General features: G+C 64.1%; 51 protein-coding genes, 1 tRNA gene and 1 pseudogene (2 of these 53 only partly in view). 16 read left to right on the top strand and 37 right to left on the bottom strand.

The window, feature by feature from the left end; genetic code table 11:
- The 9 genes from folD to ndk all read right to left on the bottom strand — a co-directional run.
- Positions 1-671, bottom strand: the 5' portion of a protein-coding gene (gene folD / locus ACW7G1_RS08850; RefSeq protein ID WP_456979374.1) for a bifunctional methylenetetrahydrofolate dehydrogenase/methenyltetrahydrofolate cyclohydrolase FolD. It extends 244 nt beyond the left edge of the window; 671 of the gene's 915 nt are visible here — the first part of the coding sequence; its start codon is at positions 669-671; its stop codon lies beyond the left edge, outside the window.
- A gap of 51 nt (positions 672-722) precedes the next feature.
- Positions 723-1,850: a molybdopterin-synthase adenylyltransferase MoeB gene (gene moeB / locus ACW7G1_RS08845; RefSeq protein ID WP_456979373.1), complete on the bottom strand. Its 1,128-nt coding sequence runs from the start codon at positions 1,848-1,850 to the stop codon at positions 723-725.
- Between the two features lie 30 nt (positions 1,851-1,880).
- A complete protein-coding gene (gene der / locus ACW7G1_RS08840; protein WP_456979372.1) occupies positions 1,881-3,278 on the bottom strand; it encodes a ribosome biogenesis GTPase Der in 1,398 nt (465 codons plus the stop codon).
- Between the two features lie 38 nt (positions 3,279-3,316).
- Complete coding sequence (bamB, locus tag ACW7G1_RS08835) at positions 3,317-4,480, bottom strand: outer membrane protein assembly factor BamB (RefSeq protein WP_456979883.1); 1,164 nt, start codon at positions 4,478-4,480, stop codon at positions 3,317-3,319.
- A gap of 62 nt (positions 4,481-4,542) precedes the next feature.
- Positions 4,543-5,217: a YfgM family protein gene (locus ACW7G1_RS08830; RefSeq protein WP_456979371.1), complete on the bottom strand. Its 675-nt coding sequence runs from the start codon at positions 5,215-5,217 to the stop codon at positions 4,543-4,545.
- 103 nt (positions 5,218-5,320) lie between these two features.
- Positions 5,321-6,136 (bottom strand): helix-turn-helix domain-containing protein, encoded by an 816-nt coding sequence (locus tag ACW7G1_RS08825; RefSeq protein ID WP_456979370.1) that lies wholly within the window; start codon positions 6,134-6,136, stop codon positions 5,321-5,323.
- Positions 6,136-6,924, bottom strand: a complete 789-nt coding sequence (gene pilW / locus ACW7G1_RS08820) for a type IV pilus biogenesis/stability protein PilW (RefSeq protein ID WP_456979369.1) — start codon at positions 6,922-6,924, stop codon at positions 6,136-6,138. Before pilW ends, ACW7G1_RS08825 begins: the two co-directional genes overlap by 1 nt.
- A gap of 49 nt (positions 6,925-6,973) precedes the next feature.
- A complete protein-coding gene (gene rlmN, locus ACW7G1_RS08815; protein ID WP_456979368.1) occupies positions 6,974-8,218 on the bottom strand; it encodes a 23S rRNA (adenine(2503)-C(2))-methyltransferase RlmN in 1,245 nt (414 codons plus the stop codon).
- A 66-nt stretch (positions 8,219-8,284) separates the two neighbouring features.
- Complete coding sequence (gene ndk, locus ACW7G1_RS08810) at positions 8,285-8,710, bottom strand: nucleoside-diphosphate kinase (RefSeq protein ID WP_456979367.1); 426 nt, start codon at positions 8,708-8,710, stop codon at positions 8,285-8,287.
- A gap of 258 nt (positions 8,711-8,968) precedes the next feature.
- On the opposite strand from ndk, the gene ACW7G1_RS08805 reads away from it, so the two are divergent.
- The 3 genes from ACW7G1_RS08805 (at position 8,969) to ACW7G1_RS08795 (ending at position 13,271) form a co-directional block, all read left to right on the top strand.
- Complete coding sequence (locus ACW7G1_RS08805; RefSeq protein WP_456961438.1) at positions 8,969-9,589, top strand: TetR family transcriptional regulator; 621 nt, start codon at positions 8,969-8,971, stop codon at positions 9,587-9,589.
- 37 nt (positions 9,590-9,626) lie between these two features.
- The gene (locus tag ACW7G1_RS08800; protein ID WP_456979366.1) at positions 9,627-12,002 is read left to right on the top strand and encodes a 3-hydroxyacyl-CoA dehydrogenase/enoyl-CoA hydratase family protein; all 2,376 of its coding nucleotides are present in this window, start codon (positions 9,627-9,629) and stop codon (positions 12,000-12,002) included.
- 66 nt (positions 12,003-12,068) lie between these two features.
- Positions 12,069-13,271 (top strand): acetyl-CoA C-acyltransferase, encoded by a 1,203-nt coding sequence (locus tag ACW7G1_RS08795; RefSeq protein ID WP_456979365.1) that lies wholly within the window; start codon positions 12,069-12,071, stop codon positions 13,269-13,271.
- A 92-nt stretch (positions 13,272-13,363) separates the two neighbouring features.
- On the opposite strand, the gene ACW7G1_RS08790 is transcribed toward ACW7G1_RS08795, so the two are convergent.
- The 10 genes from ACW7G1_RS08790 to cmk all read right to left on the bottom strand — a co-directional run bounded on the left by ACW7G1_RS08790 (position 13,364) and on the right by cmk (position 23,476).
- The gene (locus ACW7G1_RS08790) at positions 13,364-13,705 is read right to left on the bottom strand and encodes a tRNA-binding protein (RefSeq protein ID WP_456979364.1); all 342 of its coding nucleotides are present in this window, start codon (positions 13,703-13,705) and stop codon (positions 13,364-13,366) included.
- A complete protein-coding gene (locus ACW7G1_RS08785) occupies positions 13,702-14,988 on the bottom strand; it encodes an NAD(P)/FAD-dependent oxidoreductase (protein WP_456979363.1) in 1,287 nt (428 codons plus the stop codon). Before ACW7G1_RS08785 ends, ACW7G1_RS08790 begins: the two co-directional genes overlap by 4 nt.
- A gap of 42 nt (positions 14,989-15,030) precedes the next feature.
- Positions 15,031-15,930, bottom strand: a complete 900-nt coding sequence (galU, locus tag ACW7G1_RS08780) for a UTP--glucose-1-phosphate uridylyltransferase GalU (protein WP_456979362.1) — start codon at positions 15,928-15,930, stop codon at positions 15,031-15,033.
- Entirely contained in the window at positions 15,930-17,843 is a 1,914-nt protein-coding gene (locus ACW7G1_RS08775) for a polysaccharide biosynthesis protein (RefSeq protein ID WP_456979361.1), read from the bottom strand. Before ACW7G1_RS08775 ends, galU begins: the two co-directional genes overlap by 1 nt.
- Positions 17,840-18,826 carry a lipopolysaccharide biosynthesis protein gene (locus tag ACW7G1_RS08770; protein ID WP_456979882.1) on the bottom strand — a complete coding sequence of 329 codons (987 nt, stop codon included), beginning with the start codon at positions 18,824-18,826 and terminating at the stop codon, positions 17,840-17,842. Before ACW7G1_RS08770 ends, ACW7G1_RS08775 begins: the two co-directional genes overlap by 4 nt.
- Before the next feature lie 7 nt (positions 18,827-18,833).
- Positions 18,834-20,012 carry a lipopolysaccharide assembly protein LapB gene (lapB, locus tag ACW7G1_RS08765; protein WP_456979360.1) on the bottom strand — a complete coding sequence of 393 codons (1,179 nt, stop codon included), beginning with the start codon at positions 20,010-20,012 and terminating at the stop codon, positions 18,834-18,836.
- Between the two features lie 3 nt (positions 20,013-20,015).
- Positions 20,016-20,282 (bottom strand): lipopolysaccharide assembly protein LapA domain-containing protein, encoded by a 267-nt coding sequence (locus ACW7G1_RS08760; protein ID WP_456979359.1) that lies wholly within the window; start codon positions 20,280-20,282, stop codon positions 20,016-20,018.
- 90 nt (positions 20,283-20,372) lie between these two features.
- Entirely contained in the window at positions 20,373-20,675 is a 303-nt protein-coding gene (locus tag ACW7G1_RS08755; RefSeq protein WP_456979358.1) for an integration host factor subunit beta, read from the bottom strand.
- A gap of 190 nt (positions 20,676-20,865) precedes the next feature.
- Positions 20,866-22,557, bottom strand: coding sequence for a 30S ribosomal protein S1 (gene rpsA, locus ACW7G1_RS08750; protein ID WP_456979357.1), 1,692 nt, complete (start codon positions 22,555-22,557; stop codon positions 20,866-20,868).
- A gap of 223 nt (positions 22,558-22,780) precedes the next feature.
- A complete protein-coding gene (gene cmk, locus ACW7G1_RS08745; protein ID WP_456979356.1) occupies positions 22,781-23,476 on the bottom strand; it encodes a (d)CMP kinase in 696 nt (231 codons plus the stop codon).
- A 134-nt stretch (positions 23,477-23,610) separates the two neighbouring features.
- Between cmk and ykgO the strand changes: the two genes are divergently transcribed.
- From ykgO to ACW7G1_RS08720, 5 genes are all read left to right on the top strand, one after another.
- Positions 23,611-23,736: a type B 50S ribosomal protein L36 gene (gene ykgO / locus ACW7G1_RS08740; RefSeq protein ID WP_456961425.1), complete on the top strand. Its 126-nt coding sequence runs from the start codon at positions 23,611-23,613 to the stop codon at positions 23,734-23,736.
- A 191-nt stretch (positions 23,737-23,927) separates the two neighbouring features.
- Complete coding sequence (locus ACW7G1_RS08735; RefSeq protein ID WP_456979355.1) at positions 23,928-24,278, top strand: hypothetical protein; 351 nt, start codon at positions 23,928-23,930, stop codon at positions 24,276-24,278.
- Positions 24,279-24,304: 26 nt separating this feature from the next.
- Positions 24,305-25,375: an agmatine deiminase family protein gene (locus tag ACW7G1_RS08730; RefSeq protein WP_456979354.1), complete on the top strand. Its 1,071-nt coding sequence runs from the start codon at positions 24,305-24,307 to the stop codon at positions 25,373-25,375.
- The gene (locus ACW7G1_RS08725) at positions 25,372-26,271 is read left to right on the top strand and encodes a carbon-nitrogen hydrolase (protein ID WP_456979353.1); all 900 of its coding nucleotides are present in this window, start codon (positions 25,372-25,374) and stop codon (positions 26,269-26,271) included. Before ACW7G1_RS08730 ends, ACW7G1_RS08725 begins: the two co-directional genes overlap by 4 nt.
- Positions 26,272-26,364: 93 nt before the next feature.
- A complete protein-coding gene (locus ACW7G1_RS08720) occupies positions 26,365-27,582 on the top strand; it encodes a TraB/GumN family protein (RefSeq protein WP_456979881.1) in 1,218 nt (405 codons plus the stop codon).
- Between the two features lie 21 nt (positions 27,583-27,603).
- Here ACW7G1_RS08720 and ACW7G1_RS08715 read toward each other — a convergent pair whose 3' ends face one another.
- Genes ACW7G1_RS08715 through ACW7G1_RS08705 form a run of 3 tightly spaced genes read right to left on the bottom strand, consistent with a single transcriptional unit; the run spans position 27,604 to position 35,321 of the window.
- Positions 27,604-30,684, bottom strand: a complete 3,081-nt coding sequence (locus ACW7G1_RS08715; protein WP_456979352.1) for an efflux RND transporter permease subunit — start codon at positions 30,682-30,684, stop codon at positions 27,604-27,606.
- Positions 30,681-34,115 carry an efflux RND transporter permease subunit gene (locus ACW7G1_RS08710; RefSeq protein WP_456979880.1) on the bottom strand — a complete coding sequence of 1,145 codons (3,435 nt, stop codon included), beginning with the start codon at positions 34,113-34,115 and terminating at the stop codon, positions 30,681-30,683. Before ACW7G1_RS08710 ends, ACW7G1_RS08715 begins: the two co-directional genes overlap by 4 nt.
- Before the next feature lie 42 nt (positions 34,116-34,157).
- Positions 34,158-35,321 (bottom strand): efflux RND transporter periplasmic adaptor subunit, encoded by a 1,164-nt coding sequence (locus tag ACW7G1_RS08705; RefSeq protein WP_456979351.1) that lies wholly within the window; start codon positions 35,319-35,321, stop codon positions 34,158-34,160.
- A gap of 286 nt (positions 35,322-35,607) precedes the next feature.
- On the opposite strand from ACW7G1_RS08705, the gene ACW7G1_RS08700 reads away from it, so the two are divergent.
- Both ACW7G1_RS08700 and ACW7G1_RS08695 read left to right on the top strand, forming a co-directional pair.
- Entirely contained in the window at positions 35,608-35,955 is a 348-nt protein-coding gene (locus ACW7G1_RS08700; RefSeq protein WP_456979879.1) for a c-type cytochrome, read from the top strand.
- 14 nt (positions 35,956-35,969) lie between these two features.
- The gene (locus ACW7G1_RS08695) at positions 35,970-36,407 is read left to right on the top strand and encodes a c-type cytochrome (RefSeq protein WP_456979878.1); all 438 of its coding nucleotides are present in this window, start codon (positions 35,970-35,972) and stop codon (positions 36,405-36,407) included.
- 80 nt (positions 36,408-36,487) lie between these two features.
- Here the strand turns inward: ACW7G1_RS08695 and ACW7G1_RS08690 are convergent.
- A pseudogene (locus ACW7G1_RS08690) lies at positions 36,488-36,676 on the bottom strand (transmembrane repetitive protein); the annotation flags it as partial.
- 1,549 nt (positions 36,677-38,225) lie between these two features.
- Positions 38,226-38,822, bottom strand: a complete 597-nt coding sequence (locus tag ACW7G1_RS08685) for an NfuA family Fe-S biogenesis protein (RefSeq protein WP_456979350.1) — start codon at positions 38,820-38,822, stop codon at positions 38,226-38,228.
- 56 nt (positions 38,823-38,878) lie between these two features.
- Here ACW7G1_RS08685 and ACW7G1_RS08680 point away from each other — a divergent pair, with 56 nt between their 5' ends.
- Positions 38,879-39,220, top strand: coding sequence for a 4a-hydroxytetrahydrobiopterin dehydratase (locus tag ACW7G1_RS08680; protein WP_456979349.1), 342 nt, complete (start codon positions 38,879-38,881; stop codon positions 39,218-39,220).
- Positions 39,221-39,249: 29 nt separating this feature from the next.
- On the top strand, positions 39,250-39,708 hold the full coding sequence (locus tag ACW7G1_RS08675) for an energy transducer TonB (protein WP_456979348.1): 459 nt from the start codon (positions 39,250-39,252) through the stop codon (positions 39,706-39,708).
- Positions 39,709-39,735: 27 nt separating this feature from the next.
- Here the strand turns inward: ACW7G1_RS08675 and ACW7G1_RS08670 are convergent, their stop codons facing one another.
- Positions 39,736-40,707, bottom strand: a complete 972-nt coding sequence (locus tag ACW7G1_RS08670; protein ID WP_456979347.1) for an RluA family pseudouridine synthase — start codon at positions 40,705-40,707, stop codon at positions 39,736-39,738.
- Positions 40,708-41,191: 484 nt separating this feature from the next.
- Between ACW7G1_RS08670 and ACW7G1_RS08665 the strand changes: the two genes are divergently transcribed.
- Positions 41,192-44,569, top strand: coding sequence for an Rne/Rng family ribonuclease (locus ACW7G1_RS08665; RefSeq protein WP_456979877.1), 3,378 nt, complete (start codon positions 41,192-41,194; stop codon positions 44,567-44,569).
- 61 nt (positions 44,570-44,630) lie between these two features.
- Here the strand turns inward: ACW7G1_RS08665 and ACW7G1_RS08660 are convergent, their stop codons facing one another.
- The 4 genes from ACW7G1_RS08660 to serS all read right to left on the bottom strand — a co-directional run bounded on the left by ACW7G1_RS08660 (position 44,631) and on the right by serS (position 47,995).
- Positions 44,631-45,278, bottom strand: a complete 648-nt coding sequence (locus ACW7G1_RS08660) for a response regulator (RefSeq protein WP_456979346.1) — start codon at positions 45,276-45,278, stop codon at positions 44,631-44,633.
- Positions 45,279-45,354: 76 nt separating this feature from the next.
- Positions 45,355-45,444 (bottom strand) — tRNA-Ser (locus ACW7G1_RS08655).
- A 90-nt stretch (positions 45,445-45,534) separates the two neighbouring features.
- Entirely contained in the window at positions 45,535-46,524 is a 990-nt protein-coding gene (locus tag ACW7G1_RS08650; protein ID WP_456979345.1) for a LysR family transcriptional regulator, read from the bottom strand.
- 175 nt (positions 46,525-46,699) lie between these two features.
- Positions 46,700-47,995 carry a serine--tRNA ligase gene (serS, locus tag ACW7G1_RS08645; RefSeq protein WP_456979344.1) on the bottom strand — a complete coding sequence of 432 codons (1,296 nt, stop codon included), beginning with the start codon at positions 47,993-47,995 and terminating at the stop codon, positions 46,700-46,702.
- Positions 47,996-48,116: 121 nt separating this feature from the next.
- On the opposite strand from serS, the gene ACW7G1_RS08640 reads away from it, so the two are divergent.
- On the top strand, positions 48,117-48,785 hold the full coding sequence (locus tag ACW7G1_RS08640) for an energy transducer TonB (RefSeq protein ID WP_456979343.1): 669 nt from the start codon (positions 48,117-48,119) through the stop codon (positions 48,783-48,785).
- A gap of 71 nt (positions 48,786-48,856) precedes the next feature.
- Here the strand turns inward: ACW7G1_RS08640 and aroA are convergent, their stop codons facing one another.
- The 4 genes from aroA to ACW7G1_RS08620 form a co-directional block, all read right to left on the bottom strand.
- Complete coding sequence (gene aroA, locus ACW7G1_RS08635) at positions 48,857-50,197, bottom strand: 3-phosphoshikimate 1-carboxyvinyltransferase (protein ID WP_456979342.1); 1,341 nt, start codon at positions 50,195-50,197, stop codon at positions 48,857-48,859.
- A complete protein-coding gene (pheA, locus tag ACW7G1_RS08630; protein WP_456979341.1) occupies positions 50,194-51,297 on the bottom strand; it encodes a prephenate dehydratase in 1,104 nt (367 codons plus the stop codon). Before pheA ends, aroA begins: the two co-directional genes overlap by 4 nt.
- A complete protein-coding gene (serC, locus tag ACW7G1_RS08625) occupies positions 51,290-52,375 on the bottom strand; it encodes a 3-phosphoserine/phosphohydroxythreonine transaminase (RefSeq protein ID WP_456979340.1) in 1,086 nt (361 codons plus the stop codon). Before serC ends, pheA begins: the two co-directional genes overlap by 8 nt.
- A gap of 84 nt (positions 52,376-52,459) precedes the next feature.
- Entirely contained in the window at positions 52,460-53,263 is an 804-nt protein-coding gene (locus tag ACW7G1_RS08620; RefSeq protein ID WP_456979339.1) for an FHA domain-containing protein, read from the bottom strand.
- 88 nt (positions 53,264-53,351) lie between these two features.
- Here ACW7G1_RS08620 and ACW7G1_RS08615 point away from each other — a divergent pair, with 88 nt between their 5' ends.
- Together ACW7G1_RS08615 and ACW7G1_RS08610 are read left to right on the top strand one after the other, a co-directional pair.
- A complete protein-coding gene (locus tag ACW7G1_RS08615) occupies positions 53,352-53,627 on the top strand; it encodes a polyhydroxyalkanoic acid system family protein (protein ID WP_456979338.1) in 276 nt (91 codons plus the stop codon).
- Between the two features lie 116 nt (positions 53,628-53,743).
- A complete protein-coding gene (locus ACW7G1_RS08610) occupies positions 53,744-54,715 on the top strand; it encodes a restriction endonuclease (RefSeq protein ID WP_456979337.1) in 972 nt (323 codons plus the stop codon).
- A 26-nt stretch (positions 54,716-54,741) separates the two neighbouring features.
- On the opposite strand, the gene ACW7G1_RS08605 is transcribed toward ACW7G1_RS08610, so the two are convergent.
- The 4 genes in view from ACW7G1_RS08605 to speD are tightly spaced (at most 45 nt apart) and all read right to left on the bottom strand, a layout consistent with a single transcriptional unit that may run on beyond the window.
- Positions 54,742-54,879 (bottom strand): DUF2474 family protein, encoded by a 138-nt coding sequence (locus ACW7G1_RS08605; protein WP_456979336.1) that lies wholly within the window; start codon positions 54,877-54,879, stop codon positions 54,742-54,744.
- Entirely contained in the window at positions 54,879-55,886 is a 1,008-nt protein-coding gene (gene cydB / locus ACW7G1_RS08600; protein WP_456979335.1) for a cytochrome d ubiquinol oxidase subunit II, read from the bottom strand. The genes ACW7G1_RS08605 and cydB overlap by 1 nt, the downstream gene beginning before the upstream one ends.
- Positions 55,886-57,355: a cytochrome ubiquinol oxidase subunit I gene (locus ACW7G1_RS08595; protein ID WP_456979334.1), complete on the bottom strand. Its 1,470-nt coding sequence runs from the start codon at positions 57,353-57,355 to the stop codon at positions 55,886-55,888. Before ACW7G1_RS08595 ends, cydB begins: the two co-directional genes overlap by 1 nt.
- A gap of 45 nt (positions 57,356-57,400) precedes the next feature.
- Positions 57,401-57,671: the end of an adenosylmethionine decarboxylase gene (gene speD / locus ACW7G1_RS08590; RefSeq protein WP_456979333.1), read on the bottom strand. The gene runs 530 nt beyond the window's last position; 271 of the gene's 801 nt are visible here — the last part of the coding sequence; the start codon falls outside the window, past its right edge; its stop codon occupies positions 57,401-57,403.

Here is a 57,671-nt window from a genome sequence, read left to right as displayed (position 1 = left end):
AACTGCGGGCGTCCGACCGCCACCACCAGGATGTCCGCGCCGCGCACGGCGGTTTCCAGCACCTCTGGCGGGGTGAACTTGTGGCAGCTGGTGGTGGTGCAACCAGCGATCAGCAACTCCAGCAACATCGGCCGGCCGACATGATTGGACACGCCGACAATGGTCGCGCTTGCGCCACGTACCGGACGATCGGTATAGGCCAGCAAAGTGGTGATGCCGCGGGGCGTACAGGGACGCAACCCGAACTCGCGCAGCGCCAGGTGGCCGACGTTCTCCGGGTGGAAGCCATCGACGTCCTTGGCCGGCGAGATGCGATGGATCAGCGCCGACGGGTCGCGACGATCCGGTAGCGGCAGCTGGACCAGGATGCCGTGCACCTCGGGATCGACATTGAGCCTGTCGATCAGCGCCAGCAGCTCCTCATCGCTGGTGTCTGGCGGCAAGTCGAAATCGATCGCGCGAATGCCCACCTTGCTGGCCGCGCGGCGCTTGTTGCGCACGTACACCGCCGAGGCCGGATCGCCGCCCACCAATACCACGGCAAGGCCCGGAGGGGTCTTGCCGGCGGCAATGCGGGCATCGACCCGCACCTTGAGGCTGTCGAGCAGATCCTCGGCAATGCGTTTGCCATCAAGGATCCGGGCGGTCTGGGGCGTTGCGACAGTCTTCAAATATCTCGGCCTGAGTGCAGCTGGGGTCGGTATTATCGCCGATCTTGCGCTCTATCCGGCGGAGCAGAATGCTTCGTAATCGATGTACCCGGGAAACGCCTGCCCTGGTGCACAGACGACGCAGTCCGGGTCTGGCGACAGCCGGGTCTGGCGGAACTGCATGCCCAACGCATCAAATTGCAATAACCGCCCGGACAGTGATTGGCCAATCCCCAGCAGCAGCTTGATCACCTCGGTGGCCTGCAACATGCCAATCACGCCCGGCAGCACCCCCAGCACTCCGGCTTCGCTGCAATTGGGGGCCGATTCGGGTGATGGCGGCTGCGGGAACAGGCAGCGATAGCATGGCGCCTCGCCACGCCGGCGGCCGGCGTCAAACACGCTGATCTGCCCGTGGAAACGATGTACGGCGCCATATACCAACGGCTTGCCGAGCTTTACGCAGGCATCGTTGAGCAGATAGCGGACGGCGAAATTATCGCCACCATCGAGCACTACGTCAGCGTCGGCGATCAGCCGCTCCAAGTTTGTGCTGGTGATGCGCTCGGCAAACGTGTCAATGGTGATATTGGGGTTCAATGCCGACAGCGCGACCTGCGCCGAATCAACCTTGGCCATGCCGATCCGCGCATCGGTGTGCAGGATCTGCCGCTGCAGGTTGCTGCGGTCGACGACGTCGTCATCAGCCAACACCAACGACCCGACCCCGGCCGCTGCCAGGTAATACGCGGACGGCGAACCCAGCCCACCCGCACCGACAATCGCCACCCGCGCGGCCTGCAGCTTTCGCTGGCCGACCTCGCCGACTTCGGGCAACAGCAGGTGGCGGGAATACCGCTCGTAAAAGTCGTGATCGCCAGCTGGCTGAACCAACGGCAGGCCATCCGCGCGCCAGCGTCGGGTACCGCCTTCCACCGAGGCGACCTGGGCATAGCCGGCGTCCAGCAGCGTTGCCGCCACCTGCAGTGAGCGCCCACCGACTTCGCAGATCAGCATCACCGGGGTATCCCGGTCAGGGATGCTGCCAGTGGGTAGCGACTCCAACTCGCTGCGCGCGATGCCCAGTGCACCTTCGGCCATGCCCAACGCCCGTTCGTGCGTCTCGCGCACATCGATCAACACGGCACCGGACTGCTGCCGACGCCGGGCTTCGGTGGGAGTGATGGTTTCGATATCCATGGCGCGATTATCCGCCTTTACTGCAGCGTCCTATCCGCGCTTGACGTGCCGGATCAACCGACGCCGCTTGGCAATCTGCTTCTCGTTAAGCACGTTCTTCTTGCCTTCGAAAGGATTCGCACCTTCCTTGAAGATGAACCGCACCGGGGTACCCACCAGTTTGAAGCGCTTGCGGAAGAAATTTTCCAGGTAGCGCTTGTAGCTGTCACTCAGGGTGCGTAACCGGTTGCCGTGGACGACAAAGGTCGGCGGATTATTGGCGGCCGGGTGTGCATAACGCAGCTTGGCGACATGCCCACGAACCACCGGCGGCGGATTGGCCACATAAGCCGCCTCGATGGCCTGGGTGACTTCGCTGGTGCTGAACTCGTGAATCGCCGACGCGTGTGCCCGGTGGACAGCCTTGAACAGCTCGCCCAGACCAGAACCGTGCTGGGCGCTGATTCGCACCGCTTCCGCCCATTCGACAAACGACAGCTTGCGCGACAGCAGCGACTCGGCCTGCTGGCGTCGGTAATCGCTCAGCCCGTCCCACTTGTTGACTGCGATCACCAACGCGCGGCCGGCGTCCAGCGCATATCCGAGCACGCTGGCGTCCTGGTCGGTGACCCCTTCGTTGGCGTCCAGCATGATCACGGCGACCTGGCACTGCTCAATGGCGTGCAAGGTCTTGATGATCGAGAATTTTTCCACCGCCGCATCGACGCGTGACTTGCGGCGCAGGCCGGCGGTGTCGATCAACCGGTACAGGCGACCATCACGCTCCATGTCGATCGCAACCGAATCACGTGTGGTGCCGGGTATATCGGAGGCGATCATCCGCTCCTCTCCCAGCAGGCGGTTGACCAGGGTCGACTTGCCCACGTTGGGCCGGCCGATGAAGGCGACCCGGATGCGGGCGGGATCGTGGTCGAGCTCGGCGGACTCGCCCTCGTCAGGCACCCGTTCCAGTACCTGTTCGATCAGCTCGTCGATGCCCTGGCGATGCGCGGAGGACACGGCAATCACATCGCTGAAACCGTAGCGGGCGAACTCGTTCAACGCCGCCTGCGTATCCAGCCCGTCCGTCTTGTTGACCACCAGGAAAGTTGGCCGTGCGGTCTTGCGCAGCCAGGCGAGGATATCGTCGTCCAGCGTCGATGCGCCTTCGCGGCCGTCGACGATGAATAAAACCAGATCGGCCTCGACGGCCGCTGCGCGGGCCTGGCGCGTGGTCGCGCCGACCAGACCCTCGGCTTCGCCGGCGATACCACCGGTATCAACCACCGCGAAGTGCCGTTGACCTTCCGGCCGGCACACGCCGTAGTGGCGGTCACGGGTGACTCCGGGTTGATCGTGGACAAGCGCGTCGCGGGTGCGCGTGAGCGCATTGAACAGGGTGGACTTCCCGACGTTGGGACGACCCACGAGGGCGACTAGCGGGAGCATTTGGGGTTGTCCGATCAAAAAAAAAAGAAAGAAAAGTGCTACTGCCCCAACTGGAACGCACTCAGTTTACCATCGGTGTCCTGCACGATCAGGATCCCCTCGGCTACCTGTGGCGTGGCCAGCAAGGGATCGCGACTGGCCCGGGTGCGGGCAACAAACGCGCCGTCATCAAGCGCCAACCAGTGGAGATAGCCTTCGTAATCGCCAACCACGGCGTATTCGCCCTGGATCGCCGGAGAGGTCAACTTGCGCCGGGCCAGGGCCGCCTGAGTCCACATGGCCGCGCCATTTTGCTTGAACAGGCCAATCACCGCATCACCGTTGTCGGATATGACCAGCACTTGTGGGGCGACCGCAATCTTGCCCGCGCCCCCGTGGTCGCTGAGCCACATCGGCTGTCCGTTGGGCGCGTTGATCGCCATCGTCTTGTTCTTGAAACTGCTCGCGTACAGGGTGGCGTTATCCAGCACCGGAGCACCATCAATGTCCGCCATCCGATCCAGTTCGGTACGACCGTCTTGAGGAGCGACCACTTCGCGCCACAACTCGACGCCATCGTCCGCGGCCAACGCCGAGACGCTGCCGTCATCGTTGCCGATAAACACATAACCCGGACCAATCACCGGTGCATCGTTACCCCGCACCGACAGCATCGGGACGTCATGATTCCAGAACCAGCGACGTTCGCCGTTGCTGATGTCGAAAGCACTGATCCGGCCATCATTGGAGCGCACGAACACCATGCCCAGTCCAACCGCAGGAGCGGCGATGATCTCGTTGCCGACCTTCGCCCGCCACTTCTCCGCGCCGGTCGCCGCATCCAGCGCGATCACGTCACCCTCCAGACTGCCGACGGCAACCACGCCGTCACCCACGCCGGGGCCGCCACTGAGTTCCAGCTCACTGGGGTAATTCCATATGCTCTGGCCGGTCTTCAGGTCAAACGCATGCACACCGCCCTCGACCGCCGCCGCATAGACCTTGCCATCGGCGATGGCAGGGCCCTGACGCGCGCCCAATACTCCCTCGCCTTTACCGGCATTGGCGGACCACAGCTTGGTCACCGTGGCCGACGGACTGAACTCCACCAATGCTGCTGGCTTGAGCGCGTCTTCCTTGTCGCTGCTGAACCAGCCCTTGATCGTGCTGCAGCCCGAGAGCGCGAACGCGCATAGCAATACCGCGCTGCCACGTACCAGCATGGCCCGGGCCATGCGATTGCGTGGGCGCTGGTTCGGCACGGGCGTTGTTGAGAGCTGCTTCATCAAGACTGCGCCTCGGGATTGGCGGGCGTGGGGTTGGCGGCAGCGGGACCGGTTGCATCACGCGTCGCTGGCACACCCCCGACCTGGGTGAGTTTGAGCTCGAGTATTTGCCGTTGTGGTGATGCGACATCCAGCGCGACCAGTGCTTGGCTGTATGCCTCACTGGCCTTGTCGGTCTGGCCCAGCGCGTACTGGGCATCGCCCCGTGTTTCCAATGCCGAGGGGCTGGACGCGTCAGCAAGCAAGGCCAGCGCCTCGTCAGTCCGCCCCGCATCCACGAGCAATCGCGCAAGCCGCTGGTCGACGATGCTCGCCACCGCCGGGTCACTCGGCTGGATCCCGCTCAAGGTCTCGATCGCGATATCGCCCTGACCTGCTTCGACCTGCGATGCCGCCAGCTGCAGCGTGGCCAGGTTTGCGTAAACGGTGTCGCCCAGCGCCGCCACCTTGGCAGCGGACGTGTCGTCGCCGCCCATGATCGCGGTAACCGCGGCCTGATACTGGTCCGCCTTGCCCAACGCTTGATTATGCTGGTCCTGCTGCCACCACTTCCACCCGCTGATGGCGGCGAGCCCCAAAACCAGGCCGCCGACCAGTCCCAGGGCGTTGGTGCGCAGCCATTCCAGCACGCGTTCGCTTTGCTCGTGTTCGTCTAGTGGATCGTCTAATGCCATCGAAGGACTGCCATGCTATCCAGCCCCGGCGAACAACGCCGGGACCGTCGGTTTGCGGACGAGCCCGGGTGACGGGCCGTGAGATATCGAACGCGTGACCCGGTCAGTCGATGACCGGCGCGAGCGAACCCTCAGAGGATAGCGTAAAGCGTGCCACGTTCGCGCGGCTGAACGGCTCCAGATCGACGAATTCGCCGTGGTTACGCACCTCGACCGCGGACACGTTGCCCAGCACGATGCGGCTCACCTGGCCAGGCGCATAGCTGCGACGCTCGTTGCCGCCGATCAATCCTTGCTCAAGCACCTGCCCATCCGGGCCGAACACCTGAACCCAGCTGTCCCCACTGAAACGCAGCGACAACCCCGCCTCGTCGACGGTGGCGGGTGCATGCAGCGACCCCATGGAGGCGATTAGGGGAGTGCGTCGGGCCGATGGAGTGATTGGCTCCATATCCATCGGGTCCACAGAAAGTTTTGTCACCGCCGGAATCTCCAGCGACTCGACTTGTGGCGTGCCGGAAAAATGCGGACGCGTGGTCAACCAGACGGGCAATGCAATCACGGCGGTCAGTGCGATATACACCGCCCGTCGGCTTGCCTGATCCAGCACACGCCGATAACGCGGCGTGTGGGTGTGGCTGATCAATTCGGGCGGAGCACTATTGTCGATCTCGGCCCGATGCAGGTCCAGGTCCAGATTGATGCCCAGTAATCTTGCGTAGCTCCGCAGTTGGCCGCGCACGAAGACCGGCGCCCCCGCCTGGCTCCAGTCGTCGGCTTCAAGGGCGCGTATTACCCTGAGTGGCATTTTCAGTCGCGACGACACTTCTTCAATCGTCAACCCTGCACCCTCGCGCGCCTGCCTGAGGCGTGCGCCACATCCTTCGACATCGCTTGAAGCGACCTGTTTGGACTGCATCATTGCTTTCCGTCAACCCCCGTTCCGGATCCCGACGTGCCCGGGAACTCCCCCCGTAGCCGCTGAACGTACGCTGCAGCGGCTTCTGTGTCGCCAAGTTTGTGCTCAATTTGTGACGCTAGCAACAATGATGCCGCATCCGCCGGTGCGGCCGCCAGCCGGCGCTGCGAAAATGCACGGGCATGAAACGCATCACCGGTGCGAAATTTATGCTGCGCCATCCCCGCCAGAGCAACCGGGTTCTCAGGCTCCAGTTCCAGCGACCGCTCCAGGTAGCGTTCGGCCTGCGCGGCTTGACCAGCCTTCTGGGCGCAGGTGCCCGCGTTCGCCATCGCCACCGCAGGAGTCGGGTAAGTGGGATCGGACAGTGCCTGGTCGAACCATTGCAGCGACTCTTCGGCACGGCCATTGCTACACAGCCATGTCCCGTAATTGTTATGCATGCCGCCTTGGAGCGGCGCCAGTTCCAGGGCCTTTTGATAGTGCACCCCGGCCTTGCGGTCATCGCCGTTGTGCTCCGCAATCAGCGCAGCGAGCGTGTGGGCGGGCGCGGAATCCGGAGCGAGGCGCAGGGCTTCCTTTGTGGCCCCGGCTGCACCGGCATAGTCGCCAGCACGCAAGGCCTGCTGAGCCTTGTTCACCTCGATACGTGCCGCAGCGCTAGCCTTGTCATAGCTGTCAGGGGTCATCGAGACTTCGGGCTTGACGTACTTGGGGCCGCCTCGACTGACGTCAGGCTTGACGAAAGTCAGCCGACTGCACCCGGACAACGCGATCATCGCCAGCATTACGGCTGCGACGACCACCACGCCACGCGTCCGATACCTGGTCCGGCACTCACGTACTGACATCGATAATCCCCTGTGCCGCCAGCGTCTTGCGGAACGTTGCCTGGCGGCGGGTCCGATCCATCACCTGGCCCTTCAACTGGCCACACGCCGCATCGATGTCCTCGCCACGGGTCCGACGCACCGTGGTCAGCACCCTGGCTTGTTGCAGGAGCTTCTGGAACGCGCGGATATCGGTCTCGGTCGAGCGCTCGTAGCGCGTGCCCGGGAACGGGTTGAACGGAATCAGGTTGACCTTCGCCGCGTCCTTCATCTGGGTGGCGTTGTCGAACTGGCGCATCAGCCGGGCCAACTGACGGGCGTGCTCGGGCTGGTCGTTGACGCCTTTCATCAAGGTGTATTCGAAGGTGATCGACGACTTCGGCTTGCGCATGACGTAGCGCTGGCACGCCGCCATCAGTTGGTCGATCGGGTACTTCTTGTTGAGCGGCACCAACTGGGTGCGTAACTCATCGTTGGCCGCGTGCAGCGAGACCGCCAGCGACACGTCGCTTACCTCGCCCAGCTTGTCGATCATCGGCACCATGCCGGCGGTGGACAGGGTGACGCGCTTGTTGGCCAACCCATAGCCAAGGTCGTCGCGCATGATGCTCATGGCGCGCACGACGTTGTCGAAATTCATCAGTGGCTCGCCCATCCCCATCATCACCACGTTGGTCAGGCGACGACGCTGGTGCGGCAGGTTGCCCAGGTGGCGGGCAACCACCCATACCTGCCCGATGATCTCGGCGGTAGTCAGATTGCGATTGAAGCCCTGGGTACCGGTGGAGCAGAACGAGCAGTTGAGCGCGCAGCCGACCTGGCTGGATACGCACAGGGTGCCGCGACCCTTGTCGGGTATGAATACCGCCTCGATGGCGTTCTTCGGGTCCATGCCGATCAACCACTTGTGGGTACCGTCAACCGACGGCTGCTCCAGGATGACCTCGGGCGCCCGGACCTCGGCGTGCTCCTGCAACTTGGCACGCAGCACCTTGCCCAGGTCGGTCATATGGTCGAAATCGGTGACGTAGCGGTGATGGATCCACTTCATCACCTGGTGCGCGCGATAGCGCTTCTCACCCAGGACTCCCTCGAAGAAGTCTTCCAGCTCGACGCGATCGAGGTCGAAGATGTTCTTCCTCGGTGCCGCGCCGGCCGACAACGGCGCAGGAACCGGCGACGTCGCATCTGCCGGGTTACCGGCGTCGGCGAGGATGATGTCGATGGTGTTATTTGCGCGGGTCGGGGTCATGGCCTTGTGGTTCTGTTGGGCAGAGCAGGCATCGGGTCCGTAAGGGTAGACCCGATGCCAATGGAATCAACGGCTGTGGATGTCAGTGGCCGGGAAGAAGTAGGCGATCTCGGTCGCCGCATTTTCCAGGCTGTCTGAACCATGCACCGCGTTGGCGTCGATGCTGTCGGCGAAGTCGGCGCGGATGGTGCCGGCCGCCGCGTCCTTCGGGTTGGTCGCGCCCATCAGGTCACGATGCTTGAGTACCGCACCTTCCCCTTCCAGCGCCTGGATCATCACCGGGCCGGAGATCATGAACTCCACCAACGCGGCAAAGAACGGGCGCTCACGGTGGACCGCGTAAAAGCCCTCGGCCTCGGCCTTGGACAGGTGCTTCATCTTGGCGGCAACGATTTTCAGGCCGGCTTTCTCGAACCGGGCGTAGATCTCGCCGATCACGTTCTTGGCAACGGCGTCGGGCTTGATGATGGAAAGAGTGCGCTCCAGCGCCATGGGATATCTCCGATTGGGCGGGCGGCGACCTTATGCAAGGTTGGAAAGATCCACGCCCGAGGGTAACAGAAAAACCCGCGCCTGGACGCGGGTTTGGCTTGTGTGACTGCGGTAATTCTAACGGAAATCCGAACGGGAAACGCGCTTTGGGGCCGTCATCCTGGCGCTATCGGCGTTGACGATTCATATCGCAAGGCCTAGCATCAAACAAGCGTTTGATTAGACGGCATTTCCGGTTACATCCGACAGGGCTTTCGCATGATTCCGACCACCCAATTCTCAACCAAGGACCGAATCCTCGGAGCCGCCGAGGAGCTGTTCGCACAACACGGCTTCTCGGGGACGTCACTCCGCCAGGTCACCAGCCGTGCCGACGTCAACGTGGCCGCGGTCAACTACCACTTCGGCAGCAAGGAAAACCTCGTCAATGAGGTGTTCCGCCGACGCATGGATGACATGAGCGCGCAGCGGCTGGCGGCCTTGAAAGCCGCTGTCGAGCTGCAACCGCGGGAGCTGGAGCCAATCCTGGCGGCCTTCGTGGAGCCCGCGTTGGCCATTGCCCAGGATCGCCATGGCGGCGCGGCGTTCGTGCGCGTGGTCGCACGCGCCTATGCGGAGAAGAACGACAGCCTGCGCAAGTTCCTGTCCGAGCGCTACGGCCATGTCCTGCGTGACTTTGCCAAGGCGATTGCCGTGTGCCTGCCGGAACTGAGCAAGGCCGAGCTGTACTGGCGCCTGGATTTCCTGGCCGGCGCATTGACCTATGCCATGGCCGATTTCGGCTTGATCAAACGGCCCTCGGGCGTACTGGAAAAGGCCCACCGCGAGCGGGCTGCCCGCGAACTGATCCGGTTCGCCGCCGCCGGCTTCAAAAACTAACCTAATAAACATACGATTTTCCAAGGAGTTACAGACCATGTCTAACAAACTACTTGTCCGTCGTGCAGCGGTTCTCGGCGCCGGCGTCATGGGTGCACAGATCGCCGCGCACCTGACCAATGCCGGGGTCGATACGGTGTTGTTCGACCTGCCGGCCAAGGAAGGCGACCCCAACGGGATCGTCACCAAGGCCATCGCCAACCTGGCCAAGCTCAGCCCCGCTCCACTGGCCGACAAGGCGCTCGCCGGCCGGATCGTGGCGGCCAACTACGAGACCGGTCTGAAGCAGCTGGAGGATTGCGACCTGATCATCGAGGCGATTGCCGAACGAATGGACTGGAAGCAGGATCTGTACAAGAAGATCGCCCCGCACGTACCGGCCCACACCGTCCTGGCCAGCAACACCTCCGGGCTGGGTATCAACAAGCTGGCCGAAGTACTGCCCGAGGAGCTTCGCCACCGCTTCTGCGGCGTGCACTTCTTCAATCCGCCGCGCTACATGCACCTGGCCGAGCTGATCCCGGCCCGCAGCACCGATGCCGCCGTGCTGGAAGGCCTTGAGACATTCCTGACCACCACCCTGGGCAAGGGCGTGGTGATCGCCAAGGACACCCCCAACTTCATCGGCAACCGCATTGGCGTGTTCTCGATGCTGGCCGCGATGCATCACACCGGGCAGTTCAAGCTCGGCTTCGATACCGTCGACGCGCTGACCGGCCCCGCGATCGGCCGGCCGAAGTCGGCGACCTACCGGACTGCGGACGTGGTCGGGCTGGACACCATGGCCCACGTCATCAAGACCATGGCCGACACCCTGCCTGATGATCCGTGGCACCAATACTTCAAGGCGCCCAAGTGGCTGGCCGGACTGGTCGAGAAAGGCGCGCTGGGTGCGAAGACCGGCGCCGGCTTTTATACCAAGCGCGGCAAGGACATCCTGGTGCTGGAGCTGAAGAGCCAGGACTACCGTCCATCGGCGGCTGAACTTGATCCGGAAGTCGCGGCGCTGCTGAAGGAGCGCGACCCGGCGAAGAAATTCGCCGCCCTGCGCGCCAGCGAGCATCCACAGGCGCAATTCCTGTGGGCCTGCTTCCGCGACACCTTCCATTACAGCGCCTTCCACCTGAAGGACATCGCCCAGACCGCGCGAGACGTCGACTTCGCCATGCGTTGGGGGTATGGCTGGTCGGTGGGTCCGTTCGAGAGTTGGCAGGCCGCGGGCTGGAAGCGGGTCGCCGAATGGATTGCCGAGGACATCGTCGCGGGTCATGCGATGAGCAACGCCACCCTGCCCGACTGGGCGTTCGACGGCCGCGACGGCGTGCACTCCACCGACGGCAGCTACAGTCCGGGACGCGACACCATGGTGGCGCGCTCGTCCAACCCGGTGTACGCGCGGCAGCGTTTCCCGGATGCGCTGCTGGGCGAAAAGTTTTCGCAGGGCCGCACGGTGTTCGAAAACGACGGTCTGCGGATGTGGGCCGACGAAGGCGACGACATCGCCGTGGTCAGCTTCAAGACCAAGATGAACACCGTATCCGACCAGGTGCTGGATGGCCTGCAGGAAGCGGTTTCGCGGGCGGAAAAGGAGTTCGCCGGGCTGGTGATCTGGCAGGCGAAGGAGCCCTTCTCCGCCGGCGCCGACCTGTCCGGCGCACTGGGCCTGTTGCAGGCCAACGACATCAAGGGCTTCGATGCGATGGTGGCGAACTTCCAGCGCACCAGCCAACGCATCAAGTATTCACTGGTGCCGGTGGTGGCCGCGGTTCGCGGCCTCGCCCTGGGTGGCGGCTGCGAGTTCCAGATGCACGCAGCCCGCACGGTGCTCGGGCTGGAAAGCTATGTCGGACTGGTTGAGGCCGGCGTCGGCTTGCTGCCTGCTGGAGGTGGCCTGAAGGAGCTGGCCGTCCGCGCGTCCGACGCCGCCGGCCCGAACGGCGATGTCTTCGCCGAGCTGAAGACCGTGTTCGAGACCATCGCGATGGCGAAGGTCGCGACTTCGGCAATGGAGGCCAAATCGCTGCAACTGGCCCGCAAGAGCGACGTGGTCGTATTCAACGCCTTCGAGCTGCTGGATGTCGCCAAGTCCCAGGCGCGTGCCCTGGCCGAGTCCGGCTACCGTCCGCCATTGCCGGCGCGCAGGATCCAGGTCGCCGGCGACGTCGGCATCGCCACCTTCAAGATGCTGCTGGTGAACATGCTGGAGGGCCGCTTCATCTCCGAGCACGACTACGAGATCGCCACCCGCATCGCCACGGTGCTGTGCGGCGGCGAGGTCGACCGCGGCTCGCTCGTCGATGAGGACTGGTTGCTGAAGCTGGAGCGCGAGCACTTCGTCGCCCTGGCACAGATGCCCAAGACCCAGGCGCGCGTGGCGCACATGCTCAAGACCGGCAAGCCGCTGCGTAATTGACCCTCACTCGGCTGAAAAACAACCTTCGCCAAACCGTTTCGCCCCATAACAGAGGCTGAAAACCAAATGACCAGACAAGTTCAAGACGCCTACATCGTCGCCGCCACCCGCACCCCGGTGGCCAAGGCGCGCGGCGCGTTTCGCAACACCCGTCCCGACGACATGCTCGCCCACGTACTCAAGGCGGTGATTGCCCAGGCGCCGGGGATCGACGTGAACCGCATCGACGACGCCATCATTGGCTGCGCGATGCCCGAAGGCGAGCAAGGCATGAACGTGGCCCGCATCGGCGTACTGCTGGCCGGGTTGCCTGACACCATCGCAGCGCAGACCATCAACCGCTTTTGCTCATCGGGCCTGCAGGCAGTCGCGCTGGCAGCCGACCAGATCCGCCTGGGCAACTCCGACCTGATGCTTGCCGGCGGTACCGAGTCGATGACAATGGTGCCGATGATGGGCAACAAGGTGGCGCTCTCACCGAACGTGTTCAAGGACGACCACGTCAACATCGCCTACGGCATGGGCATCACCGCGGAGAAGGTTGCCGAGGAATGGAAGGTCAGTCGTGAGGACCAGGACGCGTTTGCCCTCCAGTCACACCTCAAGGCGCTGGCGGCGATCGAGGCCGGCGAGTTCACCGACGAGGTCAGCCCACTGGAGGTGATTTCCCACCTGCCCGACCTGGAGCGCAACACCATCCGCGAGAAGAAGGTCCTGGTCGATACCGATGAAGGTCCGCGCATGGGATCCACCATCGAAGGACTGGCCAGACTGCGTCCGGTGTTCCGCAACGGCCAGTTCGGCGGCAGCGTGACCGCCGGCAACAGCTCGCAGATGTCCGATGGTGCCGGCGCGGTATTGCTTGCCTCGGCGCAGGCAATCAAGGACTACGGATTGACGCCGCTGGCGCGCTTTGTCAGTTTCTCCGTCGCTGGCGTGCGTCCCGAAGTGATGGGCATCGGTCCGATCGCAGCCATTCCCAAGGCGCTCAGGCAAGCCGGCCTGACCCAGGACCAACTGGACTGGATCGAGCTCAACGAAGCGTTCGCCGCGCAGTCGCTGGCCGTGATTCGTGATTGCGGCCTGGACCCGGCCAAGGTCAATCCACTGGGCGGCGCCATCGCGCTGGGCCATCCACTGGGCGCGACCGGCGCGGTACGCACCGCGACGATCCTGCATGGCATGCGTCGCCGCCAGCAGAAGTACGGCATGGTGACCATGTGCATCGGTACCGGCATGGGTGCTGCGGGTATTTTCGAGTCGCTCTGAGCTTGCCGCGGACCGGCAACACCGCTACCCGCCCGTGATACCTCAACACAAACCAGGGTCGCCACTGCGGTCCTGGTTTTTTGTTGCGCTGCTCAGGCCATTCGGGTGCCGTCCGGAACCGGGCGGTCGACCGTGGTGATTACCACGCCGGTCTCCGTGGGGAATCCCGTCAGCAGGAACTCCGACATGAAAGGCCCGATCTGCCTGGGCGGAAAGTTGAGCACTCCGACGATCTGCTTTCCCAGCAACGCTTCGGGTTCATAGAGCTCGCGTACCTGCGCGCTGGTCTTGCGGATGCCGTGGACGCCGAAATCGACCCAGAGCTTCCAGGCAGGCCTCCGCGCCTCCGGGAATGGCTCGACACGCCTCACCGTGCCAACACACAGCATGACCTTCTCGAAGTCGTCCCAGCTTATGGATTCAACGCCACTCATCGATTGCCCTCTTTTGTCGCTTTCCATCCATCCTTCAGGCCGGCCCACCAGTAACTCAATTGCGCCGCTACCTGACCGGCCGGCTTCCATGCCGGAGCCAGACCGAACTCGTTGAATTCACGCCAGCGCACATCTCCCTGCGCAATCGCCGACGCCACCAGTTCGCCCGCAAACGTGGTCGGGGCCACACCATGGCCTCCGAACGCCTGGGCGAGCCAGAGACCCTCGTCGGCCAGTCCGATCTGCGGCATCTGATGGCGCGCGTAACTCATCAGGCCGGACCAGGCGTGATCGACCGCCACGCCTCCCAACTGCGGAAAGACTTTCAACATGTCGCGATACAGCAACCGCTTCACCGCCTCCGGCGAACGGTCCCGCACCGATATCCGCCCGCCCCATAGTAGCCGCGTGTCAGGCAACGGCCGGTAGTAATCAAACGCGAAACGGCTGTCGTAGACCGCCGCGCGGGTCTGCATGATCTCGTCCATGCGCGATCCCAGCGGCTCGGTGGTCATCACGTAAGTGGCGATCGGCATGACAGAGGCATCGACCCTGCGATCCAGACCGGCCAGGTAGCCACCGCAGGCAAGCACGACCTGCTCGGCGTCGACCTTCCCTTCCGGCGTGGTTACCCGCCACCCCGCCCCCTTGCGCTGCAGCGACACCGCCGGACTGCGCTCATGCACGGCCAGCCCTGCTTCGACAGCGGTCCGGGCCAGAGCCAGCGCGTATTTGAGCGGGTGGAAGTGGAAGGCATTGGCTTCGAACAGGCCATCGCCATAGCGCCGGCTATGAACCAGATTGCGCAGTTCGGATTTCGGCAACCACTGCCAGTCAACGCCATAGTGCTCGGCCAGCAGTTGCTGTCGTGCCCGGAGCACCGAGGGATCGCGGAACCAGTTGGCCCAGATCACCCCGGCCTCGACCACATCGCAATCAATCCGGTGGCGATGAATGCGCTGGCGAATCAACTCCACCGCCTGCATCGTGCCGCCGTACATCGCCTGCGCCCGCCGTGCCCCCACCCGCGCCAACAAGGATGCCTCACCCAGCGAGAACCCCCCGAAGACAAAGCCGCCGTTGCGGCCCGAAGCCCCGAAGCCGATCTGGTCGGCTTCGAGCAGCACGACATCGCCAACGCCACGCTCGACCAGGCCGAGCGCGGTATTGAGTCCGGCGAATCCACCGCCGATCACGCATGCGCGCGCATCGCGTGTGCCCTGCAACGCCGGATAACGGGGGGCCAGCGCCGGAAGCGTGGCTTGGTAGTAGGAAAGGGCCATCGCGCCAGTCAGCCGACCGGCGCGTGAAAAGTCAAACGATGACTACTCCAGCTCGGTGACACCCATTTCCTTCAGCGCATCGCTCATCAGTGCCTGGGCGGCGAGGCTCAGCTTCTCGTGATCAAGCGCGTAACGGATCGTCGCCCCGATCAGGCCGATATGGGTGCCGCAATCAAAGCGTGTGCCCTGGAAGCGGTAGGCGTTGACGGCCTCCTCGACCAGCAACCGCGCGATCGCGTCGGTCAGTTGGATTTCACCGCCCGACCCCGGCGAGGTGGTTTCCAGGAACTCGAAGATGCGCGGGCTCAGGACGTAGCGACCGACCACCGCCAGCGTACTGGGCGCATCAGCCGGCTTGGGCTTTTCGATGATCGCGCGGATGCGTCCCTGACGGTCGGAAAAATCCTCCGTCGCCACGATGCCATAGCTGGCGGTCTTTTCGCGCTCCACGTCCTGCACCGCGATCATGTTGGCGCCGGTGGCCTCGGCGGCATCAGCCATCTGCTTGAGTGCGCCCGGACCGCGGTTCCAGATCAGGTCATCGGGCAGCAGCACCGCAAAGGGCTCGTCACCAATCACGGGCTTGGCGCAAAGCACCGCATGGCCCAGCCCGCGCGCCTCGGTCTGGGTGACGAACACCGCCCGCACTCCCTTGGGCAACGGGTTGCGGACCAGCTCCAACTGCTCCAGCTTGCCGGCACGCTCAAGCTTTTCCTCAAGCTCGTAAGCCTTGTCGAAGTAATCGGCGACCGCGTGCTTGTAGCGATTGGTGACGAATACCAGCGTATCGCATCCCGCCTCGATCGCCTCGTCTACCGCGTACTGGATCAGTGGCCGGTCGATGATCGGCAACATCTCTTTTGGGACGGTCTTGGTGGCGGGCAGGAACCGGGTTCCGAGCCCCGCAACCGGGAATACTGCCTTGCGGATACGTTGCGACATCAGACTTTCCTTGCCGTGCGCGAGGGGAACGCCACTACGGTGGAGGGCTCGACCGTGGCTTGTGGATGCATGCCGATGGATTGGAATTCCGGGACGGTCGAGTGCACCAGTGTATCCAGACGTTCCAGATCGTAGCTTCCGCACGCGTCGCGCAACTGCCTCAGCGCGGCATGGATGTCGGTGGCAACAACCGCACGTGGCTCCGCCTGCAGGATCTTCGGATGCGCGGTGGCGCGGTAGCATTCATCTGCGTGGAACAGCACTTCGTGCAGCTTCTCGCCCGGGCGCAAGCCGGTATAGACGATGGACACGTCCCGCCCGGGCTGCTTGCCGGCAAGCCGGATCATCTGCTCGGCCAATAAGCGGATCGGTATAGGCTCACCCATGTCGAGCGTATAGATTGCCTCATGGGTGCCGATTGCCGAGGCTTGCAGGATCAGCTGGCAGGCCTCGGGGATGGTCATGAAGTAGCGGGTTACCTCGGGATCGGTAACGGTCACCGGCCCACCACGGCGGATCTGCTCGCGGAACAACGGCACCACGCTGCCAGCGGAGTCGAGCACGTTGCCGAAGCGCACCGTCACGAAGCGGGTGCTGCGATGGTCGACCAACGACTGGCAGACCATCTCCCCAAGCCGTTTGGTTGCACCAAGGATGTTGCCGGGATCGACCGCCTTGTCGGTGGAGATCAACACGAAAGTCCCGACCTCCTCCCGACGGCAGGCTCTGGCCACCGTCTCGGTAGCGAGCACGTTGTTACGGACGGCTTCGCGCAACTGCGTTTCCAGCAGCGGCACGTGCTTGTAGGCGGCCGCATGGAACACGGCTTCCGGTTCTGCAGCCTGCAGTGCGTAATCAATGACGGCCGGATCACCACAATCACCGAGTACCGGGATGTACTCCAGGTCGGGAAAATCCCGGCGCAGGTTGGCCAACACGGTGATCAGCGCCAGCTCGTCCTGTTCCACCAGAGCTATGCGGCGCGCACCGTGGCGGGCGCACTGTTTGCACAGCTCCGAACCAACCGAGCCGCCGGCGCCGGTGACCAGCACCGAGCGAGCGCCCAACCAACTGCGGATGGCCTTCCAGTCGGGGAGCACCGGTTGGCGACCCAGCAGATCCTCGATGGCCACTTCCTTCAGTTCACCCGGCAGCGAACGACCCTCAAGGGTGTCGAGCAAGCGCGGCACCATCCGGAACGGCAACCCCGAGCGCTCACAAGACGCCACCACGGCCTGCATGGCTTTCGCATCGGCCGACGGCATCGCGATCACCAGCAAGCGTGCAGCGGTCTCGCGTGCGATCTCGGCTACATCCGCGACCCGGCCCAACACCGGCACGCCTTGCACCTTGGAGCCACGCAGGCGAGAGGCATCGTCCAGGAAACCTACGGGCTGATACGTGCCGACGCGCCGCAGGTCGCGGACCAATGCCTCACCGGAACCACCAGCGCCAAGAATGAGGATCCGTATCGAAGCACCATGGCCCCGGTCCATCCGGCTGTCTTTCCATGCGCGATACAACAGTCGCGGCGCACCGAGCATGCCCATCAGGACCAATGGATACAGCACCAGGACGGTGCGCGAAACCAGGTTCAGCCGATTGTAAAGAAACAGCCCCAGTACGATTGCGAACAGCCCAAGTGCACACGCCTTGAAGATATTCCACAGGTCGGGAACGCTCGCGAATCTCCACAGACCGCGATAAAGACCTATCTGCCAGAACACCAGGCCCTGGGCAGCCAGTACCAATGCGATTTCAGTCGACCACCACGTCATTTCGGGTGGGTTCAACATCACCCCATAACGCATCCGGTGCAAGCCCTGCCATACCACCCAGACCATCGCGAGATCGTGCAATACCACCGCTATCCGCGGTGCCGACGACGACCAACGATCCTTCCATGCGCTCATTCGCGATCCTTCTGGGTCGACATGGGAGCTGCCGATTCAATACGTTGCAATACCCACCATGCAAAAGCGGCAGACGTATACCACGCTGCGCAGCTGCAAAGCAGGACCATTGTGCTGGTTCCAAACATGACGACCACCGCGATGCCGGCAATTATTGTCCAGCCTGCATAGGCCAATGTGACCATCACATGACCATCCCGGCGCGCCCATACCTGGTACGCGTGCTGGGTATGGGGGACCCACCAGCGTTCGCCGCGAAGCACGCGACGCAGCAGGGTAAGGCCAGCGTCGACCAGGAATGCCGACAACGGCAGCAGCAGCCAACCGGCATGCGTACCGATCCGTGCGACGCCGACCGCGACCAGTGCGGCAATCGAGAAACCGATGGCGCCGCTGCCCACGTCGCCCAGGAATATCCGGGCGCGGGGAAAATTATACGGCACGAACCCGAGGCACGCGGCGGCGAGCGCCGCGGCCAACAAGCCCCACACGCCACCGAGCAGCAACGCCACCACGACGGCGAGCAACACCGCCTGGCTGGCCGCCAAACCGTTGATCCCATCCATGAAGTTCCAGACATTGGTCAGGACCATCACCAACACCAACGCCGCCACACCAGCCCAGGGGTTGCCGGATGTCAGCTGGACAGCAATAGCGAACAACACCGCGGCCAACCCATGTACGGCAAGTCGCAACCAGGGCGAGAGCGGCCGGTGATCATCCACCAGGCCCACACCGGCCACCAGTACCAGGCCGCTGGCGAAAGCCGCCAGCAGGGTCCGGTAGGCCGGGTCACGAAATGCCAGTGCTGCCGACGCCACCAGCAACGCAGCCACGATCGCGATACCGCCGCCTCGTGGGGTGGCAACATGATGGCTGCGCCGCTCGCCAGGATGATCGACAAGATCACGCTGGAGCGCATAACGGCGCGCCAACCAGGTGCCAACGGCGGCGACCGAGGCGTGGAGGAACAACCAGGCCAGCACGGTGTCAGACCACAGCGTAGTTCAACAATGGCTTGACCGTGCCCCATTCCTTGCAGCTCGGGCACTGCCAATGGTGGCTGCGCGCGCCAAAGCCACAACGATTGCATCGGTAGCTGGGGTTGCGTACGAGCAGCTGGTCGGTGATGTGTTTGAGGTCGTGCAAGGTTGCCAATGGATCCGCACCTTCGGCAATGCTCAGCTCCATCAACGCCGCTTCGCCGCGGACCGAAGGGCGATCTTTCAGCTCTTCGGCCAGGTAGGCGCGCGCGGCCGCCACCCCATCCTGACTCTCGACCATCCGCGTCAGCGCCAGTACCGGTGCGATGCCGCGATAGTGCTCGCACATCTCGGCCATGAACGCACGGGCACCCGGGCCATCGTCCACTCTTTCGTAACACGACAGCAACGCCGGCATGACCTCTGGCAGGTAGTCCGGGTCGGTTCGCGCGACTCGCTCGAACGCGCGGATGGCACCGGCATCGTTGCCGGCGTCAACCTCCAGCCGACCCTCGAGCATGCCCGCACGTACCGAGTTCGCATCGGCTTGGTAGGCACGGGCAACGGCGGCGCGAGCGGCCTGGACGTCGCCGGCGGCACGATGTCGGTCGGCCAGCTCGCATTCGAACTGGGTAATCAACTTGCCCATTGATTCGCCAGTGGCTGACTCGTAACGCTGTGCGTTTTCGATCGCCTTGTCCCAATCGCGCTCGGATTGATAGATGTTGATGAGGTGACGCAGCGCCAGCGGCGCCCGCATGTCGAGGTCCACCAGGTCACTGAAAACGGTCTCGGCCCGGTCCAGCAGGCCCGAACGCATATAGTCCTCGCCCAACGCGAGCAGGGCCTGGACCTTTTGCTGGTCACTCAGGCCCGGACGCTGCACCAGTGCCTGGTGCAGGCGAATCGCACGGTCAACCTCGCCGCGACGACGGAACAGGTGGCCCAGGGCGACCTGGGTCTCAAAAGTTTCCTTGTCCAGCTCCGCGATATGCAGGAACAGCTCGATCGCCTTGTCGGGCTGCTCATTCAACAAATAGTTGAGTCCGCGAAAATACGTTGTCGAAAGCCGACTGACCTGGGTGCTGCTATGGCGCTCGCCGCCGCGGCGACCGACCACCCAACCGCTTACCGCCGCAATCGGCAGCAACAGGAAAAACCAGAACCACTCGTTGATGAACTCCACCGGTCAGGTCCCGCCATCCAGTGACTTCGTCACGTCGCGGCCGCGCTCAGCGAGTGCGAGGCGACGGCGCAACGGCAATATCACGCTGGCGCTCAGGGCAAGCCCACCGATCACCACCCCGAGCAACAGCGCCACGATCAGCGCGATGCCAAGGTTGGCAGGTATGTGGCTGAAACCCACGTCGATGCTTACCGGCTGCAAATTGAGCGCTCCCACGATGGCGCCCAGTACCAGGCACGCAATTGCAATGAGCAATCGGATCAAACGCATGACAGCCTCCGGTCGGTTCCTGCTAGGCGTACAGCTTAGCTGAACAGCCCCCACGTGTACGCAAGCGCGTGTACAAAAGTACCGCCCGCCCTAGTCGGCCTCTTCCAGCGGCGTGGCATCGCAAACGCGTTCGCGCAGGTCCTTGCCGGGCTTGAAGTGCGGCACATGCTTGCCCGACAGCGCGACCGATTCACCGGTCTTGGGGTTCCGGCCCATGCGTGGCGCGCGGTAGTGCAAAGAGAAACTTCCGAAACCACGTACCTCAATGCGCTCACCATCGGCCAGCGAGCCCCCCATCATTTCCAGCAGTGCCTTCACCGCCAAATCCACGTCTTCACCCTTCAGGTGGCGTTGGCGCTGGGCCAGGATCTCGATTAGCTCTGACTTGGTCATGGGCAATGCGGGTGCTCTTGAAGGAACGTTACCAGACGCGCGGAAATCAGCTCGAAGGCGGTGACGCCATCATCGACGGCACCCCAAACGAAGGACGGCCCGGCCAAGGCCGGGCCGTCCTTGTGGCCCACACCAGCGATAGCACTGGCGAGGACCCATGCGCTGCCTGAATCAGGCAGCGCAACCGAAATCACTCGGATTTATTGCTGTTGAGCTGCTCGCGCAGCAGCGCACCCAACTTGGTGGTACCACTCGCCGCATCGGCACTGGCACGGTTGTAGTCGGACACGGCTTCCTGCATCTCCGCCTCGTCCTTCGCCTTGATCGACAGCTGCATGGTCCGGCCCTTGCGGTCCATACCAATGAAGCGTGCCTCCACCTCGTCGCCAACCTTGAGCACCTTGCTGGCATCCTCGACGCGATCCTTGGAGATGTCGCGCGCCGCCACGTAGCCTTCGATGCCGTCGGCCAGTTCGATCGTCGCACCCTTGGCGTCGACTTCCTTGACCGTGCCGGTAACGATGGAACCGCGGGTGTTCGACGCCATGTACTGGCCGAACGGATCCTGCTCCATCTGCTTGACGCCGAGGCTGATGCGCTCGCGCTCCGGGTCGACTGCAAGTACGACGGCTTCCAGGGTGTCGCCCTTCTTGAACTCGCGGGCGAGATCCTCGCCGGTGGAGCTCCAGCTGATGTCGGACAGGTGCACCAGCCCATCGATACCGCCGTCCAGGCCGATGAAGATGCCGAAGTCGGTGATCGACTTGATCTGGCCTTCGACCTTGTCGCCCTTCTTGTGCAGGACCGCGAAGGTCTCCCACGGGTTGGACGAGACCTGCTTCATGCCCAGCGAGATGCGGCGACGCTCCTCGTCCACGTCCAGCACCATGACCTGCACGTCGTCACCGACCTGCACGATCTTGGACGGGTTGACGTTCTTGTTGGTCCAGTCCATCTCGGACACGTGGACCAGGCCTTCCACACCCGGCTCGATCTCGACGAACGCGCCGTAATCGGTGACGTTGGAGACCTTGCCGAACACGCGGGTGTCGGCCGGGTAGCGGCGCGCGATGTTGTCCCACGGATCCTCGCCCAGCTGCTTGAGGCCGAGGCTGACGCGGTTGCGCTCCTTGTCGTACTTGAGCACGCGCACGTCCAGCTCGGCGCCCACTTCCACCACTTCGGACGGATGGCGCACGCGCTTCCAGGCCATGTCGGTGATGTGCAGCAGGCCGTCGATGCCGCCCAGGTCCACAAACGCGCCGTAGTCGGTGAGGTTCTTGACCACACCCTTCAGGATCGCGCCCTCGACCAGCTTCTCCATCAACTGCTCGCGCTCTTCCGAGTGCTCGCTCTCGACCACCGCACGGCGGGAGACGACGATGTTGTTGCGCTTGCGGTCCAGCTTGATCAGCTTGAACTCGAGTTCCTTGCCTTCCAGGTAGGTCGAGTCGCGCACCGGGCGCACGTCGACCAGCGAACCCGGCAGGAAGCCGCGGACATCCTTGATGTCGACGGTGAAACCACCCTTGACCTTGCCGCTGATGCGGCCGGTGATGGTCTCGTTCTTCTCGAGCGCTTCCTCAAGCTCGTCCCACACCATCGCGCGCTTGGCTTTCTCGCGCGACAGCACGGTCTCGCCAAAGCCATTCTCGATGGCATCCAGGGCGACTTTCACCTGGTCGCCCACGGCGACGTCGATCTCGCCGTCGTCGTTACGGAACTGTTCGATCGGCACGATGCCTTCGGACTTCAGGCCGGCATTGATGACTACCACGTCGGTACGAACTTCGACGACGGTGCCCACCACGATGGAGCCAGGCTTCAGCTTCGCGAGGAATTGCTCGCTTTGTTCGAACAGTTCTGCAAATGATTCGGTCATTGGAAAATATCCGATTGAACACACGGGCCGCACCGGCTGGCATCGTTTCCCGCAGAGGCAAACGCAAGCAGCACGTGGTCGACCCACCCGTTGATGTGGTGCGATGCAGCTGCACCATGTGTCGGTTGGTTGATCCGCCGCGGGATTGCGACGGGTAGAGTTGGAACGAGTAAATCTGGAACAGATAAATCTGGAACAGGTAAATTTGAAGCGATGATCCCTGCTACGCGGTCATCAGGCTCAGGACATGCTCGACGACCTCATCGATGCCGATTCCGGTGGTGTCGACGGTCACGGCGTCATCGGCCGGTCGCAGCGGCGCCACCGCACGACTCGCGTCACGGGCGTCACGGGCCAAAATCTCCCGTAGCAGACCGCTTAAGGTAACGGAAACCCCCTTGTCATTCAACTGCTTATAGCGCCGGCCCGCCCTCTCCTCGGCACTGGCAGTAAGGAACACCTTGTGGGCGGCGTCGGGGAAGATGACGGTGCCCATGTCGCGGCCGTCTGCGACCAGTCCCGGGGGCTGCCGGAACGCGCGCTGGCGATCCTTCAACGACGCACGCACCTCGGGAATGGCGGCAATCGCGGACGCGGCGGCCCCCGCGGTTTCGGTGCGCAGCTCGTGGGTGGCGTCGGTACCGTTCACCCATACCTGCAACTCCTCACCGACCTCGCGAAAGCCGATTTCGGTGTCAAAGGTGCAGCGCACCAGCGCGGAAGGATCCGCCAGGTCGATGTCGCCCCAGCCGGCGGCAACGCCGATGGCGCGATACAGCGCGCCGGAGTCGAGGTAGTGCCAGCCCAGCCGGCGCGCGACCAGGCGACTGATGGTGCCCTTGCCCGATCCGGAGGGGCCGTCGATGGTCAGCACCGGCGATGCGGCGGGGTCATTTGCGATGAAGGGTGTTTTGGTCATGCCCTATTATGCGTGGATGCAAGCGTTGTCCGGCACCTGCTGGATAAAAGCGCCCTACCCCCTTGATCTGCCACGCAAAGACCCGCTAGAATTGCCGGCTTACTCGTTTATCCATCCGTTGCCTGAGGTTTGTCATGAAGATCGTGAACTCCCTGAAGTCGGCGAAGACCCGTCACCGCGACTGCAAAGTCGTTCGCCGTCGTGGCAAGGTCTTCGTGATCTGCAAGTCGAATCCGCGTTTCAAGGCGCGTCAGCGCTGATTCTGCGGGCGCGTCTGCGCTTGGTCGAGAAAGCCGCCTCCGGGCGGCTTTCTCGCATCTGGCCTTCCCATGCTGGAACCGGCGTGCTGGAACCGGCGTGTTGAAGCCGGCGCCTTGAAGCCGGCGTCGTCGATCCGTGACGTGCGCTGCCAGTTGCGGCGGCCTTGCGCTTACAATCCAAGCCTTCTTGCATGGGGAATGGGGACATGATGATGAAGACCGGCGTTATCGCACTTTCGTTGCTCGCATTATTGACCCTGGGCAGCACCGCTTCGGCAGAAACTTTGCTGATCGAGCGCGTCCAGCAGCAAAACCCGGCGACCGTGCCGGCCCGTGGTCAAAGCATGGGACAGGTCGAAGCCCGCTTCGGAGCGCCCGCGCAACGGCTGGACCCACGTGGCGGGCAAAAGCAGCAATGGCCGACCATCAACCGCTGGGCCTACCCCGCCTTTACCGTCTACTTTGAGAACAACCGCGTGATCGACGTGGTTGCCAACCAGGCCGACACCAGCGAGATCGGCCCGAAACCGGCGATCTTGTGACCGCTCACTATGAACCGACCTGATCGATGACTGATTTATTGCGCTTTCCGGCCGAGTGGGAACCCCAATCGGCGATCCTGATCGCCTGGCCGCACGCAGGCACTGACTGGGCCGAGCATCTGGGCGACGTCGAAGAGACGTATATCGCCCTGGTCGCGGCAATCACCCGCTTCCAGGCGGTGCTTGTCTGCGTCGCCGATGAAGACGTCGAGGCCTATGCACGCGCCCGCCTGGCTTCGGCACGGGTCGAGATGGAGCAAGTCACGTTCATCGAGATTGCCTATGACGACACTTGGCTACGCGATTCCGGCCCCATCACCCTGGTGACAACCGACGGCTACCGGCTGCTGGATTTCCGCTTCACCGGTTGGGGAGGAAAATTCCAGGCCAGCCGCGATGACCGCTTGGTGGAAGCCCTGAGTGATCTCGGAATCTTCATTGACAGTTCCCGGCAAGCCATTGATTTTGCACTTGAAGGTGGCGCCATTGAAACCGATGGTGCCGGCACGCTCCTCACCACGTGGAGATGCTTGAGCGAGCGCCACCCGGATGCGTCCAGAACGGCGCTGGAGCAACAACTGGCTGGCTGGTTGCAGCAGGACCGGGTGTTGTGGCTGGATCACGGCTATCTGGAGGGTGACGACACCGACGCCCACATCGACACCCTCGCCCGCTTCGCCGCGACCGATGCCATCGTTTACCAGGCCTGCGACGACCCGGATGACTCCCATTTCGCCGAACTGCAGACGATGGGCGCCGAGCTGTCGGCCTTGCGCACTCGCAGCGGCCAGCCTTACCGGCTTTTTCCGCTGCCATGGCCCAGGCCCGTGGTCGACGGCGGACGTCGCCTGGCCGCCAGTTACGCCAACTTCCTGGTAATCAACGGCGCAGTGCTGATGCCCGCCTACGATGACATCGCCGATACGGCCGCCGCGGCAGTATTGTCGAAGGCATTCCCGGGCCGTGAAATCGTACAGGTCCCGTGTCGCTCGCTGATCTGGCAGAACGGCAGCTTGCACTGCATCACCATGCAGCTGCCGGCGGGGCTGGTTCCGCCTGCCGTCCGGCAGCGATCCCAGCCAATGGAATCATCATGAGCAACAAGACCCTTCCCGTCGCGCTGATCCAGGAGCGCGCCATCATCGACCAGGGAGCCGGCAACGCCGACGCCAACCTGGGGTTGATTGAACAGCGCGTGGCTGAGGCGGCCAGGCAGGGTGCAAAGCTGGTCCTGTTGCAGGAGATCCACAACGGCCCCTATTTCTGCCAGCACGAGTCGGTCGACGAGTTCGACCTTGCCGAGCCGATCCCCGGCCCCAGCACCGAGCGTCTCGGGAAACTGGCACGGCAGCATGGCGTGGTGCTGGTCAGCTCATTGTTCGAGCGTCGCGCGGCGGGGCTTTACCACAACACCGCCGTGGTGCTTGAATCCGACGGCAGTATCGCCGGCAAATATCGCAAGATGCATATCCCGGACGACCCGGGGTTCTACGAGAAGTTCTACTTCACCCCGGGCGACCTGGGTTTCGAGCCGATCGATACCTCGGTGGGTCGCCTCGGTGTGCTGGTGTGCTGGGATCAGTGGTACCCGGAAGCAGCCCGGTTGATGACATTGGCTGGTGCCGAACTGCTGCTGTATCCCACGGCGATCGGCTTTGACCCCGAAGACGACCAGGCCGAAAAGAACCGCCAGCGCGATGCCTGGATCATCAGCCACCGCGGTCATGCGGTTGCCAACGGCCTGCCGGTGCTGAGCTGCAACCGCGTTGGCCACGAGCCGTCGCCATTGGGGACGTCGGGAGTGGACTTCTGGGGCAACAGCCACGTGCTGGGGCCACAGGGAGAGTTCCTCGCCGAGGCTGGCAGTGAGCCGGAAATCCTCATGGCCGAAGTCGACATGCAACGCAGCGAGGACGTCCGGCGGATCTGGCCGTTCCTGCGTGATCGCCGCATCGACGCCTATGGCGACTTGCTCAAGCGCTACCGGGATTGAACCTTCGCCGGCGCAGCGCGTCCAACCCGGCACAGTGCCACCGTCACATTCCCCCTTGCTCCAACTGGTTGCCGCTTGATGATTGAGACCACCGTGGACGACATTACCCCGGACTTCCTGCGTGGGCAGCCACATGAAGTCGTCGAGCGCGACGGCGTGCGCTACACCCTGCTGGGCACCGCCCACGTATCACGGGCCAGCGTTGAAGCGGTTGCCGCCGCGATCGCCAGCGGCAACTACGATGCGGTCGCGGTCGAGTTGGACGCACCCCGCCTCAATGCCCTCACAGATGCGGACTCGATGGCCAAGCTTGACCTGGTCCAGGTGATCCGTTCCGGCAAGACCGCGATGTTTGCCGCCAACCTGGCCTTGTCCGCCTACCAACGCAGGCTCGCCGAGCAACTGGGCGTGGAACCGGGCGCCGAACTCAAGCGCGCGGTGCTGGAAGCGCGGGCACGCGAATTGCCCGTGCACCTGATTGATCGCGACGTCGGGCTGACCTTCAAGCGCGCCTCGTCCCGGCTCGGGTTCTGGGGCCGCGCCAAGCTGGGCGGCGGGTTGCTGGTCAGCCTGCTTGCCGATGACGAGGTCGGCAGCGAGGAGATCGAGAAGCTCAAGCAGGGCGACATGCTGGAGGCGAGCTTCAACGAGTTCGCCAGCGAAAGCCCGGCCGTCTACGAGACGGTGATTGCCGAACGCGATCGGTATATGGCGGCGCGCTTGCGCGAGATCCGCCAGGACACCAACAACGACGGCTCACGCGAGGTGCTGGCGGTGGTCGGCGCCGGTCATTTGCAAGGGCTGGCCCAGCATCTGCGCGAGGAGACCTCCGCACCGACCGCGATCCGCGAGGAGCTGGAGTCGCTGCCGAAGAAGAGCGGAATCCCGTGGGTCAGTATCGTGGTGAGTGCCATCGTGATCGGCGGCTTCGCCTGGGGCTTCTCGCAAGGCGGCCTGGATGTCGGCTCGGAGTTGCTGCTGCAATGGGTGCTGGCGACCGGCTTGCTGGGCGCGGCCGGTTGCGCGATCGCCGGCGGGCACCCGTTGAGCATCCTGGTCGCCTTCCTGGTCTCCCCGATTACGCCATTGCACCCTGCACTGGGGTCGGGAATGCTCAGTGCGTTGGCCGAGGCCACGCTGCGCAAGCCGACTTACGCCGACTTCATGGCCTTGCGTACGGACGTGCAGACCATGCGTGGCTGGTGGCGCAACCGGGTCGCACGGATACTGCTGAACTTCTTCCTGACCAGCATGGGCACAGCGATTGGCGTATGGGTCGGCGGACTGAAAATACTCAGCGCCCTGTTCTGATACCGCCCCGCAACCCGCCGGTCAGGCTTCGTTGAGCCCACCCGTCAGCGGCGCCGGCGTTGCTCCCCTTGCCTTGCGTACGATCCTTACCGACCCGTTACGCAGGTCATCCAGCAGCGCATAGATGGTGGGCAGGAACAGCAGGCTGACCACGGTCGAGAACGCCAGACCGCCGGCAACCGCGCGCGCCATCGGGAAGTAGGTCAACCCGCCCAACACCTGGGTCTCGCTCAGCGCAATCGGCACCATCGCCAGGATCGCCGTGCCCATCGTCATCAGGATCGGCCGCAAGCGCTCGCGGCTGCCTTCGACCAGGGCATCGGTGCGACACAGGCCGCGGCGGCGCAGGTTGTTGATGTGCTCGATCATCACGATCCCGTTGTTCACCACCACCCCCATCAACACCAGGATGCCGATGAACGCCATCACCGAGAACGTGGTGCCGGTGATCCAGAACAGCCAGAACACGCCGAATACCGAGAACAGCACACAGCTCAATATGGCGGTGGGAAACAACAGCGACTCGAACACCGCCGCCATCACCACGTAGATCATCACCAGCGCGATGACCAGGTTGAACATCATCTGGTTCTGGGCCTTGGAGTCGCGCTGGAAAGCACTGCCCTCGAAGCTGTAGCCATAACCAGGCGGGAACGCAACGCCGTCCAGGGTCTGCTCCATCACCTCACGGGCGCGCGGCACGGTGGCGTCGTTGGCCAGGTTGGCCTGGATGGTCAACCGGGTCTGCCGGTTGGTCCTGCGGATATCGGTCGCCGCCTCCTGCACGTTGACATCAACCATCGCCATAAGCGGCACGGTACGACCATCGGGGGCGCGCACGGTGAACGCCGCGATGTCCTCCATTCCGTAGTTGTCGGCGCCCTGGAAGCGCACCCATACCGGGATCTCGGTCTGGTCCCGCTTGAAGTCGCGCAGCTGTGCGCCGCGCAATGCCAATGATACGAAGCGGGAAACGTCCTGGGTGCTGAAACCAAATGCCGCGGCACGTTCGCGGTCAACGCGCACCGTCAACTCGTTGTTCTGGTCGCCGCTGTCGACGCGCACGTCGCGCAGCTCCGGATTGCGGGCGAGGATCGGCACGACATCCTCGGCCAGGTTCTCCAGTATCTTGGTCGAGTCGCCCACCAAATGCACTTCGATATTGCCCGCGCCCCCGCCGTCACCGCGGCTGCGGCCGACACCCAGTTTCGCGCGCGCCGACTTTGGCAACTCCTTGCTGATGATCTCGCCCAGCTTGGATGGATCCTCGACCGAGTCGTCGAACGACACCTCGGTCTCGGCCCAGCCCTGCTCCCGATACTGCGAATACACCTGGACGATATGGAAGCGCTCACGGTTCTCGTTCAGGTATTGCTCGACACGTCGGACTTCTTCGCCCATCTGCTCCTTGGTGTAGCTGCCTTGCCACTTGTAGAAGATCTCGACCTCCTTGCCATCATCACTACCGAACATCTCGATCTTGGTCTGGGTCATCGGCACGATGCTGACGGCAATGATCAACACGATCCCGAACACGCTCCAGCCGCGATGGTCCAGGGTCCACCGCAGCAAACGGGCATAGCGCTTCTGCAACCGATGGATGATTCCGCCTTCGTTGCTTACTGCCGGCGGCGTCTTCATCCGCGCCGACAGCATCGGGATCAGGCTGACGGCCACCAGCCACGACGCCAGCAGCGACACCGATATGGTGATCGCAATCTGCGACATGAAAATGCTGATGTCATTGGTCTCGCCAAACAGGTTGGGGACGAACACGATGCAATGGCACAACGTGCCCGCCGACAATGCGATGGCGACGTTGCGGGTACCGACGATCGAGGCCTGAACCGGCTGTCCGGGGAGTTTCTCCCGCTCCTGGTAGATGCTTTCCACCACCACTACCGCATTGTCCACCAGCATTCCGACCGCCAGCAGCAAGCCCATCAGCGACAACACATTGAGGGTGACGCCGGCGAAATACATGAAGCCCAGTGTCATCACGAAGCAGATCGGGATCGCCAGGGTCACCATCAATGTCGACGGCCAGTGGCGCAGGAAGAAGTACAGCACCGCGATCGACAGCAGCAAGCCGATACCACCGGCTTCAGCCAGCTCCAGCAGCGAACTGGTGACCTCCTTGCCCTGGTTGTCGTCGACCTTGATCTCGATACCGCTCAATGCCGGCTGCTGGCGGATCCGTTCCAGTTCCTCCAGCGCGCGCCGGGAAACATCCACCAGGTTGGCCTCACGCTCCTTGAAGATGTCCAGGGTCACCGAGGGGCGCCCGTCGAGCTGGCGAGCGCCGGTGACGCGTTCAGGCTTGATGCGGATTTCGGCGATATCACCCAATCGCACCCCGGCGTCGTTGATGACCAACTGGCGGAACTCGTCCAGGTCGGTCAGCTCACCGACCGGCTGCACCCGCAGGCGTCGCCCTTCCACCTCGATCTCGCCCGCCGCCATGGAGAAGTTCAACGACTGCAGACGCGGGGTCAGCTCGTTGAGGCTGAGTCCGTGGGCCGTCAACCGGTCGGGGTCGATGGCAATCTCGATCTCGTTGGCCGGCGCGCCGCCGATCTCGACCTTGGCGATCCCGTCCACACGCTCCAGCGGACGCTGGAACTCGCGCTCGATCAGGTCATACGCCTGGCTCAGGTCGGTGTCGCCGGCCAGGTGGATCTCCAGTATCGGATCATCACTGCTGGACCAGTTGCCGACGAAATAGCGTTGCAGGTCGTCGGGCAACTCGTCGCGGATCGCATCCAGTCGCTCACGCGCCTCCGACGCGGCAATCTGCACATCGGTGTCCCAGTCCGAGTACATCACCTGCAGCCTTGCACCATCCGAGGTCGCCGTGCCACGCAGGCTTTCCAGCCCACTCATCGTGGACAACGCTTCCTCGGCCGGGCGCAGCACCGTGCGTTCCACCTCTTCGGGCGTCGAACCCGGATACGGCAAGTTGACGAACACGGCCGGGAACGAGATCGCCGGCAGCGCTTCCAGGGGCAACCGCACCGCAGCGATCAGGCCAATCACCACCATCGACACGAACAGCATCATCGTGGTGACCGGGCGCCTGAGACTCATCTCGGAGATGTTCACCCCAGCGACTCCGGGTGGGGCTCAGTGCGGTGCGCGCGAGTGCGGTAATACTGGTCCGGACGCCGATCCAACAGGTCGTACACCACCGGAATCACCACCAGCGTCAACAGCGTGGACACCAGCAAGCCGCCAATGACGGTGATGGCCATCGGTGAGCGCACCTCGGCACCTTCGCCAAACGCCAGCGCCAGCGGCAGGAAGCCGAACAGCGTGCACATCGTGGTCATCACGATGGGCCGCAACCGTGAGCGCGCGCCCTCCACCAATGCCTCGTGTTTGGCCACGCCCGCCTCGCGCAACTGGTTGACCTTGTCGATCAGGATGATCGCGTTCTTGGTCACCAGCCCGACCATCAGGATCAAGCCGATGAAGACCACGATCGACACCGGTGAGCGGGTCAGGAACAGCGCCAGGATCGCGCCCACCATCGCCAACGGAATGGTGAACAGGATCACGAACGGGTGCAGCAACGATTCAAACTGCGATGCCATCACCAGGTACACCAGGAAGATCGCCAGCCCGAACGCCAGGCTCAACGAGCGAATCGAGCTGGACAGTTCCTCGCCCTGGCCGCCGATATGCATCTGGACCCCGGCGCCCAGCGGGTTCTGCTCGACCATCTGCTGTACCTCGGCCACGGCGCTGCCCAGGTCGATATCGCGCAGGTTGGCCGACACGATCGCGACCCGCACCTGGTCGGCACGATGGATCTCGCTGGGACCGGTGGTCGCAACCACATCGGCGACCGACGCCAGCCGTACCGGCGCGGCACCGCCCGGGTTGACGATCAGTCGGCGAATATCCTCCACCGAGCCACGATCGGTCTCCTCCACGCGTACCAGCACGTCGATCTTGCGGTCGCGGAAGCTGTAACGGGTGGCGACTTCACCGCGTACCTTCGCGACCACCGCGTCGGCGATCTGCCGCGTGGTCAGCCCGAAGGCGGCCGCGCGCTCCTGGTCGAAGTGGATCTGGATCTCCGGGAAACCCTGCTCGACCGTGGAGCTGACGTCGGCGTAATGCGGACTGGCCCGCAGCATCGCCGCCATTTCCTGGCCGGCGCTCTTTATGGAATCCAGGTCGCCGCCACGCAGTTCGATCTCCAGCGGCATCGAGAAACTGAACAGCTGTGGCCGGCTGAAATCCGCCGTCGCGCTGGGGTGTGACTGCATCGTCTTGCGCAGTTGTTCGGTGGTCGCCGCCTCGATTTCCTCGCTGCCGCCATCGCTCATCACGATGCTCAGCTTGCCGATGTTCTCCCCACTCTCCGCCGGACTCGCGTCCAGCCGCGTGCCGCTGCCACTGACCGCATACATGGTCCGGATCCCCGGCGCGTCGGCATTTTTTTCCTGCAGCTCGCTCACCAGCGCATCGGTCTCGCGCAATGGTGTGCCCGGCGGCAGCTTGACGGTCATCTCGAAGCGGTCCTGGGCCAGTTGCGGGATCAGGTCCGCGCCCAGCAGCGGCACCAGCAGCAACGACAGCACGAACACCGTCGCCGCCGCTCCCAGCACCACCAGCGGCCTCGCCAATGCCGCAGGCAGCAACCTCAGGTAACCGCGCTCGGCACGGTCGTAGGGCTTCATCGCCAGGTCGCTGGCCTTGCGCATCACCGGGCCGACCACGGCCGAGAGCCCACGCCACAAGCGCACCGCCACCCACGCCAGTCCGAAGAAGCCGCCGCGTACACCGGCGCCGACGCCACGCTCGGCCATGGCCAGGGGTTTCGCCAACCGGGACTCCGGCTTCCATTGCGGATGCGCCGCCTCTTCCGGGAACGCCAGCGGCGGTCGCCCCTTGAGCGCACTGAGCATCGGGATCAGGGTCATGGACACCGCCAGCGAGATCGCAATCGCAATGGTCACGGTCAACGCCTGGTCGCGGAACAGCTGGCCGGCGATACCCTCCACGAACACCAGCGGCAGGAATACCGCAATCGTGGTCAAGGTGGACGCGACCACCGCCATGCTGACCTCACCGGTGCCCTTGATCGCCGCCTCCAGGATGCCCAGCCCGCGTTCGCGCGCCTTGGCGATCGATTCCAGCACCACGATCGAGTCATCCACCACCAGACCGGTCGCCAGCGCCAGCCCGCCCAGCGACATCACGTTGAGGCTCAGGTCCAGTCGCCCCATGAAGAAGAAGGTGGTGATGATCGACACCGGCAACGACAGCCCGATGACGAACGTGCTCCAGCCATCGCGCAGGAACAGGAAGATGATCAGGATCGCCAGCAAGCCGCCGATCACCGCATCCTTCTTGACGTCACTGATGGCGTGGCGGATGAAGGTCGATTGGTCCTCGATAACGGTCAGACCGATATCGGGCGGGATCTGTTCCTGGATCAGTACCAGTTGCTGGTGCACGGCATCGGCGGTGGCCACCGTATTGGCATCGCCTTCCTTGTAGATCGCCAGCTCGACGGCTTCCTTGCCATCCACGCGGATGATCGACTCGCGCTCCTTGTGGCCCTGGGTGACCTCGGCAATGTCCTTGAGCCGGACCGCCTTGCCCCCGGCAATCGCGCCGGAGCTGCCAGACGACGCACTCTGCACGGAAGCCGCCGCCGCCATCGCATCGGCGGATCCTGACGCCGCTGCGACCCGCGCCATCTGTGCGGCCGCGTCCTGCGCCGCGTTGTCGCCACCGCTGCTGGTGGTCACCAGCATGTTGCCGATTTCCTCGACGCTGGCGAACTGGTTGACGGTACGTACCAGGTAACGCTGGCTACCCTGCTCCAGCCGGCCGCCGGAGATATTGATGTTCTCCTGAGCCAGCCGCTGGATCACCGTATCGATGGGCAGGTTCAGCTGGGCCAGCTTCTGCTGGTCGATCAGCACATGGATCTCATCCTCCAGGCCGCCGCCGACCTTGACCGCGGCAACGCCCACCACCGGCTCGAGCTTCTTCTTCAGGTCTTCTTCGGCATAGCGACGCAGCACCGACAGGTGGCGAAGGCTGTCGTCGTCGGCCGTGGTGGACAGCGCCAGCCGGATAACAGGCTCCGTGGAGGGATTGAATCGCAGCAGTATTGGCGGCTTGGCTTCCAGTGGCAGTTGCAGGGCCTCCATCTTGTCGCGCACTTCCAGCCCGGCCTGGTCCATGTCGGTGCCCCAGGCAAACTCCAGCACCACATCGCTCTGGCCGGTACGCGAGACCGACTTGAGCTTGCGCAGACCCTTGACGACGCCGACCGCCTCCTCCACCGGCTCGGTGATGAGGGTCTCGATCTCGGTGGGCGCCGCACCGACGTATTCGGTGCGCACGGTCAGGGTCGGATAGCTCAGGTCGGGCAGCAGGTTGACCTTCAGGTTGCCCAGCGCGATCAACCCGAACAACAGGAAGGTGATGGTGACCATCGCCACGGTGACCCGGCGACGAGTGGAAAACTCGACCAGGCTGAAACCGGCGGAACGATGCGGGTCGGGCATCGGGCGGGAAGGATCGTTGATATCGCTCACGTTCGGCCCGGCCTACTGGTCGGTCGCCGCCGTCGGCGCAGGAGCCGGCGGCTGTTTGGTCGGCGCGCTGTCGGCAACCTGCGCTGGTTCATCGGCGGGCGCGTCAACCACCGCCACGGCGCTGCCGTCACGCAACGCACTCTTGCCGGCAACCACCACCCGATCGCCCAGGCTCAGCCCGCCACGGATTTCGGCCCAGCTACCGTCCATGTAACCCAGTTGCACCGGCGTGCGTGCCACCTTGCCGTCCTTCAGCAGGAACACCGCCGAATCGCCCTGGTCTTCCAGCAATGCGACACGGGGCACCACCAAGGCGTTGGCACGTTGGTCGTAATCGATACTGATACGACCGAACATGCCCGGCCGCAATATGCCGACGCCATCAAACCGGGTAATGACCCGGAAGGTGCCGCTGCCGGCATCAACCACCGGCGAGACACGATCGACGATGCCGACGAAGCTCTTGCCCGGCAATGCGTCCACCCGCAACTGCGCCTCCTGGCCGGGCTTCAGCACCGACAGCTCCCGCTCGGGCACGTTCAGGGTGGCCTCCAGCCTGGAGGTGTCGACGATCCGCACGATCGGGGTATTGATCTGCACGAAATTGCCTGCCTTGGGCGTGACCAACGCGACCACGCCGCTGATCGGCGCCTTGACGCTGGCATACGACAGCTCCAACTGGGCCATCTTGTTGGCGGCCTTGGCATTGGCCAGGTCGTAGCGGATCTGGTCATAGTCGGATGCGGCAATCAACTGCTCGGCCGCGAGCGTCTTCGCCCTTTCGAACTGGTTCTGCAGCTTGCCCAGTTGCGCGGCGGCCTGTGCCAGCTGCAGTCGCGCCCGGTCCGAATCGAGCCGCACCAGGACCTGGCCTGCCTGGACGTGCTCGCCTTCGGCTACCAGCACGTCCAGGGCGACACCGGAGGTCTTTGCAACGACCTGGGATTCGGTGGGCGCCTCCAACGGCGCGGTCCCCGTGTAGCTGGCGGCCATCGGTCGTTGGGTGACAGCAGCGACCTCCACCGGCACCGCTTCGACAGTTTTTTCGCTGCCTGCCTTGTCAGCACCCGGGTCTGGCTTGCCACCGGAACAGGCCGCCAGCAGCAACAAACAGGGCAGTGCCAACGCAACGACGCGCAGGCCGCTACCGGTGGGTGAAAAAATAGGCTGGCGCATCAAGTGACCCCGAGGAATGTGTGTGTGCATGTGCCGCTTCGACCGCATGCCGGTGTTGTAGCTATGTATATCAGTATAGCTGACCGGATCCTATCCCCCGAAGGTCACGCCGACATGTCCGGTGATACCCGGCAGCGAAGGAACCCGGTTGCCAATGGGCATGCCTTCATGGAACGATGAACGCGAGCTATACTTTGTAGATTATGCGCGAGCACCGTGGATACGCGTAAGTCCACCTGCCCCGCTAAACACCTATCCAGCCAAAGAGATTGCGGACTACACCATGATGCGACCGCTGACTATTGCCGCCTGCCTGGCGCTCACCCTCCTCGCCGCCCCGGCGATGGCCCAGGATCCCGCCACTGCCGGGACCAACGACTCGTCCAGCGCTGCCGAGCGTGGCTTCCTGTTGACCTACACCTGCCAAGGTTGTCACGGGATCGATGGCTACAAGAACGCCTATCCGAATTACCACGTGCCAAAGCTCGGCGGCCAGCCCGCGGCCTACCTGAGCAATGCATTGCACGCCTATCGGGACGGCACGCGCAGCCATCCCACGATGCAGGCCCAGGCCCGGGGTTTCTCGGACCAGGACATTGCCGATATCACCGCATTCCTTTCCAACTTGAAGTGAGAGAACAGATGCCAATGACGATCCGCGGCAATTTCGCCATCGCTCCTGTTCTGCTCGCCACGATGCTGGCCCTGTCGGCATGCTCATCAGATGCTCCCGCCGATGGCGAACACGCCGCACTGAGCTCCTCCTCGGCCGGCTTGCCTGCCGGCAGCATCGCCGCCGGCGAGCAACAGGCCAATGCCAAGGGCGCGGCAACCGGCCAATCGTGCATCGATTGCCACGGAGCGGAAGGCTCCGCACCGATCGACCCGACGTATCCGGTCATTGGTGGGCAATACGCCGACTACATTGCCCACGCGCTGCAAGGTTATCGCGACGGCAGCCGCGAACATGTATTGATGTCGTCCCAGGCGCAGGACCTGACCGACCAGCAGATCGCCAATTTGAGCGCTTATTTTGGATCGCGGGACAGCAAATTGGTCAACCTGGCTGGATCCCACGACAAGTAGCCAAGCTGCTGCTTCCCACCAGGAACCGTCACCAGTAAAAAGGCCCGCTTGACGCGGGCTTTTTTATTGCTGCCAAGCCGTCAGTCGCCCGCCGGCACGCTGCCATTATCTTCCTGCAGCTCCGGCTTGAATGGGATATCCGGTGATGGCCGCGCCGTCGCTGGCTGGTCGGCGAGATTGGGATCGCTGATGCCACATGCTCCGCCAAGCGCCAACAGCACCGTGTGGCAGACGATGTGTTTGCTGGTACCGGGGATCGGGATGCGGATCGTGCTAACGCTCTTGCGGACCCACTCTTCCAGCAGCGTTTCGGTCGGGCGCCAGTACTGATCAAAGGCGGTTGGCTCGTAATCGGTTGGCGCACGCTTGAGCCAGGTACCGTTGCGGTCGAGGTTGACGATCTCATCGGTGATCGTGCCCGGCGGCTTGCCCGGTGATGCCGAACCAGGCGTCTCCGCCAGCTTCGCGCTGCCATCACTGTTGTACAAACCGTCCGCTTGGCCCAGTTGCTGGCCCGGGCGCTCCTGCGTGTCCGCACCCCAGTCGTCGCCACGCTTCGGATCGGGCCAGCCGCCGGCGGTGGGCGTCTGCTTTGGACCCGCATTGGAGCTGACGCCGGGTTGATCGGCGGCACCAGGGGGCTTGATCGCCCGCGAGAGTTGTTGTGCCGCCGGCTCAGCCGGCTCAGCAGACTGGCTGACGGCCGGCATTGCAGTAGTCGATGGCTTGGGTGACACGGCAGGGGCCGTCGTGACGGCAGGAATCTCCCGTGCCTGCAATGCAGGGGCGTGGAGTTCGCTTGGCGGGGCGGCCAGCGTGGGTCGCACCACGGTTGACGGTGACAACCGGGGCGGCGGGATGCTTGGCAGCGGCATGGGGATCTCGCGCACGACCACTTCAGCAGGACGCTGCTCCAGAACCGGCGGGGCCGCCGGCGATGCTTCAATGATCGACACGACCGGGCGCGGCGCGGCCGGCACATCCGCCACCTCGATGGTGGGTACCGACATTTGCAGTTCGGGCGCCGTCAAGGCCGGTGCATCCAGGCGCTCGGCGGTCGGCGGCAACACAAAGTCATCGTCTACATTGGCCACCGGCGCGCTGACCGATAGCGGCTGACTGGCCTGTGCTGCCGCCGTTTCAGCAGTTTCTGGCTCCTCAGGCGGCGACGGCGGAGCCGGGGTGACCGCAGGCGGCTCGGGGGTCGGCTGCTCGACTGCTACCGGCGGTGGCGCAGAGCTGGTCGGCGAAGGAGTATCCGAGGCATCCTCAACCGCCGTCGGCTTCGGCGGCGCGGGGGTGCTCTCCTGCTCCCCGGGTTCCGTGGCCGGCCCACCCCCCACCTGGTCGGGAGTTCCCTCACCGACGTACTCGATCTGCACCACCATCTCTTCGCCCTTGGGTGGAGGATGGGACCGATTGATGTATTGCTGGTAGATCAGCCAGACCAGTATTGCCGCCAGCAACACGTGCCAGCCGACCGAAGCAACTGCGGCGAACCAGCGAAGCCCACGCTCGTCACGTTGGGCGGGTTCCCATTGCTGACGGCCCAGCGCCGTGAGCGCCTGCCATCGGCTCAGTGGTGCCGACGCACGCGGCGGCGCCTTCAAGGGACGCTCGGCCATTGCCACCGCGATCGACCGGGCGCTGGCGCCGGTCACCGCGCCGGCGCGCGGCGACATCGATGTAAACCATTGCTGCCAGCCGGGCGGGAACTCGCCCGGCGGCATGCGCCGATGCGGTGCAATCAGCTTCAGGCGAAGCTGCAATGCGTGGATCCATGCGTCGACCGGGACCGTCAACGATGCATCGCCCGGCTCAGGCGCCGCTTTCGCGGGCGATATATGGCGCCGCGCCAGTTTCGTGGTCGGTTGCGTCGCGCACCGCGGTTACCCCCGGGACTTTTTCCAGCAGGGTTTTTTCGATGCCGTTCTTCAACGTCATGTCCGCCATTCCGCATCCGTGGCAACCACCGCCGAAGCGCAGCACCACGACCCCATCGGCCGTTACCTCCGACACGGAAACACTGCCCCGGTGCTGGGCAAGCTGCGGATTGATCTCGTTCTCCACCAGGTAGAGCACGCGCTCCACCAGTGATGCCGACTCGCCTGGCGCCACGCCCTTGATCTTGGGCGCGCGGATCTGCAGCTGGCCGCCCGTCGCCTGGTTCTCGTAGTCGATCTCCGCCCCGTCCAGGACCTCCACGCTGGCCGCCTCCAGCCACAACGTGAAGCCATGGCAATCGATCGCCCACTCGTCACCTTGCAGGTCGCCCGGCTGGGTGAACTCCAGCCGCACGTCCGCGCGCGGCGTGCCAGGATCGACCGCCGATAGACGCACGCCAAGGTCAGGCAGGGCCTCTCGTTCGATCAACTTGCGGAAATGTGTCTGTGCGGATTCTGATATCTGGATCATGCCGCTATTCTAACGGTCTATGCGCTATACAACCGTTAGCGAGCCAAGGAGCCCTGATGAACGACATGATCCCCCTCGCCCACGCCCATTGCGCGCCCCGTCGCGGCAGTGAACACAAGCTCGGCGATGTGCGTGTGCGTGAATTGCTGGTCGAAGTTCCGGGCTGGGAACTGGCCGAAAATGGCCGTGCCCTGTGCAAGACGTTCCAGTTCAAGGACTACTACCGGACGATGGCATTCGTGAACGCCTTGGCCTTCATTGCCCATCGCGAGGACCACCACCCGGACCTGAGTGTCCATTACGACCGCTGCGTCGTGCGTTACTCGACCCACGATGTTGGCGGACTCAGCGAAAACGACTTCATCTGCGCGGCCAAAACGCAGGCACTCACGGAGTGATGCTCATGTCACAGATGTCCATGTCACCGATGCCCATCCCACCCATCCCCGCACCCCAGGCGACTGCAATCACGACCCCACGCCGCTCCATTGCCGTGCTCATTGCAGCAACCTTGTCATTGGCCCTGCTGACCGCTTGCAGCCCCGACACCACCGTCCAGATACCGAAGGTCATGCCGACCCAGCCGCTGGCCGTCGACACCCCACCGCCGACCTATCCGCCAGAGCTGGCGTGCGCCGACGTGGGCGGCGAGGTTGGCCTGATCATGCAGATCACCGCCGATGGCCACATCAGTGATGTCCGGGTCGAGAACGGCAGTGGGCATACTGCGCTGGACGAGGCGGCCGTCGCGGCGGTCAAGACCTGGCGTTTCGAGCCGGCCACCAGCCGCGGTGAACCGGTGGAATCCGACTTGCGAGTGCCGGTGACGTTCACCCCACCCACGATGCGGCCGCAGATGTGTTTCCAACTGGATGAACAACGCTGATCCACCCACACTGGCGCCGGCCGCAGATCACGTCAGTCGGTCGAGAACCTCGATCAGCTCCGGTGCCAGTGGCGCATTGAGGGTATAAGGCGTCTTGCCGTCGTCCAGCGCGAATTCCAGCGTGGACGCATGCAGGAACAAGCGCTTCAGTCCGGCCTGGTCGCGCAAACGCTTGTTGACCACCGGGTCGCCATACTTCTCATCACCAGCCACCGCATGGCCAATGTGCCGGGCGTGCGCACGGATCTGGTGGGTACGCCCGGTCTCGATCCGGACCTCGCAATAAGACTGCCCGCCGCGCCGCTCCAGCACCTGGAAGTGGCTCAGTGAGGCCTTGCCTGCTCGATTGACCTGGACATGGCGCTCTCCGCCCTGGCGCAATCCAACGTGCAGCGGCGCATCCACGGTCATGACCCCGTCCGGCATGCGTCCGCTCAACAACGCCAGGTAGCGCTTGCGGATCCCGCCCGCACCGCCGCTGCTTTCGCGCATCAAGGCCTGCATCTCGGTCAGCGCCGAGCGCTTCTTGGCAATCACCAGGATTCCGGAGGTGTCCCGGTCAAGCCGGTGGACCAACTCCAGGGTGTGGCCGGGCCGCAAGGCCCGCAAGGTCTCGATCGCCCCGAAACTGATCCCGCTGCCACCGTGACTGGCGACCCCCGACGGCTTGTTCAACGCCAGCAGCCGGGCGTCCTCGTAGACGATGGCCGCATCGAGCGCATTCATGAATCCCTGCGGCGGGGCCGGCTTGTCGCCCACCTCGTTGATGCGAACCGGCGGAATGCGGATCTTGTCGCCGCCTTCCAGCTTGCGTTCCGCCTTCGCCCTGCCCCCATTCACACGCACCTGGCCGGAGCGGACCAACTTGTAAACCAGCGACCTGGGGGCGCCTTTCAGGATGCCCAGCAAAAAGTTGTCCAGGCGTTGACCATCGCGGTCTTCGGGCACTGCGATCGTACGCGCGCCGGCATGGTTTTCAGTGCTTTCTGAATGGGTCATTCGCTATGGCTTATCTGATACACTCGCGACGCGAGATAAGGTTTTGATTTCGCAGGGAGTTGCCCCTGTCATCCAAGTGGTGGCATGGGCCTGGGCCAAAAGTCCGACCTGCGGTTCCGGTCTGCGTCTAACCCCTGCCCTTGGGGCGGCCATGTTAGCAGCGACAGTCCGGCGGAACCTCGGCTCGTCCGTTCTTGTCACATCATTATTGTCACAAGGACTGCTCGATAAACACGACCCGCGTGGCACCAGGGCATTTGCCTGACGTGCCGCCGGCCCAGAAAAATTTGAAAGCAACAAAAACAAGCGCTCCCGCGGCACGCCGTGGTGTTGAAGCGCTGGAAATTGTCAGGTCACGTCAGCGCGCGCACAACGGTTTGCCGTTATGCAGGGTCCAAAGCCGCGGCGACGGGACGCAGTGTCCAGAGGCGAAACGCCAGGGCGTTCCGCGCGGTTGAGCGCGAGGAACGCAACAATGAAACGCATGCTGATCAACGCGACGCAGGCAGAAGAACTGCGGGTCGCGATTGTCGATGGCCAGAACCTGTACGACATCGACATCGAGCAACCGTCGAAAGAACAGAAAAAGTCCAACATCTACAAGGGCAAGATCACCCGCCTGGAGCCGTCGCTGGAAGCGGCTTTCGTGGAGTACGGTGGTGATCGCCACGGCTTCCTGCCGCTGAAGGAAATCTCCCGCGACTACTTCGCCGCCGGGGTCAACCCGAACAAGGCCGGCCTCAAGGAACTGCTGCGCGAAGGCCAGGAGGTCGTGGTCCAGGTCGACAAGGAAGAACGCGGCAACAAGGGCGCTGCCCTGACCACGTTCATCTCACTGGCCGGTCGCTACATGGTGCTGATGCCCAACTCCCCGACTGCCGGCGGCGTATCGCGGCGGATCGAGGGTGAGGATCGCGCCGAACTGAAGCGCGCCATGGATGCGTTGAACATTCCCGATGACATGGGCGTGATCATCCGCACCGCTGGCGTCGGCCGTGACGCGGAAGAACTGCAATGGGACCTGGATTACCTGCTGCAGGTCTGGAAGTCGGTGGCTGACGCCGCCTTGACCAAGCCTGCACCGTTCCTGATCTATCAGGAATCGCGGTTGATCATCCGTGCCCTGCGTGACTACATGCGCCCGGACATCGGCGAGGTACTGGTCGATACGCAGGAGATGTATGACGAGGCACTTGAGTTCGTCGAACGGGTGATGCCGCACAATCTGCGCAAGCTCAGCCACTACACCGACGACGTCCCGCTGTTCAACCGGTTCCAGATCGAGTCGCAGATCGAGAACGCCTACGAGCGCGAGGTGCGACTGCCGTCCGGCGGCGCGCTGGTGATCGACCAGACCGAAGCCCTGACCGCCGTCGACGTCAACTCCGCCCGTGCGACCCGCGGCAGCGACATCGAGGAAACAGCGCTCAATACCAACCTGGAGGCGGCCGAAGAAGTCGCCCGCCAGATGCGCCTGCGTGACCTGGGTGGACTGGTGGTGATCGACTTCATCGACATGTCGTCCAACAAGCACCAGCGCGACGTCGAGAACCGTCTGCAAAACTCCCTCAAGCAGGACCGCGCACGCGTCCAGGTTGGCCGCATCTCCCGCTTCGGCTTGCTGGAGATGAGCCGCCAGCGCCTGCGTCCCAGCCTGGGGGAGTCCAGCCAACTGGTCTGCCCGCGTTGTGAAGGCCATGGCCGGATGCGCAGCGTTGAGTCGCTGTCGCTATCGATCCTGCGCGTGAGCGAAGAGCACGCGATGAAAGAGAACACCGGACAGGTGCTGGTCCAGGCACCGACGGAGATCGCCAACTACCTGCTCAACGAAAAGCGGCGCGCGCTCAGCGAGATCGAGCAGCGCCATGGCGCGCCGATCGTGATCGTCGCCGACGAGCAATTGCTGACCCCGCACTACGAAGTCACCCGCCTGCGCGAGAATGAGTTGGGCGAAGAAAGCAGCCGGCCGAGCTACCACCGGGGCACCCCGCGCAAGCTGCCGACCCACGCGCTGACCAAGGCCAACCTGAACATCCCGGTCGCACCGGCCGTGACCAACGTCAAGCCGACCCAGCCGGCTCCGCAACGCGAACCACGCGTGGCCGACGTCACACCGGCTCCGGTGCCGGCCGCCGCCGTGGTTGCCCCGACCCACTCGATAGGAATGGTCGAACGGGTCATGCGCTTCTTCCGCGGCAGCCAACCGGCCACGGACCAGGCCAAACCAGCGGCCAAGCAGCAAGACAACCGCAGTCGCGGTGACCGCACCGAGCGCGGCGAGCGCAACGGGCAGCGGCGTGGTGGCAAGCAGGGCCGCGACGGTCAACGCCGCGACGACTCCCGCCGTGGCAATGGCCAGGTACGGGACGACAGCGCGCAGAAATCGCAGGCGCAAAACGGCTCCACCCAGCCGGGTCGCAACGCCAAACCACCCAGGCAACGCCAACCCCGCCCGCAAACCGAAGAGCAGATCGCCGCAGCCGGCCAACAAGGCGACACTGCAAAGCCAGGCAGGCAGCCCCGCGCCCCGCGTGGCGAGAAACCCTCGTCGCAGGCAGTCGATGTTGCAACGGATGTGACCAGCCCCACCAGTGACACGGGCGCGGTACTGCCTGTAGCCGCGGTCGGAATGGCGGGTGCCGAAGCCCTATCGGCGAACCGCGACGAGGCTGCCGCCAACCAGGTCAACGACGCAGACCGTGCACCTGACAAGGGCAGCGTCCAGGCCGATAACGATTCCGGGCACTCCGGCACCAATGACGATGCTGCCGGCGAAGGTACCGGACGGCGGCGTCGTGGCCGTCGCGGTGGCCGCCGCCGCCGTCGCGGCGGAGCCGATGGTGCAGCCGAGGACCAATCGCTGGACACTGGCGTACTGGGTGATGAAGACACCGACACGGAAGCAGCCACCGTCGCAGTGGTCAGCCGGTCGCAGCCGGAATTCGACTTCGAGGATGAAATCGACGGCAGCTCCAGCTCCACTGAAAAGGCGGAGAAGCCAGAGAAGGCGGACAAGTCGGATAAAGCCGACGAGGCGGACGAGGCCGACGAGGCGGACGAGGCCGACGAGGCAGACAAGCCAGCCCAAGCCGCTGCCAGCGAGCCAGGCAATGAGCTTTCGAAGGACGACGAATCTTCAGTGCAGAAAGACGCCACCAGTGCTGCCAGCGCACGCCCGCCACGCAAGCCCCGGACGCCGCGCCAACCGCGCCCCGCCCGATCGAAATCGACGGTTGCCGCAACCGACGACGCCGTGGCTGATCGGCCCACCGTCGAGCCCGCCAGCACGAGCGCTTACGATCCGGTTACCACCGGCCCCCACTCGCCTGGTCAGAGGCGATCCGGCTATATCGCCGGAACCCCGGTAGTAGAGGTCGAGGCCACCGACCCGGGTGAGCAGCCGTCGCAGGCAAGCGAAACTCCGGCAGCACCGGTCGCTGTAGCGGTAGTGGATCCGACTCCAACTCCGGCTCCCGCACCAAGTACCGAGGCCGTCATCCCGGCACCGGTGGTGGTAGTGGAGACAGCGGTGGTTCCGGAACCAGACCCCGTCGCCGACCCTGTGGTCGTGGATGCGCCAACGGCGTCGCCGGAAGCCAGCCCGGTCAGCGAGGTGGTCAGCGACGAGATTGCGCCGTCCAAATCACACCAGGCGCCCGCTGTCGTGGTGTCGCCATCGGAGGCCTCACCCGCCGCCAACAATGGCACCACCCAGCCGCAGACCGCAGGTCTGTTCGATGCCACGCCCGCCGTGGCTCCCGCCTCGCCGGCACAAGCGGCGGTAAAGGTCGTGGCGGATGCGACGTCCGACAAGCCGGAGCGCCAGGACGCGCCTCGCAAAGAGGACGAACACAGCGCCTGACGTCGGATTACAGCGGTTGTTGTAACCAGGCGGGCCGCTCGATCGAGCGGCCCGCTTTTTGTTACAGGGCGGTTGCGGGTTCCGCCACGCCGTATTGCCCAAGCAGTCGCGCCAGGGCAATGCTGTCGGTGATCGCCAGCTTGTCAAACAAGCGGGTCTTGTGGGTGTTGACCGTTTTCGCGCTGAGGCTCAAGCGCCGCGCAATCTCCTCCTGACGCAACCCCTGGACCAACAACAGCGCCACCTCCAGCTCGCGTGGAGAAAGCACGTCAAAGGGTGTCTCGCTCCCCGCGAGACCGGAGAACGCCAGATGCTGCGCGATGTTGCTGGCCAGATAGCGTCTGCCCGCCGCGACCTCGCGCACGGCCCGCAGCAGTTCGGTTGCATCACCGCCCTTGCCGACATAACCGAACGCACCCGCTTCAAGCAATCGGCGCGGCAGCGGCCCATCCTCCAACACCGACACGATGATGACCCGGGTGCCGTGGTCCCCCTTGACCACGCGTTCGGTCACCTCAAGCCCACTCACGCCCGGCAGGTGAAGGTCACAAAGCACCACGTCGGGCTTCAGCTTACGGATCAACGGCAAGGCCAGCTCACCGCTCTCGGCGTCGCCAACCACTTCGATGTCCGTCTCTGTCGACAGGATCAAGCGCATCCCCGTGCGCACCAATGCATGGTCGTCGACGATGAATACAGTAATGGCCATCCCTTTCCCTCCAGAACACTCCGTAACCGGAGGCTACGCGGCGGGCTGTTCAGGTGCAACCTGGGGAAGCGGCAGATGGCGGAGAGAGTGGGATTCGAACCCACGGAAGGTTTGACCCTTCGCCGGTTTTCAAGACCGGTGCCTTAAACCGCTCGGCCATCTCTCCGTATGCTGTTGCGCGCTGCTGTTGCGCGTTTGCGATCGCGTGGCTGCGATCCGGCGCGGCGCTATTCTCGCACGAGTGGGCGCGGATTCGTCACAGCCGGAACGCCTTGAGTTCGCTTTCGCTGCAGGGCTGGCCCTTGATGTCGGCGCAACCCAGGTGTGCACTGTCGACCATCGCGGGGATCTTCTCGGCGAGGAAGTCGATGAACACCCGTACCGCCGGCAACATGCCGCGGCGCGAAGCGAACACGGCGTGGAAAATACCTTGCGGCAAGCGCCACTGCGGCAACACGACCTCCAGCTGGCCCGATCGGACCGCGTCGGCACAGACCGTCTCCGGCAACAAGGTGATGCCAACGCCCTGGATCGCCAGCGACAACAGCATCGGCAGGTCGAACCCCATCACCCGCGGCTTGATCTCGATGCGTTGCACGTCGCCTTCGGGACCATGCAGCTCCCATCGCTGGCGCGCATCGTCCTCGCTCATGCTCATGGTGACGTGTTCGGCCAATTGCGCGGGCGTCTGTGGTCGGCCCATCTTGCGCAGGTAGTCGGGACTGGCGACCAGCAGTTCCTGGATCTGGCCGAAGCTGCGCATCACCAGACTGCCGTCGTCATCGAGCTTGGTACGCACACGCAGGGCGACGTCGATCCCCTCGTTGATCACGTCCACGCGCCGATTGCTGACCAGCAACTGCACCCGGACCTGGGGGTAACGGGCAAGAAACTCGGGCAGTAATTTCGGCATCTGCTGCTGGGCCGCACCGACCGGTACGCTGACCCGAACCACGCCGCGCGGCTCCGCGCTCAGGCGGTCGACCACTTCCCGCGCCGCTTGCGCTTCGGCCAACATTGATTGCGCATGACGATAGACCGCGTTACCGACATCGGTGACGGCAAAGCGGCGGGTCGAGCGCTGCAGCAGGCGGACGCCCAGATCGGTCTCCAACTGGCTGATACGACGGCTCAAACGGGACTTTGGAATGCCTATCGCACGCTCGGCGGCAGCAAAGCCGGAGTGCTCGACCACCAACGCGAAGTAGTAAAGATCGTTCAAATCATGCATGCGCGGCAATTCCACCAGCGGAACATCGACTTATATTTGATCAGCTTGGTTACGCCGGCGCAACAACCGCCCAAAGGATGCCTTCGCCGCGCAGGTCCGATCGATGTCATCACATTGGACAGCGCAACCCGGAAATGTCTGACAGGTTTGCTGCGGCACCGGAAATTGCCCTGACGATTTGGACACCCGCTCAGGCAATCTTCTCGAGGCCTCCCATGTACGGGCGCAACGCTTCGGGGACGGTGATGCTGCCATCGGCCTGCTGGTAGTTCTCCATCACCGCGATCAAAGCGCGACCTACCGCGACACCTGATCCATTGAGGGTGTGCACCAGCTCGGGCTTGCCGGTAGCCGGGTTGCGCCAGCGGGCCTGCATGCGCCGGGCCTGGAACGCCTCGCAGTTGGAGACCGACGAAATTTCCCGATACGTCTCCTGCGACGGTAGCCAGACCTCAAGGTCGAACGTCCGGGCGGCGGAGAAACCCATGTCGCCCGAGCACAACAACATGCGGCGGTACGGCAGACCGAGCTTTTCCAGGACCACTTCGGCACACCGGGTCATGCGCTCGTGCTCGTCATTGGACTCCGATGGCCGGGCGATGCTCACCAACTCGACCTTCTCGAACTGGTGCTGGCGGATCATGCCGCGGGTATCGCGGCCGTAGGCGCCGGCCTCGGCACGAAAGCACATCGAGTGTGCGGTCATGCGCAGCGGCATCACCGCGTCATCCACGATCTCGTCACGCACGGTGTTGGTCAGCGGCACCTCCGAGGTCGGGATCAAGTAGCGCCGGCTGCTCGCGGACGCGGCATCGCCGATCTCGGTCGCAAACAGGTCGTCCTCGAACTTCGGCAACTGGCCGGTGCCGAGCATGCTGTCGGTGTTGACCAGCAGCGGCACGTTGGTCTCCTCAAAACCGTGCTCGTTGGTGTGCAGATCGAGCATGAACTGGGCGAGTGCGCGATGCAGCCGGGCGAGCTGTCCGCGCAGCACGGTGAAGCGCGCACCACTGAGTTTTGCAGCGGTATCGCCGTCGAGCCAGCCGTTGCGGGCGCCGAGCTCGACGTGGTCGCTGACCTTGAAATCGAACGCGCGCGGCGTGCCCCACTGATGCTGCTCGACATTGCCACTCTCATCCGCGCCGATCGGCACGCCGTCCTGTGGCAGGTTCGGCAGTCCCAACGCGATCGCGTCCAACTCGGCCTTGAGCACGTCCAGCCGCGCCTCGCTGGCCTTCAGCTCATCGGCAAACCCGGCAACCTGCGCCATCAGCGGTGCCGCGTCCTCCCCTTTCGCCTTTGCCTGGCCAATCGCCTTGGAGCAGGTGTTGCGCAGGTTCTGCAACTCCTGGGTACGCACCTGGATCTGCTTGCGCTCGATCTCCAGCGCCTGCAGCGCGTCGGGATCGAGATCGTGGCCACGCGTTTCGCGCAGGCGGGCGGCCAGTTCGGCGGGCTGTTGACGCAGCAGGTTGGGGTCAAGCATGTCGGGACCGGGTGGTGGATGGGAGTCCGATTATCGCGTGGATCGCTCGGCGGCGGGACCAGTTGGCAACGCGTTAACGGCATCCATGCACAATATCGGGGTCATCGTCATCGGATCAGCCATGCCAGAGTCCTCCTCCAACCCGCAACCACCGCGCCGGGACTACTCCCGTTGGCTGCCGTCCTGGCGCACATTGTTGTGGGTCGGGCTGGCTTTTTTGGCCGGCGTGCTGCTGTTCGCGTGGGTCTGGTCTGCGGACCGCAACCAGGATGACTTCTTCCGTGCCGGCGAGACACCACCGACCGCCGGCGCACCTGATTATCGCCCGCTGCCGGTCCCGTCCACTGCCGGCAACCGTGAAGCCAGTGGCCTGGATCCTGACGAAGCCAGGGCCGAGGACGGTGACGACCAGAATGCGCAGCCACGTTTGGTCGAGGTAGCACCACCTGCGGCTCCGGCGCCCACCAGCACGCCGCCGGTCCCGCCGCCTTCCGGTGCGGATGCGGGGGCTTCAAGCCAGCCAAGCCCGATCGCTGGAAGCACACCGGCCCCCCGCTACCCTCGCCGCGCGCTGCGTCGCGGAGACAGCGGCGTCGTGCTGGTACGCGCCCGCATTGGTCCCGATGGCGTCCCGACTTCGGTCGAGGTAATCAACGGCAGTGGTTCGCGCGACCTGGATCGCGCTGCCGTGAATGCTGTCGAACGCTGGCGATTCCATCCGGCGCGACAGGATGGTCAACCGACGGTCGGCACGGTGAACATCCCGGTCGAATTTGCGCCGAACCGCTGATCGTCGGCGAGTGAACGTCGGCGAGCACAACACGCCCGGACTGACGCGATCTGACGCGATCTTCAGCCGCGCTAGGTGGGCGGCCCGTCCATGCGTCCGCACCGAAGCCGCAGTCCCATGCCAATGCGGCCGGCGATCTCGACAAAACCGGGAAACGACGTTGCGACGTTAGCGACATCGGTGATTTCCACTTCGCCCTTCGCCAGCTGCGCGGCAACCGCGAAGCTCATGGCAATGCGGTGATCCGAGTGGCTGTCGACCACACCGGCACCGAAGCTGCCGCCGTCGATAATCGCGCCGTCCGCCGTCTCCTCGACTGCGATCCCCAGCGTCCGCAGCCCCGTCGCCATCGCCGCAATCCGGTCGGATTCCTTGACCCGCAGCTCGGCCGCGCCCCGGATCACGGTGCGCCCCCGGGCACAGGCGGCGGCGATGAACAACGCCGGGAACTCGTCGATCATGTCGGCCACCAGCGACACCGGCACCTCGACGCCATGCAAGGGTGCGTGTCGGACCACAAGGTCGGCGACCGGTTCGCCAGCATTGCTGCGCTGCTCTTCGCGGATGTCGGCACCCATCTGTCGCAGCACCTGCAACAGGCCGGTGCGACGAGGATTCATCCCGACAGCCTCCAGCCGCAATTCCGAACCTGGCACCACGCTGGCGGCAACCAGGAAATACGCGGCCGAAGAAAAATCGGCGGGCACCACCACGGGTGTCGCCTGCAGGCGGTGGCCGCCGCTCAGGCGCACCAGGCCGGGCTCGAACTGAACCGGCCAACCAAACGCCGCCAACATGCGTTCGGTGTAGTCACGGGTGGGATGCGGCTCGCGCACGACCGTTGGGCCGCTGGCATACAGCCCAGCCAACAGCAGCGCGGATTTCACCTGTGCGCTGGCCACCGGCAACGCGTAGTCGATTCCCTGCAGTGCCGCACCGCCGGTAATGCGCAACGGTGGCGTGCCGTCGGTATCGGTGTCGATCCGGGCGCCCATCGCGGCCAACGGACCGGTGACCCGACGCATTGGCCGTCGCGACAACGCGGCGTCACCAACAAGCACGCTGTCGAAGGCCTGTCCGGCCAACAACCCCGCCAGCAAGCGCATGCCGGTACCCGCGTTGCCACAGTCCAGCGGCTCGGCGCTTGCACGCAGGCCGTGGAGTCCGACCCCGTGGACGAGACAGCTGCCCTCCCCCGGGTTCTCGATCCGTACCCCCAACTGGCCCAGGATGCGGGCAGTGGCACGAGTGTCCTCACCCTGCAGGAAGCCGTCGATACGGCTCTCCCCGTCGGCGAGTGCACCCAACATCACCGCTCGGTGCGAGATCGACTTGTCTCCGGGAACCCGCACGCTACCACGCAAGGGATGGCCAAGCCGGCCAACCCAGTCCTCGCGTGCCGCATCGCTCACGTGATCGCCACCGGGTAGGAACCGAGCACCCGGACCTGCTCGGCAAACTCATCCAGCTCGGCCAGCGCCTTGCGCATCGCTTCCTGCTCGATATGCCCGCCGACATCGACGAAGAACGCGTATTGCCAACGGGCAGTATGGCCGGGCCGCGATTCAATCCGGTTCATGCTCAAGCCATGCCGCGCGAACGGTGCCAGTACATGATGCAGCGCGCCGGGCTGGTCCTTGATGAAGATCAGCAGCGAGGTGCGGTCATTACCGGACGCCGGGAACAGTTCCCGGCCCAGCACCAGGAACCGGGTGGTATTGTCCGGCCGGTCCTCGATCGGGCCGGCAACGGCTTTCAGGCCATAGACGGTGCCGGCACTGATACCGGCAATGGCCGCGGCATCATCGGCATTGCGGGCGCGGCGTGCGGCCTCGGCATTGCTGCCCAACGGAATTTTCTCGGCATGCGGTAGGTACTGGCGCAACCATGCCTTGCACTGGGCAAACGACTGCGGGTGCGAATAAACCCGCTCGATGTCCTCAAGCCGGCCACTGCGCGACAACAGGTGCTGGTGCACCCGCAGCTCGACCTCGCCACAGATCTTCACGTCGGTGCCCAGGAAGGTGTCCAGGGTCGACTGGATCGTGCCCTGGGTGGAGTTTTCCACCGGCACCACGCCAAAATCCGCCGCACCCGATTCAACCTCGCCAAAAACCTCTTCGATACTGCCCAGCGGCAGGCCGTGGATGGAATGGCCGAAATGCTTGTACACCGCCTGCTGCGAGTGCGTGCCTTCCGGGCCCAGGTAACCGATCTTGAGCGGCTCCTGCTGAGCCAGGCAGGCCGACATGATCTCGCGGAACACGCGTACCAGAACCTCGTTGTCGAGCGGGCCGTCATTGCGATCCACCACCCGGCGCAGCACCTGTGCCTCGCGCTCGGGGCGGTAATAATCGATCGCCGCGGCAAGGTCGCCCTTGGCTTTGCCGACCTGGTTGGCATACTGCGCGCGTTCGGCAATCAACTCCTGGATCGTGCGGTCGATACCGTCAATACGCTCACGCAACACGCCCAACGTCGGGGTCTTGGCCTTGGCAACCATCTCAGCCATTCCTCTTGCTGAAGTCATTCATGAATTCGACCAGCGCCTGCACCCCGGCTTCCGGCATCGCGTTGTAAATCGACGCCCGGACACCGCCCACGACCCGGTGCCCGCGCAGCCCAATCAAACCGGCTTGCGCCGTTTCTTCCAGGAAAACGGGCTCCAGCGCCGGATCGCGCAGGGAAAACACCACATTCATCCGTGAGCGCGCTTCCGCCTCCACCGGGTTGCGGTAGAAGCCGCCCGAGCCATCAATGGCGGCGTACAGTGACGCCGCCTTGCGAGCGTTGCGCCGGGAAAATTCGGCGACGCCGCCTTCGGCCAACATCCACTTGAACACCAGACCAGCCAGGTACCAGTTGAACGTCGGCGGTGTGTTGAGCATCGAGCCACGCGCCGCATGCTCGCGGTAGTCGAGGATCGGCGCGCGGGGCTGGCCAGCGTGCTCCAACAGGTCGCGCCTGATGATCACCACGGTCAGTCCCACCGGCCCCAGGTTCTTCTGCGCGCCCGCGTAGATCACGCCGAAACGGGATACATCAATCGGTTCGGCGGCAATGCTGGAGCTGAAATCACCGATCAACGGCACATCACCCACCGAGGGAATGCCGGGAAACTCGACGCCGTGGATGGTCTCGTTGGCGGTGTAATGAACATACGCCGCGTCGTCGGACAGCCGCCACTGGTCACGGGCGGGAACGGCGCAATACCCCCCGGGCGCGCCATCGGCGGCGATGCGAACGTCCACGCAGGACTGCGCCTGCTTCATGGCGGTGACGCCCCAATGGCCGGTGACCAGGTAGTCGGCAGCCTGTCCGGGGGCGGCGAAGTTCAGCGGGATCAGCGCCTGTTGGGTCGTCGCCCCTCCTTGCAGGAACAACACCGCGTAGTCGTCCGGTATGGATAACAACCGGCGCAGATCGGCCTCGGCCTCGGCGGCGACCTGCATGAACTCTGGGCCGCGATGGCTCAACTCCAGCACCGACGCACCCGCACCGCGCCATTCCAGCAGCTCATCGCGGGCTTGTTGCAATACCGTCTCGGGCAGTGTGGCGGGACCGGCACTGAAGTTGTATGCGCGCGACATCGGACACTCCGCTGAGGTGATCGCGCAGTATGCCGCACCGCACCAACAGCGCAACCACCTGGCGGTGCCGTCAGCGACAGCCGGTTATCGTGCTCCGTAAAGCAACAGCAACGCCAAGGCACCAGCCAACAAAGCGGCAGCCAACAATAGCCAAGGCAGGCGTCGCAACGATGACGCCACCGGCGAGCGCTTCGGCTGATCCGCCGCAGCGGCGTCGGCAACCTCCACCTCGACGTCCGGTGACCCCGTCGCACGTGCCGCGGACAGCGGTGCTTCCAGCACGAAACGATGATTGGCGCCGAACACAATCTGGTCGCCCGGTTGCAACAAGCCTTCGCGGACGCGATAGCCGTTGACCACGCTGCCATCGCTGGAGCCCAGGTCACGCAACACGATGCCATCGCGGTGAGGTTCCAGCCGGGCATGCTGCTCGGCGATTCCCGGCTCCCCGATATGGACATCGGATCCGGCTTGGCGGCCGACCGTGCAAGGCGCGTCGAGCGTGAAACAACACCCATGGTGGATGCCACCGACGCCACGCAAGACAGTGTGGCGCGCAGCGGACGCGCTGGTGGTCGGGTCAACCGGCAGCGGCTCGGGCTGGCGCCCCAGCAGGGTCAACTCGACACCATCCATGTGCACCGCATCGCCAGCTCGCAGCATCGCCATGCGACGCACCGGGCGCCCATTGACATGCAGGCCCTGCGCGCTCTCGCGCAGTTGCAGCCAGACGCCGCGGCGGTCAACACAAAACTGGACCGCCGCCTGGTCGGGATGCTCAACCAGGCACGGCTGTCCGTCCACGCCACGCCCGATAGCGTGCACGCCCTGGCTCAACACCAGGTCGTCACGGTCACGGTTTGGGAATTGCAGTCTGAGGGCATCCACGCGGCGGCAATCTAGCACGACATCGCACCCGCGCCTATCGGTCTGGCATGGCGAAGGCCACAATACGCGCTCGTCCAAGGAGACCCGCATGGCCAGCATTGATATCACCCATCCCCATTCCATGGCCCCGGCCCAGGCTCGTTTGGGGATGCAGGAACTCGCCGACAAGCTGGTTGAGCGCTTTGGCGTGCAATGCGACTGGGACGGCGACATCCTCAACTTCACCCGCGCCGGAATCGACGGACACATCGCGCTGCTGGCCGATCAAATCCATGTCACCGCGGAGCTGGGGTTCATGCTCGGAGCCTTCAAGGACGCCATCGAAGCCGAGATTCGCCGCGTGCTGGGGCGGCGCTTCGGGTAACCTCGGCACGGCTCGCCAGACGAGCTGCAGCTCACTTTTTATCGACCGGCATTGACGTATATTTCACCACTCTGGACGCGCCAGCCATGGGGCGCCAATGCAATGTCAGAACACGAATGTCGACCGTTTCATTGACCATCGCTGCGCTGGTGACAACACTGCTGGCCGGCGGCGCGGCCACGGTGTGGCTGTGGCTGGTTCACCGTCAACGACTGGTGGTTGCCGCAGGCCTGCGAGCGTTGGCGGCCATGCGCTGGCGGGAGTTCTCGCGCTTTGTTATCGAAGCCTTGCAGGCACAGGGGTTCAATGCCAGCCGGTTGGCACCTGACGCTGACCGTGGACAGAATGCCGACCTGCTGCTCACCCGGGGCGACCAGATCTGGCTGCTGAGCTGCAAGCAGGGAGTCAATTACCGTATCGACGACGCCATGGTCAGCCAGCTGGCCCGCGCGGTACACGACAGCCAGGCCAGTGGCGGCATCCTAGCCACCCTCGGCAGCATCCAGACCAACGCACGCAAGCACCCGCAGGGGATCGAGCTGATCGACGGCGCGACCCTGTGGCCGTTGATCGAACCGTTGTTGCCGCCAAGCTTGCATCAGGATCTGAACAACCGCGCGCGCGCCCGGACAATCCGGGCAATCCTGCTGGCGTGGCTGGTGGCGCTGCTGCTGGGCGCGGGTGCGGCGATGGCTCTGTGGACCCAATCCAGCGACGCGGGCGACAACGTCGTTTTGCCCGCTGCATCATCAGCGGCGGGAAGCCCTCCCCGACCGTCTGGCAACTTGGCCGATGTGCCTCAGCCCGTGGCGTCCGGAACCGCGAGTTCCGAAGCCGATGAGGACGAACCGGCGCAGCGTTTGAACGCCGCGACGGAGGTATCGACATTGCCTGGCATCGAGCGCGCTTCCTGGGCGACCCAATCGACGTTTCTGGTCCATCTGCAGTCGAATGCGAACGATGAGCAGGTCGACCGGATTTGCGACACGCTCCAGCGCAACGGCATCCACAGCGTACGGGTACAGCTGCAGCCGCCACCAGGCAGCGACGCACTGGTCCGCTTCCTTCAATGCCGACCAATGAAGTGACCGCCGGACACCCGGCTGGATCGCGGTCAGGTCGTCATTCCCGCCGAGCGCATCACCAGCTTCAACAGTAACGCCACCAGCGTCAGGCTTGCCACGCTCAACACCCAGATCAACGCCAGCCATCCGATGCGCGACCACCAACGGCGGCGGGGTCCACCCGGCATCAGTGGTAACCGTCCTCGGCGCGGACCTTGCCGCGGAATACCCAGTAGCTCAGCGCCGTGTACGCCAGGATGATCGGGATCACCAGCAACGCACCCACCAGGGTGAAGCCGAGGCTTTGGGGTGGCCCGGCCGCTTCCCAGATGGAGATGTCGGGGGGGATGATGTTCGGCCACAGGCTGACTCCCAGCCCGCTGTAGCCCAGGAATACCAGGGCCAGCGTCAGCAGGAACGGGGAAACGTGGGCGTCACGGCCCAGCTCGCGCAGCAGGTAGTACGAAGCCACCACGACCAGTACCGGCACCGGCGCGAAGAAGTACAGGTTGGGCAGGCTGAACCAGCGCTCGGCGATCTGCGGATGCGCCAGCGCGGTCCAGACGCTAACCCCGGCGATGGTGACCAACAACGTCCACAGCCAATGGCGTGTCCGCCGCCGCATCTCATCGTGCAAGGCACCGTCGGTCTTCATCAGCAGCCAGGTGCTGCCCAGCAACATGTAGGCAGCCACAAGGCCCAGCCCGGTGAATAGCGGGAACGGTGCGATCCAGTCCAGCGCGCCGCCGACGAAGCGCCCATCGCGCACCTCCAGCCCATTGATGAAGGCGCCCAGCACCACGCCCTGGAAGAAGGTCGCCGCATACGAGCCCAGTGCAAACGAGAGATCCCACTTGCGTCGCCTGCCCAGCACCGCCTTGAAGCGGAACTCGAACGCGACCCCACGAAATATCAACCCCACCAGCATCAATATCAGCGGCAGGTACAACGCGGTCAGCACCACCGAATAGGCCAGCGGAAACGCCGCCAGCAGTCCCGCGCCGCCCAGCACCAGCCAGGTCTCGTTGCCATCCCAGACCGGCGCCACGGTATTCATCATCACGTCGCGGTGCCCGGTCTCCGGGATGAACGGAAACAACATGCCAATGCCCAGGTCGAATCCGTCCATGACCACGTACATCATGATCGAGAACAGAATCACGACAGCCCACACCAACGGCAGGTCGATACCCATCAGTCCATCCTCCCGTGATGCGTGCTGTTGCGGTGCATGCTGCTGCGATGCATGTCGTGGTCCGTCTCGCCGTCGGTCGCCGCCGACATCGGTCGCATTGGCTGGCGTGACTGGCCCGGGCCGCCATCGGGCGACGTGTTGTCATCGGTCAGGTCCGGCCCGGCGGCAATGATCCGCAAACCATAGACGGTGCCGGCACCGAACAGCGCGAAATACACCACGATGAAGATCGCCAGGGTCAGGCCCACCTGGGTCGCACTGTGTGCAGACACGGCCTCCGAGGTCCGCATCACTCCATGGATGATCCACGGCTGACGGCCGATCTCGGTGGTGTACCAGCCGGCGAGGATCGCAACCAGCCCTGCCGGTCCCATGGCCAGGGCGAACTTCAGCAGCAGCCTGGACTCGTGGAACCTTCCGCGCCAACGGCACCACGCCCCGTACAAGCCCAGCAGAATCATCAAGGTCCCCAGGCCCACCATCACCCGGAACGTCCAGAACACCACCAGCGAGTTGGGCCGGTCCTCGGCCGGGAAGTCCTTCAATGCCGGGATATCGCCATCCAGGCTATGAGTCAGGATCAGGCTGCTCAACCGGGGAATGGCCACCTGGTACTTGGTCCGCTCCTCGTCCATGTCCGGGATCCCGAACAGGATCAATGGCACGCCCTCGCCCTGCGGAGGATGCTCCCAGTGCCCTTCCATCGCCGCGATCTTGGCCGGCTGGTACTCCAGCGTGTTCAAACCATGGAAATCCCCGATCACGGCCTGGATTGGAGCGGTGAACAGCACCATCCACATCGCCATCGACCACATGGTCTTGATCGCCGGGTCGGCACGGCCACGCAACATGTGCCAGGCGGCGCTGGCGGCCACGATCAGTGCCACGGCGAGGAATGCGGCGGTCACCATGTGGGGCAACCGGTAGAAGAAGGATGGATTGAAGATCACCGCTACCCAATCGACCGGCACCACCCGACCGTCGATGATTTCGTAACCCTGCGGGGTGTGCATCCAGCTGTTGGAGGCGATGATCCAGGTGGAGGAAATCAGCGTGCCGAGGGCCACCATGAAGGTGGACAGGAAATGCAGCCCGGGGCCGACCCGCTTCATGCCAAACAGCATCACCCCCAGGAAGCCGGCCTCCAGGAAGAACGCCGTCAACACCTCATAGGCGAGCAATGGTCCGGTGACGCCGCCGGCGAAACGGGAGAACTCGCTCCAATTGGTGCCGAACTGGTACGCCATCACGATGCCGGAGACCACGCCCATGCCGAACGCGACCGCGAACACCTTGATCCAGTAGTGGTAAAGGTCGAGATAGACCGATCGTCTGGTGCGCAACCAGGCCGCTTCCAACACCACCAGATAACTGGCCAGCCCGATCGTGATTGCCGGGAAGATGATGTGGAACGAGATGGTGAAGCCGAACTGGATCCTGGACAGCAACAGGGCATCGAGCTCAAACATGGCGCATCCGAAACCGGGGAAACGCGTCCAGTTTACGCCCCTGCGTCAGCGTTCGGCGTAGCCCTGGTACAACTCGATGATCTCCTTGCGCAGCAGGTGCTCGATGCGCATCCGCTCGCGGAACGGCAACAGATGTGCCATCTCGCTGAACAAATAGTCGTCCAGGTTGAAGCTCTTCAGGTGCATCTTGGTGTGGAAGATGTTTTCCTGGTAGACGTTGACGTCGCGGCACTCGTACTTGTTCAGCAGTCGCTTTGAGATCGACTCCTGGATCGAGTTGATCTTGTGGTCGATGAAAAGCTTCTTGCCCTTGGCG

Source organism: Lysobacter sp. A378, from assembly GCF_054052125.1.
This window is presented reverse-complemented; position numbering and strand designations above follow the sequence as displayed.

Bases quoted from the DNA above. Each gene is read 5' to 3' on its own strand.
- moeB (WP_456979373.1), bottom strand. From the start codon at position 1,850: ATGGATATCGAAACCATCACTCCCACCGAAGCCCGGCGTCGGCAGCAG.
- der (WP_456979372.1), bottom strand. From the start codon at position 3,278: ATGCTCCCGCTAGTCGCCCTCGTGGGTCGTCCCAACGTCGGGAAGTCC.
- bamB (WP_456979883.1), bottom strand. From the start codon at position 4,480: ATGCTGGTACGTGGCAGCGCGGTATTGCTATGCGCGTTCGCGCTCTCG.
- ACW7G1_RS08830 (WP_456979371.1), bottom strand. From the start codon at position 5,217: ATGGCATTAGACGATCCACTAGACGAACACGAGCAAAGCGAACGCGTG.
- ACW7G1_RS08825 (WP_456979370.1), bottom strand. From the start codon at position 6,136: ATGCAGTCCAAACAGGTCGCTTCAAGCGATGTCGAAGGATGTGGCGCA.
- pilW (WP_456979369.1), bottom strand. From the start codon at position 6,924: ATGCTGGCGATGATCGCGTTGTCCGGGTGCAGTCGGCTGACTTTCGTC.
- rlmN (WP_456979368.1), bottom strand. From the start codon at position 8,218: ATGACCCCGACCCGCGCAAATAACACCATCGACATCATCCTCGCCGAC.
- ndk (WP_456979367.1), bottom strand. From the start codon at position 8,710: ATGGCGCTGGAGCGCACTCTTTCCATCATCAAGCCCGACGCCGTTGCC.
- ACW7G1_RS08805 (WP_456961438.1), top strand. From the start codon at position 8,969: ATGATTCCGACCACCCAATTCTCAACCAAGGACCGAATCCTCGGAGCC.
- ACW7G1_RS08800 (WP_456979366.1), top strand. From the start codon at position 9,627: ATGTCTAACAAACTACTTGTCCGTCGTGCAGCGGTTCTCGGCGCCGGC.
- ACW7G1_RS08795 (WP_456979365.1), top strand. From the start codon at position 12,069: ATGACCAGACAAGTTCAAGACGCCTACATCGTCGCCGCCACCCGCACC.
- ACW7G1_RS08790 (WP_456979364.1), bottom strand. From the start codon at position 13,705: ATGAGTGGCGTTGAATCCATAAGCTGGGACGACTTCGAGAAGGTCATG.
- ACW7G1_RS08785 (WP_456979363.1), bottom strand. From the start codon at position 14,988: ATGGCCCTTTCCTACTACCAAGCCACGCTTCCGGCGCTGGCCCCCCGT.
- galU (WP_456979362.1), bottom strand. From the start codon at position 15,930: ATGTCGCAACGTATCCGCAAGGCAGTATTCCCGGTTGCGGGGCTCGGA.
- ACW7G1_RS08775 (WP_456979361.1), bottom strand. From the start codon at position 17,843: ATGAGCGCATGGAAGGATCGTTGGTCGTCGTCGGCACCGCGGATAGCG.
- ACW7G1_RS08760 (WP_456979359.1), bottom strand. From the start codon at position 20,282: ATGCGTTTGATCCGATTGCTCATTGCAATTGCGTGCCTGGTACTGGGC.
- ACW7G1_RS08755 (WP_456979358.1), bottom strand. From the start codon at position 20,675: ATGACCAAGTCAGAGCTAATCGAGATCCTGGCCCAGCGCCAACGCCAC.
- rpsA (WP_456979357.1), bottom strand. From the start codon at position 22,557: ATGACCGAATCATTTGCAGAACTGTTCGAACAAAGCGAGCAATTCCTC.
- cmk (WP_456979356.1), bottom strand. From the start codon at position 23,476: ATGACCAAAACACCCTTCATCGCAAATGACCCCGCCGCATCGCCGGTG.
- ykgO (WP_456961425.1), top strand. From the start codon at position 23,611: ATGAAGATCGTGAACTCCCTGAAGTCGGCGAAGACCCGTCACCGCGAC.
- ACW7G1_RS08735 (WP_456979355.1), top strand. From the start codon at position 23,928: ATGGGGAATGGGGACATGATGATGAAGACCGGCGTTATCGCACTTTCG.
- ACW7G1_RS08730 (WP_456979354.1), top strand. From the start codon at position 24,305: ATGACTGATTTATTGCGCTTTCCGGCCGAGTGGGAACCCCAATCGGCG.
- ACW7G1_RS08725 (WP_456979353.1), top strand. From the start codon at position 25,372: ATGAGCAACAAGACCCTTCCCGTCGCGCTGATCCAGGAGCGCGCCATC.
- ACW7G1_RS08710 (WP_456979880.1), bottom strand. From the start codon at position 34,115: ATGCCCGACCCGCATCGTTCCGCCGGTTTCAGCCTGGTCGAGTTTTCC.
- ACW7G1_RS08705 (WP_456979351.1), bottom strand. From the start codon at position 35,321: ATGCGCCAGCCTATTTTTTCACCCACCGGTAGCGGCCTGCGCGTCGTT.
- ACW7G1_RS08700 (WP_456979879.1), top strand. From the start codon at position 35,608: ATGCGACCGCTGACTATTGCCGCCTGCCTGGCGCTCACCCTCCTCGCC.
- ACW7G1_RS08695 (WP_456979878.1), top strand. From the start codon at position 35,970: ATGACGATCCGCGGCAATTTCGCCATCGCTCCTGTTCTGCTCGCCACG.
- ACW7G1_RS08685 (WP_456979350.1), bottom strand. From the start codon at position 38,822: ATGATCCAGATATCAGAATCCGCACAGACACATTTCCGCAAGTTGATC.
- ACW7G1_RS08680 (WP_456979349.1), top strand. From the start codon at position 38,879: ATGAACGACATGATCCCCCTCGCCCACGCCCATTGCGCGCCCCGTCGC.
- ACW7G1_RS08675 (WP_456979348.1), top strand. From the start codon at position 39,250: ATGCCCATCCCACCCATCCCCGCACCCCAGGCGACTGCAATCACGACC.
- ACW7G1_RS08670 (WP_456979347.1), bottom strand. From the start codon at position 40,707: ATGACCCATTCAGAAAGCACTGAAAACCATGCCGGCGCGCGTACGATC.
- ACW7G1_RS08665 (WP_456979877.1), top strand. From the start codon at position 41,192: ATGCTGATCAACGCGACGCAGGCAGAAGAACTGCGGGTCGCGATTGTC.
- ACW7G1_RS08660 (WP_456979346.1), bottom strand. From the start codon at position 45,278: ATGGCCATTACTGTATTCATCGTCGACGACCATGCATTGGTGCGCACG.
- serS (WP_456979344.1), bottom strand. From the start codon at position 47,995: ATGCTTGACCCCAACCTGCTGCGTCAACAGCCCGCCGAACTGGCCGCC.
- ACW7G1_RS08640 (WP_456979343.1), top strand. From the start codon at position 48,117: ATGCCAGAGTCCTCCTCCAACCCGCAACCACCGCGCCGGGACTACTCC.
- pheA (WP_456979341.1), bottom strand. From the start codon at position 51,297: ATGGCTGAGATGGTTGCCAAGGCCAAGACCCCGACGTTGGGCGTGTTG.
- serC (WP_456979340.1), bottom strand. From the start codon at position 52,375: ATGTCGCGCGCATACAACTTCAGTGCCGGTCCCGCCACACTGCCCGAG.
- ACW7G1_RS08615 (WP_456979338.1), top strand. From the start codon at position 53,352: ATGGCCAGCATTGATATCACCCATCCCCATTCCATGGCCCCGGCCCAG.
- ACW7G1_RS08610 (WP_456979337.1), top strand. From the start codon at position 53,744: ATGTCGACCGTTTCATTGACCATCGCTGCGCTGGTGACAACACTGCTG.
- ACW7G1_RS08605 (WP_456979336.1), bottom strand. From the start codon at position 54,879: ATGCCGGGTGGACCCCGCCGCCGTTGGTGGTCGCGCATCGGATGGCTG.
- cydB (WP_456979335.1), bottom strand. From the start codon at position 55,886: ATGGGTATCGACCTGCCGTTGGTGTGGGCTGTCGTGATTCTGTTCTCG.
- ACW7G1_RS08595 (WP_456979334.1), bottom strand. From the start codon at position 57,355: ATGTTTGAGCTCGATGCCCTGTTGCTGTCCAGGATCCAGTTCGGCTTC.